Origin of the sequence: Pseudomonas sp. 28 E 9, assembly GCF_900004785.1 — a bacterium.
GTDB classification, from domain to species: Bacteria; Pseudomonadota; Gammaproteobacteria; order Pseudomonadales; family Pseudomonadaceae; genus Aquipseudomonas; species Aquipseudomonas orientalis_A.
The window spans coordinates 1-53,780 of the sequence record NZ_CVTK01000008.1 but is presented as its reverse complement, the minus strand read 5'-3'; the positions used below and the strand labels follow the sequence as shown (position 1 = coordinate 53,780).

The window sequence follows — 53,780 nt, the reverse complement described above, 5'->3', positions numbered from 1 at the left end:
GTGCAGAAGATCCTGCTCAATGCCGTCGAGCCGGCCCAGGAGCGCAACGTCTCGATCATCGACAAGTTCATGCTGCAGGGCAAACTCGATGACCTGGCGCCCGGCAGCTTCGGCATCATCATCGGCGACAAGGCCGCGGCCAAGCTCGGCGTAAGCGTGGGCGACAAGCTGACCTTCGTCGCGCCGGAGGTCACCGTGACCCCGGCCGGCATGTTTCCGCGCATGAAGCGGTTTACCGTGGTCGGCACCTTTCATGTGGGCGCCGGCGAGATCGACGGCTACCTCGGGTTGACCAACCTCACGGACCTGGCGCGCCTGCACCGCTGGCAGCCGGACCAGGTGCAGGGCCTGCGCCTGAAGTTCAACGACCTGTTCGACGCGCCGCGCGGCGCCTGGGAAATCGCCCAGCACCTGGGTGAATCCCAGTACTACGCCCGCGACTGGACCCGCACCCACGGCAATCTGTACCAGGCCATCCGCATGGAAAAAGCCATGATCGGCCTGCTGCTGTTGCTGATCGTCGCCGTGGCCGCCTTCAACATTATCTCCACGCTGGTGATGGTGGTGAACGACAAGAAGGGCGACATCGCCATCCTGCGCACCCTGGGCGCCACGCCGGGGCAGATCATGGCGATCTTCATGGTGCAGGGCACCGTGATCGGTGTGGTCGGCACCCTGATCGGTACCGCCGTCGGCATTCTCGCCGCGTTGAATGTCAGCGCCGCCATCGCCCTGCTTGAAAAAGTGCTCGGTCACAAATTCCTCAACGCCGACGTCTATTTCATCGACTACCTGCCGTCCCAGGTTCAGGCCCAGGACGTGTTGATGGTGGGCGGTGCCGCGTTGGTCCTGAGTTTCCTTGCCACCCTGTATCCAGCCTGGCGCGCGGCACGTACCCAGCCAGCACAGGCATTACGTTATGAGTGAATCGGGCATGAGTGAAAAAGCAATCCTGAGCTGCCGCAACCTGGGCAAATCCTACGAGGAAGGCCCGGAATCGGTGGTAGTGCTGTCGAACCTGCAACTTGAACTGCACCCGGGCGAGCGCGTGGCGATCGTCGGCAGTTCCGGTTCCGGCAAAAGCACTTTGCTGAACCTGTTGGGCGGCCTCGACACGCCGTCCCAGGGCAGCGTATGGCTGGCCGGTGAAGAACTCTCGGCCCTCGGTGAAAAGGCCCGTGGCCAGTTGCGCAACCGCTCGTTGGGTTTTGTGTATCAGTTTCACCACCTGCTGCCGGAATTCACCGCCCTGGAAAACGTGTGCATGCCGCTGCTGATCGGCAAGACTGCGATCCCCGAGGCGCGCCAGCGTGCCACCGCCTTACTGGAGCGCGTCGGCCTCGGCCATCGCCTGGAGCACAAGCCGGCCGAGCTGTCCGGTGGTGAGCGCCAGCGTGTGGCCATCGCCCGTGCGCTGGTGAACAACCCAGGCCTGGTGATGCTCGACGAGCCCACCGGCAACCTCGACTCCCACACCGCCCAGGGCATCAAGGACTTGATGCTGGAGCTGAGCACCCAGATGCGCACCGCGTTCCTGGTGGTGACCCATGACATGAGCATGGCCCGTCAGATGGACCGCGTACTGCATTTGCAGGAAGGTCATCTGGTCGCTATCTGAGTGGCTGCAAGCCCGGTTTTTCGAGGCCGGGCTTTTTTATTTTTTCAGGCGGTGCACGCGAATGTTCAGACCGTTATCGATTTTCATCGGCACGCGCTATACCCGCGCCAAACGCCGCAACCGTTTTGTCTCGTTTATCTCGATGACCTCGATGATCGGCCTCGCCCTGGGCGTATTGGCGATGATCGTGGTGCTCTCGGTGATGAATGGCTTCCAGCGCGAAATGAGCTCGCGCATCCTTGGCATGGTGCCCCACGCCACCATCGTCGGCGTAAAGCCGATTGATGACTGGCAGCCGGTGGCCGCTGCCGCGATGAAGAACCCGCGAGTGACGGCGGCGGTACCCTTCACTCAGATGGACGGCATGTTCTCCTACAAGGGCGCCATGCAGCCGATTGAGATCAGCGGCGTCGACCCGGCCCAGGAAGGCAAGGTGTCGATCGTGGCCAAGCACATCGTGCGCGGCAAACTGGAAGACCTGAAGCCCGGTGAGTTCGGAGTGGTGATCGGCGACATCACCGCGCGCCGCTTCCGCCTCAATGTCGGCGACAAACTGACCTTGATCGTGCCGGAAATCAGCACTGCGCCGGGCGGTATTACCCCGCGCATGCAGCGTTTGAACGTGGTGGGTATCTTCAAGGTGGGCGCCGAGCTGGACGGTTCCATGGCCTTGATCAACATGGCCGATGCGGCCGAAATACAGCATTGGCAACCCAACCAGGTGCAGAGCGTGCGCCTGGCGGTGACCGACCTGTACGCGGCGCCGAAGGTTTCGGCGGACATCGCCGCCAGCCTCGGCGCGGCGTATAAGGCCGACGACTGGACCCACACCCAGGGCAGCCTGTTCAGTGCGATGAAGATGGAAAAGACCATGATCGGCCTGCTGCTGCTGATGATCGTCGCGGTGGCCGCCTTCAACATCATCGCCACCTTGATCATGGTGGTGAACGACAAGGGCGCCGACATCGCGATCCTGCGCACCATCGGCGCCACGCCTCGGCAGATCATGGCGATCTTCATGGTGCAGGGCACGGTGATCGGCGTGGTCGGCACCCTGATCGGCGGCGTGCTGGGGGTGATTGCGGCGCTGAACGTGAGCGAACTGGTGGGCTGGCTGGAGCGGGTGAGCGGGCAGCATATCTTCAGTTCGGATGTGTACTTCGTCAGTAACCTGCCTTCCGAACTGCAAGGTGGCGATGTGCTGCTGATTTGCTCGGCGGGGTTTGTGCTGAGCTTCCTGGCGACGATTTACCCGGCGTATCGGGCGGCGAAGATCGAGCCGGCGCATGCGCTCAGGTATTCGTAGCGTTTGAGGCCGCCATCGGGGGCAAGCCCCCTCCCACATTTTGACCTCATTTCTCCTGAGTAAATGGGGTCCACTGTGGGAGGGGGCTTGCCCCCGATAGGGCCGGTACAGCTTGCATCAATCTCCCTTGGGCAACTCAATCACAAACCGCGTCCACCCCGCCCCAGACTCACAATAAATCCTCCCCCCATGTGCCCGCACAATTGACTGGGTAATCGCCAGCCCCAGCCCCGCATGCTCGCTGCTGCCCTCGCGCCGCGCCGGATCGGCCCGGTAGAAGCGATCGAACAGCTTGGGTAACACATCTTTCGAAATACCTTCCCCGGTGTTTTCCACCGTCAGCTTCACGCCGCGCTCATCGTCTGCCATGCGCACCCGCACTTCGCCGCCCGCCGGGGTAAACCTGAGTGCGTTCTCCAACAGATTGGACAGGGCTCGGCGCAACATGCCGCGATCACCGGACGTGTGGGCATGGCCGTCGCACACCAGCGAAACCTGCGCGTCTTCGGCCAGCAGCGCAAAAAACTCCAGCAACGCCTCGACTTCATCAGCCAGTGCCAACGGCTCGCGCTTGGGGGTCAGCAAACCGTGGTCGGCTTTGGCCAGGTACAGCATGTCGTTGACCAATTGCGCCATCCACTGCAATTCCTCCAGGTTGCTGTGCAGCGCTTCGCGGTAATCCTCCAGTGGGCGCGGCTGGGTGAGAATGACCTGGGTCTGGGTCAGCAGGTTCGACAGCGGTGTGCGCAGTTCGTGGGCGATATCGGCGGAGAAGGCCGAAAGGCGCTGGAACGCGTCGTCCAGGCGGCCCAGCATGGCATTGAAGGTCTGCGCCAACTCCGCCAGTTCGGCCGGCATCTGTTGCTGCGGCAAGCGTTGCGTCAGGGAATGGGCGGACACGCCGGCGGCGACTTCGCCCATGCGCCGCAAAGGCCGCAACCCGCGGCGCGCCGCCCAGGCGCCGAGCAGCGCGGTGGCCAGGGCCGAGAGGCCGACGGTCAGCCAGATCAAGCGCTGCATGCGTTGCAGAAAATGCTGGTGGTGGGTGATGTCGAGTATCAGGGTCAACTGCGCTGAGCCAGGTTGGCCGGGGCTCAAGGTCGCGTTGTACACGCGATAGGCGGTGCCGGCCTGCTGCAGGCTGTGCAGGCCGGGTGCCTCGGGCAACGCCACGCCGGGAGCCTGGTCAAGCCAGCGCTGGCCGGCCGCGGTGATGCGCAAGGTGAGGTCGGGTTGATGGTTGAGGTCGGCGCGCAATTGGGGTTCGCGCCGGGCGAAGGCTTGCGGCGAGTCGACACCCTGCAACGTGTTGCGCAGCGTCACCAGCCGGCTGTCCAATTGCTGCTGGTCCAGCTCAATAAAGTGCGCCTCGCTGGCGTGGTTGAACAACACGCCGGCGAGCAGCGAAACCACGGCGGTGCACGCGGCAAACAACAGTGCCAGGCGGCTGGCGAGGGACAGGCGCTGGATCACGTGAAGCGCTCCTCCAGTACATAGCCCATGCCGCGCACCGTGTGGATCAGCTTGTTGGGAAAGGCATCGTCGACTTTCAGGCGCAGGCGGCGGATCGCCACTTCGATGATGTTGGTGTCACTGTCGAAATTCATGTCCCACACCTGCGAGGCGATCAGCGACTTGGGCAGCACTTCGCCCTGGCGGCGCAGCAGCAGTTCCAGCAGGGAAAACTCCTTGGCGGTGAGGTCGATACGCTGGCCGCTGCGTTCGACGCGGCGGCGGATCAGGTCCAGGCGCAGGTCGGCCAGTTGCAGGTGGGTGTCCTGCGGCGCGCTGCCGCCACGCCGTAACAGGCTGCGCACGCGGGCGAGCAGCTCGGAGAAGGCGAAGGGCTTGACCAGGTAATCGTCGGCGCCCAGCTCCAGGCCGTGCACGCGATCCTCCACCGCGTCGCGTGCGGTAAGAAACAACACCGGCATGTCCAGGCCGGCGCTGCGCACCGCTTGCAGGATTTGCCAGCCATCACGACCGGGCAGCATCACGTCGAGGATCAGCAAGTCATAGTCGCCGGTCAGCGCCAGGTGCTGGCCACTGGTGCCGTCGGCCACCAACTCGGTGGTAAACCCGGCCTCGGCCAGGCCCTGGCGCAGATAGTGGCCGGTTTTCGGTTGGTCTTCGACGATCAGCAGTTTCATGTAAGGCTCTTGGCAAAGGATGGACGCTTCCCTGTAGGAGCGAGCTCGCTCGCGAAAAACGTCAACGATAACGCGTACTCTCTGGCTTGACGCAGCGTGCTGATGTTCTTCGCGAGCAAGCTCGCTCCTACCACAATAAGCGGCTGAGCGCGCCAACGGGGTAACCTGACAAAGTTGTAATCTAGCAGTCAGCTCGCTGGCAGCGGGCTTATCTTAGAGTGCTGCCCAAGCGGGTTATGTATTTTTGGAGAAGAAAGATGGCGTTGCGTACACCCCTGTTGCTGGCGGGCTGCCTGCTGGTGTTGAGCTTCAATGCATTGGCTGATGCGTCTCGCACCTACGCGTTTGGCCAACCGGCACCGGCTGACAAAGCCACGCGTACGGTGGAGGTGACGCTGCAGGATATTTCCTTCTCGCCCAAGTCCCTCGACGTCAAGGCCGGTGAGACGGTCCGTTTTGTGTTGGTCAATAAAGGCCGGTTGCTGCATGAATTCAACCTGGGCGACGCGGCCATGCACGCCGAACACCAGAAGGAAATGTTACAGATGCAGGCCAGCGGCATGCTCACGGCGACCGGTATGGGGGCCATGGACCACAGTAAAATGGAGCATGGCGCGATGAAGCACGATGACCCCAACAGCGTGTTGGTCGAACCCGGCAAAACCGCCGAGCTGACGTGGACCTTTAGCAAGGCCACCGGCCTTGAGTTCGCCTGCAATCTGCCCGGGCATTACCAGGCGGGCATGGTGGGCACGCTGACCATTGAGTAAGGCGTTCCTTAAGGGCGGGAGCAAAGGCTGGTAGACTGGCGCGGTTTATTTAGCCAGGTTTCCGCCATGCATCCCGCAGCCGAACATTCGCCGCTGGGCAAGTCCAGTGAATACATCTCCACGTACACCCCTTCGTTGCTGTTCCCGATCCCTCGCGCGGCCAAGTGGGCCGAGCTGGGCCTGAGCGCCGAGACCCTGCCCTACAAGGGTGTGGATTTCTGGAACTGCTTCGAACTGTCCTGGTTGCTGCCGTCCGGTAAGCCGGTGGTGGCCATCGGTGAGTTCAGCATCCCGGCCGACTCGCCGAACATCATCGAGTCCAAGTCCTTCAAGCTGTACCTCAATTCGTTGAACCAGACCGCGTTCGCCGACACTCATGGCTTGGAAGAGACCCTGCGCAACGACCTCAGCGCCGCCGCCGGCAAGCCGGTCAGCGTGCGCATCCGCAGCCTCGCCGAGATCGAGGCGCAAGGCGTGATGGCGTTGCCGGGCGTATGCATCGATGACCTGGATATCAACGTCAGCAGCTACGAACATCCGCGCCCGGAACTGTTGCGCTGTGATGACTCGCGTGTGGTGGAAGAAAGCGTGCACAGCCACCTGCTCAAATCCAACTGCCCGGTCACCAGCCAGCCCGATTGGGGCAGTGTGGTGGTGGAGTACCGCGGTGCGGCGCTGGATCACGCCAGCCTGTTGGCCTACCTGGTGAGCTTCCGTCAGCACTCGGACTTCCACGAACAGTGCGTGGAGCGCATCTTCCTCGATCTGCAGCGCTTGCTCAAGCCGCAGAAACTGACCGTGTACGCACGGTATGTGCGCCGGGGTGGGCTGGACATCAACCCGTATCGCAGCACCGAGGATGTGGTGTTCCAGAACGTACGCCTGGCGCGCCAGTAAGCCTGCACACAAAACCCAATGTGGGAGGGGGCTTGCCCCCGATTGCAGGGTTTCAGACACAGATGCTGTGACTGACACTCCGCTATCGGGGGCAAGCCCCCTCCCACATTTTGGATCTGCGCTAGGCTGGCAGGCAGGTTAGATGCCGATGTTGCCCAGCGTTATCACGATGTTGCGCAGTGTCCCGGCAATACCTGGATGGTCCAGTTCAAAACCTTCCACTGCCCGATTTACATCGTCAGCGATGCTGGGTGTCTGGGTGGCCGGCTCCAGTTGCAACTGCACGTCGAATTTGGCAACCAGCTCTTCAAGCGCTTCACGTTTTTCCGCGGGCAACTCTGGATGATCGATCAGTTGCTGGCGCACGATATCGGCCTGCTGTTGTAACTTCTCGCGATCAGGCATGACATTCTTTCCTTTTATCGATAGGCACTGGCATAGACCGCGGCACGCCGGGAAAGGTCTACGAACTGACGTGTAGATTAATCCACCGGCGCCCACTGTGCATGATCCTTGTCAGGGCTTTTCGCCTTTGAGGCGGCGCAGGCGGATGTCGGCCAGGCAGGTGTCGAGCTCACCGAGGTGGTCGATCACCGAGTGCACGCCTAATCCATAGAGCGCCACGGTGGCCTTGCCGCGCTTGTGCTCGCGTTCCTTTTCGCTCAGCGCCTGCCATTGCTCCGGCGCCACGCCGCACAGCGAGCCGCAGGAGGCCAGGCCGATGGTCCACAGCCCGGCGTTCAAGCCCGATTGCAGCAGGCGCGGTTCGCCGCTGACCAGCACGCAGCCGTCCAGGCGATCGATGTTCAGTTCCATCAAGGCTTGCCAGCAGGCGTGGGGCGCCGGCCAGCGGATGGTGGAGGGTGAGGCGGCCTTGATCCACGCGGGCAGGGACGCGGCCAGTGGCGTGGTGACAGATGGCGGCAGTTCATCCAGCCAGGCGCAGGGCACGCCTTGCTCCTTCAGGCTGCGCAGGATTTTCAGCGCGCCGGGTGTGGCCTGGGAGTCGGGGGAGGGTGAGTCGCGCCGGGCCTGGGAACCGAAATCCACCAGGCAGCCACTCAGGCCAAACAACACGGCGGTCAACGCGGGGGCAGTGGCGACGGCGATTTCGGCATGTGGCATCTGAACGTCCCTGAAATAGCTGCAACGCTATCGGGGCGGCATGACAGGTGGATGACATCGGCGCGTATTTGTAGGAATTTTGTGCAAATTATGAAAGTCGTTTCCTTGCAGCTGCCTAAATCCACACTTCCGTCATATACTGGCCGCCTTATTCAGGGCATAGCGCCCATGACAGACTATTCAAGGAGCAAAAGCTATGCGCTGGAGCCAGTACTTCGCTCAGTTGTCGGTGTGTGCCACCGTCCTAATGGCACCGTTCGCCGCCCAGGCGGCGACGGAAGATGATCCATGGGAAAGCGTCAACCGCCCGATCTTCACCTTCAACGACACCGTTGATACCTATGCCCTCAAGCCAATCGCCCAGGGCTATCAGTTCGTCACCCCGCAATTGGTGCAGGACGGTATTCACAACTTCTTTCGCAACATCGGCGATGTCGGCAACTTGGCCAACAACGTGTTGCAGCTCAAGCCGCACAATGCTGGCGTCGACACGGCTCGCCTGCTGGTCAACACCACGTTCGGCGTGCTGGGCTTTATCGATGTCGGCACCAAAATGGGGCTGCAGCGCAGCGATGAAGACTTCGGCCAGACCCTCGGCTACTGGGGCGTCGGCAGCGGTCCCTACGTGATGATCCCGTTGATGGGCCCAAGCACCTTGCGTGATGCGCCGTCCAAATACGTGGACAGCTACACCCAACCGTACCGCTACATGAACGATATCGGCTGGCGCAACAGCACCTTTGGCCTGAATGTGGTCGATACCCGTGCCAGCCTGCTCGACAGCGAAAAGCTGATCAGCGGCGACAAGTACACCTTTATCCGTAACGCTTACCTGCAGAACCGTGAGTTCAAGGTCAAGGACGGCAAGGTTGTCGACGACTTTTAAGCTGTGACGTTTTGAAATGAAAAAGGCGACCTTTGAACGGTCGCCTTTTTTATGCGCGTGGATCAGCGCATTTTCAAAATCTTCAGGCCCAGCTGCTGCTCATCGCCTACGGCCTTGGCCCACACCACCTCGGTATCAGCCTCAAGACCCCTGAGTGCGGCGTGCTCCGAATCGATGCGCACGGTCAGCAAGTCACCGACGCTGAACTGGCGAGGTGCCTGCACCTGCATGCCGGAGCTGGAAAGGTCCAGGCAGACCCCTGCAATTTCCTGCCCGGCGTGGATCAAGGATACATCGGCATCCACCCGCATGCGGATGAAGTCGCGTTTTTCCGCGTAGTCGCGCTCATGTTCGCTCACAGCATCCATCCTTACTTTGGGTTGTGGTCATGAGCGTTCTTATAACTCCCGGTGATTTGCCGTGTAAAGACGTTCGGCGACCATCGGCATGAGCTTGAAACCCCTCACGGATGGGAGTACCGTCTGCGCCTTAGAAGGGCACCTCTGCTTTACGGTTGTGCATGGGGTAAATCCCAATGCTTTGTAGGACAGAGAGGCTAGAAAGCGAATCCAGTACGTGCGCCCGGCCATTGTCGAGCCACCTACGCCAACCTAATTCTGGCGCCGTTTGCCCACATGCAGAAAACCAGTGCCACGCTGCTGATAATCGATGACGACGAAGTAGTGCGCGCGAGCCTCGCGGCCTATTTGGAAGACAGTGGCTTCAGCGTCCTGCAGGCCGGCAACGGCCAACAGGGTCTCCAGGTATTCGAGCGCGACCAGCCCGACCTCGTGATCTGCGACCTGCGCATGCCCCAGATGGGCGGCCTCGAACTGATTCGCCAGGTGACCGAGCTTGCTCCGCAGACACCGGTGATTGTCGTGTCCGGTGCCGGGGTCATGAATGACGCCGTTGAAGCCTTGCGCCTGGGCGCCGCCGATTACCTGATCAAGCCCCTGGAAGACCTGGCGGTGCTGGAACACTCGGTGCGTCGCGCCCTGGACCGTGCCCGCCTGCTCCAGGAAAACCAGCGCTACCGCGAAAAGCTCGAAACTGCCAACCGCGAGCTCGAAGCCAGCCTGAACCTGCTCCAGGAAGACCAGAACGCCGGTCGCCAGGTGCAGATGAACATGCTGCCGGTGAGCCCCTGGACCATCGACGATTTCCAGTTCGCGCACCAGATCATCCCGTCGTTGTACCTGTCGGGGGATTTTGTCGACTATTTCCGTGTGGATGAGCGGCGTGTGGCGTTCTACCTGGCCGATGTGTCCGGCCACGGTGCATCCTCTGCGTTTGTCACCGTGTTGTTGAAGTTCATGACCACGCGGTTGTTGTTCGAATCCAAGCGCAATGGCACCCTGCCGGAGTTTACCCCCTCCGAGGTGCTGGGCCACATCAATCGGGGCCTGATCAGCTGCAAGCTGGGCAAGCACGTGACGATGGTTGGCGGCGTGATCGATGAAGAAACCGGTCTTTTGACCTACAGCATTGGCGGTCACCTGCCGATGCCTGTTCTGTACACTCCTGACAGTGTGCGTTACCTGGAAGGGCGTGGCCTGCCGGTGGGCTTGTTCAATGAAGCCACCTATGAAGACCACATCCTGGAACTGCCGCCGACCTTCAGCCTGACGCTGATGTCCGACGGCATCCTGGACCTTCTTCCAGAGCCTACACTTAAAGAGAAAGAAGCCGCCTTGCCCCAAAAGGTCAAGTCGGCGGGCGGCAGCCTGGATGGTCTGCGGCAGGTTTTTGGATTGGCCACGCTGGGGGAGATGCCGGATGATATCGCCCTATTGGTGTTGAGCAGGAATCTTTGATGAGTACCGGAAGAATCCAATTCGCCGAGCAAGACGGGACCTTCGTCCTGAAGTTTGTCGGTGAAGTGCGCCTGACCCTGTGTTCGGCGCTGGATGCGACGATCGAGCGGATCTTCACAGCGCTGAACTTCTCGGCGATCGTGATCGATCTGACCGAAACCCGCAGCATCGACAGCACCACCCTGGGCCTGTTGGCCAAATTGTCCATTCTGTCGCGGCAGAAGGTCGGCCTGTTGCCGACGGTGGTCACCACCCACGAAGACATCACCCGTCTGCTGCAGTCCATGGGTTTTGACCAGGTGTTCAACATCGTTGACCGCCCGATCCCCTGCCCGGAATGCCTGACCGACCTGCCGTCCCAGGATCAGTCCGAGGAAATCGTGCGGATCAAGGTGCTGGAAGCGCACAAGATCCTGATGGGCCTGAACGAGTCCAATCGCGAAGCCTTCCACGACCTCGTCAACGCCCTCGAGCGCCACTGACGGCTTCCCTGTCGAAACACATACCAATGTGGGAGGGGGCTTGCCCCCGATAGCGGTGTGTCAGTCAGTAAATACACAACTGACCCACCGCCATCGGGGGCAAGCCCCCTCCCACATTTGATTTGTGACTGGCTAGAGACTGGCGCACACAAAAAAGGGCGACACCCGCGAGGGTGCCGCCCTTTTTGTCGCCGTCCGCCTTACAACTTGGCAGTCAACAACGCCTCCAGCTTCTCCTGGTCCCGCGCGAACTGACGAATCCCCTCCGCCAGCTTCTCGGTCGCCATCGCATCCTCGTTGGATTCCCAGCGGAATTGCGCTTCAGTCATATGCACCCGCGCCTCACCTGCATGGCCTGGCGACAACTTGCGCTCCAGCTTGCCGTCATCCGCCGCCAGCTTCTCCAGGAGGTCCGGGCTGATGGTCAGGCGATCACACCCGGCCAGCTCCTCGATCTGGCTCAGGTTACGGAAGCTCGCACCCATCACCACCGTCTTGTAGCCGTTGGCCTTGTAGTAGTTGTAGATGCGCGTCACCGACTGCACGCCCGGGTCATCGGAACCGGTGTAGTCGTTGCCGTTGGCCTTCTTGTACCAATCGTAGATACGGCCCACGAACGGCGAAATCAGAAACACACCCGCCTCGGCACAAGCCACAGCCTGGGCGAAGGAGAACAGCAGCGTCAGGTTGGTCTGGATGCCTTCCTTTTCCAGCTTCTCGGCAGCACGGATGCCTTCCCAGGTGGAGGCGATCTTGATCAGCACACGGTCACGGCTAACGCCGGCTTTGTCGTACAGATCGATCAGACGGTGCGCACGCTTGAGAATCGCGTCTTCGTCGAACGACAGACGGGCATCCACCTCAGTGGAAATACGGCCCGGCACAACTTTAAGAATCTCTTGACCCACCGCCACCGCAAACCGGTCACTGGCCAGGCCAACATCGCCATTGCAGTCCTGCACGCAGTCATCCAGCAGTTTGGCATAGCCTGCTATCGACGCAGCCTTGAGCAACAGGGAAGGGTTGGTGGTCGCATCTTGCGGCTTGAGCTTGGCGAGGGTAGAAAAATCGCCGGTATCGGCTACGACGGTGGTGAATTGCTTGAGTTGTTCCAGCTTGGAAGTCATGGGCGTGCTCTGTCCTGTGGGTCTGTTGACATTACCCGAGCGCTGGCAGGCGCTCAAGGGCGCAAATGCGTTAGGTCGTTTGCGCGGGGCAACAACCTGAAAACAGCCGTTAAATACCGGCCGTACTGCTCAATAGGAGGCCAGAATCGATGGCAGGTTCAACCCAATTGCCCGATAGCGCCTCCATCGCCACCGGGCCTGCCCCAATACTGTAGGAGCGAGCTTGCTCGCGAAAAACGTCAACGATAACGCGTGCGTTCTGAATAAGCGCGGCGCCTATGGATTTCTCGCGAGCAAGCTCGCTCCTACGAAAGCCCATCTGCTACCCAGTCACCGCCCTTCCAGCAATTCCCCCGCCTGATCCAACAACGCCAACGGATCCGCCGCCTTATGAATATCCACCGACAACAACTGCCTGAACCTGCGCGCCCCCGGAAACCCAGTGCCCAACCCCAACACATGCCGAGTAATGTGATGCATCGTTCCACCACCGGCCAAATGCTCAGCGATATAAGGCCGCAACTGCGCCAACGCCTCCGATCGACTGATCACCGGCGCCTCACTGCCAAACAACCGCTGATCCACCTCCGCCAGCAGATACGGATTGTGATAAGCCTCCCGCCCCAGCATCACCCCATCAAACGTCTGCAAATGCGCCTGGCACTGCTCCAACGTCTTGATGCCGCCATTGAGATTGATCTCCAACGCCGGAAAGTCCCGCTTCAACTGCGCCGCCACGTCATAACGCAACGGCGGAATGTCCCGATTCTCCTTGGGCGACAACCCCTCCAGAATCGCAATCCGCGCATGCACGGTAAAACTGGTGCAACCGGCGTCCCTCACCGTCCCGACGAAATCACACAACTCGGCATAACTGTCCCGCCCATTGATGCCGATACGGTGCTTCACCGTCACCGGAATCGACACCGCATCGCGCATCGCCTTCACACAGTCCGCCACCAGGGCAGGGTGCGCCATGAGGATCGCGCCGATCATATTGTTCTGCACACGATCACTGGGGCAGCCGACGTTCAGGTTCACTTCGTCATAACCCGCGGCTTCGGCCATACGGGCGCAGGCGGCCAGATCGGCGGGGACGCTGCCGCCCAGTTGGAGGGCCAGCGGGTGCTCGGCTTCGTTGTGGCGCAGGAAGCGCTCGTGATCGCCATGGAGGATCGCACCGGTGGTGACCATCTCGGTGTAGAGCAGGGCGTGTTTGGAGAGCAGGCGTAGGAAGAACCGGCAGTGACGGTCGGTCCAGTCCATCATGGGGGCAACGCTGAAGCGCCGAGACAGTGCGAGGCTTGATTCTGCTGGGCTAAAGCTTTGTTTATCTAGCATTTTACTCAACGTGTTCTAGGCGTGTTTTAGGGCGTTTTCAGGCGTTTCTCAGGTCTCGGTGGTACGATGTACCACTTCAAAACTGACGCGTACCACTTTCGATATGGCGACTATCAGGGCAAGAAAACTGGCGGATGGGACTGTGAGCTACACGGCTCAGATCCGCATCAAGCGCGACGGAGTGCAAGTCTACCAAGAGAGCCAGACCTTCGCCCGAAAACAGGCCGCGCAGGCTTGGGCGCGTAAACGCGGAGCGGAGCTGGATGAACCTGGTGCGATCGAGCGCGCAAACCGCAAGGGTGCCACGGTCAAAGAGATGACAGATCGATACCTGGTTGAAGTTGAGAAAGCCAAACCGCTGGGCAAAACCAAGCGCGGCACACTCAATGCCATTGGCGAGACTTACCTGGGCAAGTTGACCGATACGGATATCAACACCCAGTGCCTGGTCGATTACGCACTTTGGCGAATGAGCGCGGACGGCGGCGGCGTTCAGCCACAAACCGCCGGCAATGACCTAGCGCACCTCGGCGCAGTGCTGGCAATTGCCAAAGACGCATGGGGCTACCAGGTCGATCCGCTCGCCATGGGCGGTGCGCGGCGTGTGCTACGCAAGCTGGGCTACAACCTGAAAAGTCGTGAGCGTGACCGCCGGCCGACGCTGGATGAACTGGGAAGCGTGCTGACGCACTACCAGGCCATGCAGGCGAGGCGGCCGACTGTCATATGTATGCTGAAGGTTGTGGGCTTTGCCCTGTTCTCCACTCGTCGGCTCGATGAGATCACCAGGATTCGCTGGGCAGATCTGGACGAGCCCGGCCAGCGAGTGCTGGTGCGTGACATGAAAAACCCGGGGCAAAAGATCGGCAACGATGTTTGGTGTTACCTGCCGGACGAGGCATGGCAGATCCTCCAGACAATGCCGAAGGCTGGTGACGATATATTCCCCTACAGCCCTGAGTCGATCTCCACGTCCTGGACGAAAGCCTGCAAGTTTCTGCAAATCCAGGACCTGCACTTCCACGACCTTCGGCATGAAGGCATCAGCCGCCTGTTTGAAATGAGCTGGGACATCCCGCGTGTAGCGAGTGTTTCCGGCCACCGGGATTGGAATTCGATGCGGCGGTATACCCATCTGCGCGGCAAGGGGGACCGTTATTTGGGTTGGGAATGGCATGAAAAGATATTGAGGGCGCCCGTCCAACTGGGCGCCGCATCAATGAAATGGCTCAAAAGGCGTGTTTTAACCCGTTGAGCTGGTTGTGCTCTTTAACCGCGGCCGCGTGCTGCAGATCCAAGTACGTGGCCAGATCGTTCAGATGGACGCCCTTGGCCGACTTCTGGCTCGGCTCGATGCGGGTGATCGGCAACTTGATATGGCCGCTCATCACCTTACGTTGGAGCATTTCCGGCGTTAGGTGCGTGAAATAGTCTCGGCAGATCAGCTCCAGAGGGATGATCGCCTGACCGTCGTATTGGGCCATCAGGATAAAGGCTGTGTTCATGCTGCCTCCTCGTCGATGATTTCGCAAACGAACCGATGCCGGCCCCGGTTTGTTGCAGTCATCGCATTGCTAACTTCTAGCATGACGTCAACACAGCGCTCGTAAGCGTGGGGGCCGTACCAGCTTTCCACCCTCACTACCTGACAGTTAGTTCGAGTCGCATCTGCGCACAAGTAAAGCAACAGGGCGACGGTCATACAGCCTCCTCCCGCTCTAAGCGCGGGTTAACTGCTGTTGGCCGGATAACGGATGCCATACTCATGACTCGCATGTCGCGGTCGTTCTGAGAAGGAAGCTGGTCCTCGGACGGAGTAGCTGGGAACAAATGGTTCGCCTGCACGAAAGCAGAGAAGGCATCATCGAAGTGAGTGGTGAGTGCCTTGCGCAATGTCTCGTAGTGAAGTTCGAACTCAACAGCTTCTGATGGTGTGACTTCCACGCCAATTTTCTTGAGCCTTCCCTTGCTGATATAGAGACCGGGCGATTCCGAGTCGCATATCTTCGACATGATTTGCGCCGCCAACCTTCGGTCGTAACTGGTGGAAATGGGAAACCATCGGATCTCGCGGCGGTCGTCGACCAGGTCGCCAATGGTCAATCCGTGACGCGCTAGCAACTTTTCCAGCATTCGTTGGGCGTTATCCTTTTCTCCACCTTCGCCTCGCTGTGCCAGGGCCAGCAACTTGCGTAGCTTGGCCTCTACTTTTGCATTGTCGCCTTGGTTTTTAGGTGATCGCATGGTGCTTCTCCTTTGAGGCAGTGGGGGAGTTGCAGCTCCCCGTGTCCCGCCTGTGTTAATTATCAGTGCGCGTATCGACGCGGTTTGTTCTGTCTGGCCGCTTCACGCTCAGCCATGAAAGCCGCCCATTCCGCCGTTTTGGTCTGTTGGCGAATACGGCTACATGCCTGGTGTTTGCGGGTGGAGCGTGCTTTGCCGCAGATATCGCAGCGGCTGGGCAGGTCAAGCCGATGGCTTGCCATGGTCGGACGCTCACGTTCAGGGCCAACGTGCTTAGGCATTGATCACAGCCCTCCCATAACCATGCGTGTCAGTGCATTGGGCTGGCCTTCGGGCGTCAGCTTATCGAGGGGCTGCGTAACGCTGCGGCCGTTGGCCGCGCGCAGGGTGGCAACGTTGCCTTCGATCGCTACGATCACGCCTGTACGTGCGCTGAGGCGATATTCTCGGCCACCGCCGCTCATTGCGACGTAGCTGACCTTGTCTCCGACAGCAAGCGGGGTTGTGGTAGCCTCTGCGGTGCCGCCTTGGGGTTGATTCACTTGCATGGTGCTTCTCCTTTGGGTGGTCGGTGTCGAGGGGTTGCAGCCCCTCGGCACCACCTTCTTACTGGCTTTCGCCGTTTGGGTTTTGCTCGCGCACCAGGTGCAGGAGCAGGTTTTCATACTCGATAAAATCATCCGTTTGCGACTGCCATTCCAGCACTGCTTGGATCTGCTCCCGGCTGCACTCTAGTACCAGTAACTCTCTTTCAGTTTCCGCACGGGCCTCTAGAATGGCGACCAGGCCGGCAGGGTCGTAGGCTTCGGCATGAACGATTTTCGCGGGCCGGGTGAACCAGGCTTTCAGCTCTTTTATGTGCCGCAGGCGATTGTTTTCGCCGTCTGGGCCGTCACCGGTGATGACTTGTACGTGCATGGTGCTTCTCCTTTGGGTGTGTCAGACGTTGCAGCGCCTGGCAGGTATTGCCGCTGATTAATCAGGCCTGGAAGTGCCAGCATTTCACGATGGGTTGCTTCGTGACGACGGCGTTGGTCTTATTGGCCTGGTGAGCCCGTACCGCGCTGTCAGTCGCTTTGTTGACGTCGAGCAGCTTCCGCGAGCGGGAGTCCTTCAGGCGTTCGCGCAGCTCGCTGACGTCAGCGATTTTTTGTCGGTTCTCTGCGGCGCATTTCACGAAGTCGTTGAGGTTGATTGCGATGATGTGGTCTTTTTTACTGTGGTTGACCACTGGGCCTTCGGCGTCCAGACCTTCCAGGTATTCGTAAACCTCCCAGAACTCAGCCACCACCGGATGGTCGGAGCTGATCGAGGCCTGGCGCTCAATTGCCATGCGGATGATCTGCGAGCGGGTGTGCTCGACCTGAGCGTCGGTGAGCGGCACCACCATGCACAGGCAGTCCAGCAGGGCGAGCATTTGGGCGTGGTTCTTGTTGATCCGCTCCACCCGGATGTAACCGCGCAGCTTGTTGCCGCAATGGCTACATTCGCCGTGCTCATCTTTGAATGGGGTGTCGCAGGCAAAGCAGTGGGAGTGCAAATTGCGCAACTTCGCCTCGTAGCCCGCTATTCGCTGGCCGAACAGCTCCATCACCTCGAGCTCTTTACGTACTGCCTGCAACACAAAGTTGCTGAGTCTCGAACCTTCCAGCGCATTGAGCCGATCTGCCGCCGCACGGCTTTCAGCGGTGACGTTCGGGCGCACAAAGTGCAGTTTGACGATCCGGGTCATGATCGCTTCTGACGCCACAACAGGGGCGTTCTGGCTGATGGCGATGGTGCCGCGAAACGGTGGTTCGTAGGTTTCGTTACCGGCGGTTTTCACACCCTTGGTCGCCAGGGTGCCGCCGCCGTAGTAGTCCTTGAGTTCGTCCCATTCGAAGGTTTTGGCATGGGCCTTGTCGTCGCCGCTGCGGTCCGATTCCAGCAGCACAATGGGCATGCCGGATACTTGGCCCATCAAGCGGCTGCGGCCGGCCTTGGTGGATTTGGACGGGTCGAACCCTTCGTATCCGTCGCGCCCGGCGAGTTTCCATAGCAGTGTGAGCAACGTGGTCTTGCCGGCGCCGGCCTCGCCAGTGGCCTCAAGGAAAGGAAACGACTGGTACCGGCCGCGGATCTGTTCGGCGAACAGCGAGCCAAACCAGAAGGTCAACGCCACGATGCCCTGGGCTCCGAAGCACTGCCACAGAAGCCCAAGCCACTGGTCATCGTATTTTTTGCCATCCTTCTCCAAATCGATCTTCACACCCTTTTGCAGAGTCTTGAGCTTCAACTTACCCATCTCAAAAAACTCTTCCTCATTGATGTGGATCACCTGGCCTTCGCGGATGGCGACGTCGTTGAACACGTAGCAGTGGTATTCCTTGCTGTAGCCCACGTAATCAATGGTCTGAACGGTCTTGATGCCGAAAAGCTGGTCTTTCATGAGTTTGTCCAATTGCTGTCCACTGCCGGTGAACACGGCTCCGGCACCCATGCCGAGAAGTCTTTTCTTGAATTCGCTGGCAGCGGCGACCTGACCACCCGTGAAGGTGTTTTTCACTGAACCGCCGTCGTGCGGGAAGTCGACGCGGAAGAAGTACCAAGACTCGTCGGTAATCTCGTTGCGCTGGAAATAAAGGGCTTTGGGGTAGCAGTTGGCGATCTCGACAACGCAGCCGGCGACGTTCAGCGCCTTCTCCCGAAGCTGCTTTTCATTGAGGGTCTGAGCCTCGTGGCCATCGCTCTTTTCGAGGGCCTGCTTGGCGCTGTTGTATTTCGCCAAGTCCAATTTCCACCAGTACAGGCGGGAGTCGAAACAGAAGTGGAATTCCTCACGTTCACGCCACTGGTACATGAGCAATGCCTTGTCGCTGGCACTCTCTGCAATCAGCAGGGCGCCCTGGTGACGAGCTTCTTTCAAGTCCTTTTCGATGCGATCAGCGCGGGCTTTTTCATCGTCGATAAACGCCCAGCGTTGATGCAGATCGTTCCAGTCAACCTTGCGGGCGTCAGGCTGTGTCACCTGAGCAGCCTCGCAGGTAAAACCGAGTTCGCGGGCACGGTTGACCCACATACGGGTGTACTTGTGAGCGCCTGGCTCGTTATCCAGAGCCCAAACCAGCTTTGGAGTTTTACCGCCGCGAGCCGTGATCAGGGCCTTGAGTGATTCCTCTGGAAAGGCGTTTGAAGATAGCGCCGCAACCGCAGAGATACCGTTTTGAATGAGCGCTATGGCGTCAAAGATGCCTTCAACGATCCACAGCTCAGTTACTTCCAGCAGATCCACGCACGGCGGGCACCACCAGTGCCCCCTGTAGCTCTTGAGGGGTTGGAAGCGGGCCTTCTTCTTACCGAACCGTGACGGTTGGTCAATCAAGCGCTCCCAGTACCCGCCGTGTTCCAAGGGGAAGCGCACGGTGGCAGAGCCAATATTCAGATCGCGATCAAAGTAGCTTTCCTGGGTGTACCAACCCTCTATCAGCTCAACGCGGAAACCTCGGGAAAACGTCAGGTACGCTTTTGCGCTGGCGGCAGGCTCGTCACGGGTAGCCGGTGCGCGCTTGCTCCAGTCATCGAACAGGTCCGGGTAAAGCTCTTTTGTGGGAGCCATATAGCGGCAATTTTTCTCGCGGCCACAGCGGATGAACCAGGGTTCATCGTGGCGCGAAAACAAACGTTTTTGATTGCACTGCGGGCAGGTGCCCTTACGCATGTAATGCGTGCCTTTCATGTGCTGAAGGCCGTAATCAGACTCCAGGCGCTGAAGCACATCAGCGCGGATCTTGTCTTCCATGGGCTTGCGAATCACTGCACATGCTCCGCAGCCGTAACAACGAGCTGTTTTTTCAGCTCGGTGCGCGTCTTGCAGATGCCTGCCAGGTAGGGCAAGTCCTCGAGCACCTTCGGCGCTCGCTGGCCACTTGGCACGTTCCGGTACCGGTCGGAGTACCAAATATCAGCCATGGTGACTTCGTACTGACTGGTCAACCACAACAGGTAGTGCTGCGCCTGTTGTTCGTCCAGCTCCAGTTTTATGGTGATTTTGCTCATTTCGGCCACCAGTAAGTTGCAAATTTCCCCTACCCACGCGGTGCGGGCATCTAGTAGGGAGGGTTTTGGTTTAGTGCGGGAGGTTGCGAGTCAGCAGCAGGCGTGTAGGGAGTAGGCGTGCTGAAACGCGATGTCGCTGTTGAGTGCAGTTGTCGAGCAGCAAGATCGCCGGCCGGAAGGGGCCGCTTGTGGGATGAATCCCAAGCCAGGCCACACGCTTGCAGGTCATGCTTTCAAACTCGGCCACCGCCAGCTCAGCAATGCGCTGCACCAGGTGCGTCGGCACCTCAAGCGACTGAGTCAAATACCGGGAGCAGTTCTCTAACAGCTGGCCGTCGCCGGCGAGATGTTCGCAACGGTGACGGTAGAGGTAGGCCACAGCCGCTTGTTGCATTGCGGCTCGGTAGTCACTGGCGGGGTTGTTAGTCAGGGCGATGGTGTTCATACAGGTGCGGCCTCCATTTCCAGTTGTTCCAGCAGATCGGGTTGATCGTTTTTCGCCTTGAGGTTCTGACGTGCAAGTAGTCGAACCTTTGTGGGAGCCATGGGCAGAACCGTCAGGGGATGCTCTATGCCCGACGGGCTGAGCTGATACTCCCAAACCAACGAGCCGGAGAAGGTGGCACCGCACAGCAAATTGGTGCATTCCGAGTACATCGAGCGGAAGCAGGGTGTCTGCCCCTCGGAGGTACGGATGCGCATGGAACTGTTGCAGCAAGGGCACACCAGCTTGTATGTACTCACTAAACGGCTCCCTGGCTGTAAAGCTGGATGGTTGCAAACACTTCGGCGTATCGGGCTGACATGTACGTGATCAGGGCGGCGACAATCGCGTCGGCCTCACGTTTTTCGATAACCCCGTCATCTAGCGCCGCAGCCATGATCTGATCGACCTTGCCCCGCTGAGCCGACGCTTTGAGCGAGCGGCTGTACAACTCGACGTTGTCTAGGGTGTCCGGGAGGCTCAGGGGCACGAACATGCCGCCGTACATGGAGGCGATGTAGTCGGCAAGGTAGGTAGTGCCTGCGGTCTGTTCGAGGCGGTGAATGTGTTCGTCCGTCAGTGGGCGACTGCCCGCGTTCTCGTAGGCCTGGTTATCGAATTTCTTAAGCGGCATACCGAGGTCGGCGGCGGCGTACATCCGACCGCCAGGGTAGGCGCCGATGACCGCCATAACGACGCTCTTTCTGCTGTCTAGAACTGGGCGTTTCATCTTCTGGTTTCCCCTTGGAGCCAGAGGCCCTAGTTTGTGATCTGGCCGTCTTTGATCCCGAGCAATACAGCTGCTCGATGCGCTTCTCCCCGACGACCTTTTTTACGGCCGTTTAGCAAGTCGCTGACCAGATTTTTGTTCAAGCCATGTTGGCGGCTAAATTCGGCAATGCTTTTACCCTCGCGATCAAGAACCGCGCGGGCTTGCTCGGGGGTCTGTAGGGCATGCATAGTGTTCGTCCGTGTTTAATCGTGTTCGACGAAAAGGATTCTTGGGCAGATTTCTGTTCAAGTCAACTTATATTGATCAAAAAATTGCTCATCTCTCCAGGTGTCGGTGAACGCTTGCGCGAAGAACGCGAACGGTTGGGCAAAAACCAGACCGACTTTGGCGTCTCCGCAGGGGTCAGTCGTGGTACTCAAAAAGCATATGAATTAGGGGCAAGCTCCCCCGACATACGCTATCTGTCCGGCCTCCAAGAGCTTGGAGTGGACGTTTATTACGTGCTGACTGGCTCGCAGGCTGAAGCCAACCTCAACAACTTGACCGAGGTCGAATCGGCTGTATTGGAAAACCTGCGCCGTATGCCAGAAGGTGACCGAAATGTGCTACTGCGGACCGCGGCGGCATTCGCGAGTGCGGCGGGCTTGGAAGGTAACAAGAAGCCCGATTAAGGTTTGCAGCCAGCGAAGTGGTTTGGATATGCCGACCATGACGGTCGGTTAACCAATGGTGAGCTGCGTCTAGATGATCCAGAGCCCAGTTTCAATTAGCATTACGTCGCTAGGGGCACCGGCAACTTTCAAGGCTGGGCTGAGAACCGTGTGTACATGACGCTGCCATCTCTCGAAACCTCGCAATGATGTTACTGCTACAGATATTTTTTCACCGGGGTCCGATGACACGGCAAAATGTGTTGGAAATTAGCTGTTCCATGGGGATCTGTCGCGGCGCCACCTAGGCGCCGAGTCCTCATTGCGTGTAAGAGGAGTATTCGCATGATGGAGAACAGCGTTGTATCGGAGAACAAGGTGGCGGCTGCAGATTCAAACTGCCTTAGCGATCTGGAGGTGAGACTGCTGGTAATGTTCAGAATCGTCAGTACTCAAAGGCAGCTAGATATATTGCGGTTATTAGAGGTTTTCACTCAAGCAACAGAGTGATAACGTCTATTCTTGGAATAGTGTCGGGTTCGTAAGTTTCATAATCTTTGTTTTTATGGAAAAGGAGATAGGGAATGCATGAAGAACATGACGTTTGGGCTGACGATTTTATGGGTCGCAAGCCAAGTTGTGAATTTCTCACAAAATATTTGCTCGCTAACGAGCATGTTAAAGTGCTAAATGTCAACTCACCTTGGGGGTCAGGGAAAACGTTTTTTTTAGAACGTTGGAAGGCAGATTTAAGTAAGGAGCACGTATGTGTTCTGTTTAACGCGTGGGAGACTGATTATTCCGCTGAGCCATTATTAGCTTTGGTAACATGTATTGAGCAGCAGACTAAAGATGAGCTTGATATTACAAGTTATGAGGCTGGCCGGCGTGCAGTTGATGTAGGTGCTGGTATTTTAAAGAAAGCAATGCCTTTAATTGCGAAGGGGCTGGTAAGAAAATACGTTGGTGTTGATCTTGATGAGTTGATTGGGGATGGAAGTGGGGATGACGCTGCGGATTCTGCGAGCGATTTGGTAACCTCCCTCATAACAGATCAGGCTAACACGGCTCGACAGGTAGACGAGTTTAAGGCGGCAGTGATAGAAAGGCTATCTTCTGCTGCGCAGAATAATGGGCTAAATAAACCTGCATTTATATTCATTGACGAACTCGATCGGTGTCGTCCGACATATGCGATTGAGTTACTTGAGCGTATCAAACATTTTTTTGAGTTAAAAGATTGTAGGTTTATTATTGCCTCCGACTCCAAACAGCTTGCTCATTCAATACGTGCGGTGTACGGGCAGGGTTTTGCTTCCGAGCAGTACCTGAACCGATTTTTTGACGCGGAGTTTAGTTTAGATAACAGCGATATTTTTTCCTTGGTGCATCGTAGTCTACCAGATATCCGTTCTTTAAACTTGGAGGTAAATATCACAGGGCGTGTTGGGCGAAGCCACTTTGATGATGTTGAAGTATATGAACCCAGAAAGCATACTGTAACTAGTAAGATGCCGGGTTTTACGGAGAATCAACTTTTCGTAGTAGGGTTGTGTAAGTACTTCAAAGTAGAATTGAGGGAGCTGGAAAATTATATAAAGCAGATTAAAAGTGCTGCGGATACTCTTGGGGGGGATGTGCATTTCTTTTGGTTAGCATACTTGGTTTTCTTTAAAGCATCGAAGGCTGAGCAATATCACGACTTAAGGTTTCCAGATAAGTGGCGTACAGCGGTAGCATCCTTTGATAGTACTCGTGGCAGCATGGTTACATTCTCCTTTTCTGTGGAGCTGCCTTCAATTCCTGATATGGCTCTCTTCTATTTGACGATGTTAAATGCTGATGCTAAGGAGCTGCGAGTGTTATCTACTCAGTTGCCAAGTTGGAGGTCGACTGTATATTATTCTCTTATAAATGGCGATGCGATTTCTAGGTTGAGCAGGTATAGAGATGTTGTAGAATTGGCTCATAGATTAAGTTAGTAAACTACGTTTTCACTTGCCGGGGGTTGTACCTCGGCATTTTTAACTTTATTCCATTCGCGATCTACTGCTCGTTTGGCCGTTTTGTCAGTTGCATACAGCCAGCGCAACCGCCTCGGCCTCGTCTGATCCCCCGCAGTAATCGTCTTCTCTTTCCCGGTTTTCTGATCGCGGTAGTAGGCGATGATCCCCGTGTAATCCCCCTTGTTCTCTTCTGCCAAGTCTTCAACATTGTCCTCGGGCAGCTTACTTTCCAGCTCCAGGCTGACGGTATAGCCGCTGTTCGGGCTCAGGCTGTGCTGCACATTGCCGCCGTACCAGATGATCTCGTCGATCTCATCCTTAACTCCCTGCAGTGTGTAGGTCAGTTCGGGGATGAGATCCGGCCGGCCCATCGCGAGCGTGTAGCTGAGCGTGGCGCTGCCGCGCTGCAGGCGTCGGAATTCAGCTCTCGCGGCCCTGAGCGCAGACTGCTGGTCGCTGTAGGTGTGGCGAAGGTCTTTGAGATTGTCACCGCCGCCGGCAATCGCCTCCTGTTTCTTGGCGCTGTGCACGTCGTAAAAATATGCGCGCACACCGTCGTAGCTGTCGCGATCTGCCTGCAAGTAGCGGTGCTGGTCGCCGTCGGCACGGGTGAGGGTAATGTGGGGCAGGGGAAGCCCGCTCGCCGTCTTGCCGCCGCCGGCGGGGATGCACAGCAGACACCCGGCCTTCACGCTGGCCACCGCGTCGAATTCTTCGCCCAAGCGGGTAATCAGGTTGGCATCCGATTCGTTGGCCTGGTCAAGCTGCAAGATCGGCAGCGCACCGAGTGCACCGGGCACAGTCGACGTGAGGTTGTTTCCCATGGCGATGTCGCCGATTACCTTGCCCAGCGTGGTATTGCTCCAGCTGCGCTCGCGTTTGGTCTTCAGTCCTTTGCGCAGATCTGCCGATCGAGCGCGAATGCTGAGCACATCCGGCGTGCCGGTGTGTTCCGTCTCGTCGACGGTGTAGGTGCCTTTGTCGACCAGGCCGGTGTCGCTCCACCCCAACCATAAACGTAGCACCGCGCCCTTGGGCGGTATCGACAGCAGACCGTCATGGTCGCTCAGCGTAATAGTGAGCTGGTCGGCCTCGACGCCACGGTTGTCTGTGAGCTCGAGGTTCATCAGCCGCGGGCTCACCTTCATGGCGATATCGTTGCCGTCCACCGTGAGACGGAAGGCAGGGACAGGGTAGGCGGCATCCCGAACGAAGCGTTCCGCCGTGTTCACCAGGTAACCGGTGACTTTGGACAGCGCGGCCTCTATCACAACAGCCCCCGCAGAATGCTGAGCCCGGTACTGGTCGCGGCGCCGAGCAGGTCGATACGGTCATCGTCGGTACGCTTGAGCGTAAGTGTGAACTCGATGCGCTGTGGCGTGCCGTCTCTGAAAAATACAGTTTTGGTCTCGCTCAGGCTTTCGATAACCCACAACCCGTATATCCGGCCAGTGCCTTCAACCATCGGCCAGGCCTTGCCGGTGTTTGCCATCAAACGCAGAGCGTCCAGGCTGAGCACGCTGCCAGCCAGTTCCGGGAGGATGATGCCGGGGAGGGTGATGGTGTCGTCCCCACGGCCGACAAACTGCAGTGCGGGTGACGCCCCGACTCGGCTGTTGCTGGCATGTCGCCAATTGGTTTGGCGCTGCAGCTCCTGGTAAGCGAGAGTTGATAGGCTGAACACGAACATGCCGAGGCTGAGCATCATGGTGATTAATCCCGGTCCGATAACTTGCTGCGCTGACGGGCGCGTTTCTCGTTTTCAATCTTGTTGAGCATGGCGCGCAGACTTTTCTCTATGGCTTGCATGTCCATGCCAGGGGCCGCTGCGATGGTGATTTGGTAGGTGTCGTGGCTGTCGTAAACCGTCGAAGTGCCCGCGCTGCTGATCGGAGGACGATCATCGACCGCTAACGCCGGCATGGCCGTCGCGGTGAGGGCCAGGGTACCGGCCGCAGTCAGTTGCTTGCCCATGTTTGACAACGCGTTGAGCGGCCCCTTTTGTCCGCCCTCCAGGCCCTTTGTCAGCCCTTCCATGGTGAAACCGCCCAGCTCAGCGAACACCCGCGACGGGCTGTGGATGCCCAACTTTTCCTTGAACCATCCGATGCTGGAGTCGCCGATGGAACTGATAGCCCCCTTCACAGCACCGAGCCCGGCCGTCAAGCCGTTGACCAGGCCGTTGACGATCATGCCCCCGAACTCTGTGAACTTCCCAGGTAGCTCTACGCCGAAGTAGTTCATGGCCCCGGCGAACGCCTGGTAGAACAAGCCAAGCGGACTGAAGTTGGTGATCAATTGCAGGATGCCGGCGAGGCCCTGGTCAAAGCTGGCTTTGATGGTGGTCCACACGTTGACTGCGCCGGTGGCAATCGAGCCGATGCTTTGCAGCAGTGTCATGATCATGTTGCCGATGGCGGCACCGAAGCGCTGGCCCATCGACTGCGCGGCGCCGCCAACGTCTTCCACCGGCTTTAATAGGTCGCTGAACCAACTGATTACACCACTGATACCGGAAGAGATCATGTTGAACAGCGGGCGGACGATGCTGCCCAGCAGGCGCAGCGCGAAACCGATAACCGGAATGGAGTAGGCGGCTTTCGCCAGGCTGATCAGCAAGCCGCCGAACTTACCGAACCCGGAAAGGACCGGCTGCAGGGCTTCAGTGATCCCCTGCCAGAAGCCGAGGAAGAACCCTTTAATCGGCTTCCAGTACTTGTAAATCAGCAACGCGGCGGCGACCAGGCCCGCGACAGCGGCGATCAGCCACCCGACCGGGGTTGCCAGAATGGCCGCACCGACCGCGCTGATTGCGCCGCTGAGCATTGGCAACACGCTGACCGCCGCAAGCCGCGCGGAACTGATCAGCGTAGGGATGACGCTTACCATGCCGCCGGCGGCTCTGCTGGCCGTGACGGTTTTCCAGATCCTCCCCATCCGACCGACTTCTACACCGGCGCCTGCGGCCGCAACGCGGGTACCGATCAACTGTGCCTTGATGCTGCCCAGACGGATGCCGAACATCGCCATCCCATAACGCAGCACAGCGAAGGGGCCAAGCATGCTTGCCATGGTCAATGCCAATGTGCCGAATACCACGGCTGCGAGCGCTACAGCTGCAACGACTTTGACCAGGCCCCCGGCCAACTTAGGATTCTCCCTGGCCCAGGCTCCAACGCCGTTGGCAAGCTCGCCCAGCGTATTGATCAGCCCCTTGAGCTCGGGAGCGACTGCTGCGCCGAACTCGGCCATGGCGTTGGTGAAGCTGCCCTCGGCCGCTTCCATGACGTTGGTGAGCGTGCCGAGCTGCTCGTTGACGCGAGTACGCAGGTCGGCCTGGCTCTGCAGCTTCTGTTGCACCTCCTGATATCCGGCCAGCCCCTTGTTCATCATGGTGTTCAAGGTGGTCATGGTTTCGGCGTCGTCACCGAACAGCTTGGAGATCACGGCGGTGCGGTCGGTGTCATTCAGGACCTTGAGCTTTTCCACCTGTGCGTACAGGTTCTCCAGCCCCGCGAAGTTTCCGTCGTCGTTGGTGAACTTCAGCGAGATGCCCTTGTTGGCACCCGCTGCAATTTTGTTGGCTTTGTCGACTTTGTCTTGATCGAGACCCGCCTGAAAGATTTTGCGGAAGGAGTTGCCCGCCGCGCTTCCGTCCATACCTGCTTGATCCATCATGATCAGCAGAGGCGCCAATTCCTTCGCTGCATCGAGTCCGGACTTCTTTATAGTGTCCATGACGGGGGCGATTTTACTGAAGCCCTGAAGCATTTTGTCTGGATCCAACCCCGCATAGAATCCGCGCTGGATGGTATCCATCAGACTCATCATGTATTTCTCGCCGGTGCGCGTGGCGTCCTGCATCTTGGCGGCGAATTCCGCTGCCTCTGTCGCTCCCATATTCAGCTGCACACCCAGGTACGCAGCCGCTTCACCAGTGCCTCCCAGGATGCTCTTAGCACTCAGGCCCTGGCGCCGAAGCATCGTCATCATGTTCTGGAAGTCGGCCGTGGTACCCGGCAGTCGGTCGCCCAGCTTGGTGGCCAGGTCCGTGATCTTCTGGAAGTCGGCAGAAACCTTGCCGGTGTCGTCCATCATCGACACTTTGAGCTGCGTGGCAGAGTCCTCATTCGGGGCAAAGGCTTTGATTGCCGACACGACGGGGCGGCTGGCGGCGTAGCCCGCGCCAAGGCTAGCGGCGCCGGATACAGCAACACTGCCAGCCAGGCTCTGGGTTTTGTCGTAGGCGGCACGCGCTTTCGCCAGGCTGTCCTGCTTTCGCTTCAACGCATCCAGGTGGTCCATCTGCAATTTCATGGCCTGGGTGGCGGTGTCGATATCGCGCTTGAGCTTCAGCTCGTGCGCGCCCAGGGCATTGGTGTTGATGCCGGCGTTTTTGAGGTGCACGCCGAGTTTGGCAAGTTTCACTTGCTGCTGGCCGTACTGCTCGCCCAAGCGTTTCGACTCGGCGGTGTGCTGTTTCAGCAGCGCGAGCTGGTCCTTGAACGGGCTTTCCAGGCGGCGGATCTCGTCGCGCAGACTGGCATGGCCCGCACGACTGGTGCGCAGCTGCGCGTTGTTGAGTGTGAACCGGTCAGCCAGGGCCTTTTCCTTGGCTGCGAGCTGGTCCAGCTGGGTCTTGCGCTCCCGCTGTGCGGCTGTGAGGCGGGTGTATTCGTCGTGCTGCGCTCGGGTCAGGGCATTGCCCTTTTGCATCACCGTATTGAGCGCGGCGATCTGGCTGGCTGATTGGCGGTGTTCGTCGCTCATCAACCCCAGGGCATTGCGTATCCCGGTGAGTTCGCGCTTGAGGTCCGTCTGACTGGTTTTGAGCGCGTCGACCTTCTGCCGGGACTTGTCGAACAGCGCCTGAGTCGGCGCGAGCTGCTGCCGGACTTTGGCCGTTTCGCGGGCGAGTTCGCCTACCTTGGTGTTGTTGGCGGCGAGCGCCTCGGATGTTGCGCGGGTTGCGGCCTGCAGTTCACGCCATGCGCCGACGTCACGTTGCTGTGTGTTGAGTTCCTTCAGGCGGTCGCGAGCGGCTTTGAGGGCGCGGGCGGTTTCCTTGCTACCGCCCGTGATTTTGTTCAGCGGACCTGTGGCTTTGTCGATGGCGCTGAGCAGCACCTGAAGTCTCAGATCATTCGCCATCGTTGGAACTCCGCACCCTGGCGCGCTCGCGCCAGTCCATCAGGTCTTGCAGGCCCAACTGATCCATATCAGCCGGTGCCCAGTGAAAAACCACGGCCAGATCGGCCATGGCGTCCTCTACGCGACGAGGGATGCATCCGTCTTCGCCGACTTCTGCAACAAAAAACCAGAGATTTTGCTGCTCAGGGCCAGCAGGTCGGCAGGGTCCATGCCGGCGACTTCGATGGCGGTGAGGCTCGGCGAGCTGATGCGCGGCAGAACCTTGATCAGACTGCCGACATCCATCTGAAGCAGCTCCACCAGGCTCACGCCGCGCAGCTCACCGGAGTTCGGCTTGCGCAGGGTAATGATCTCGATGCTGGTGGTGCCACGACGGATCGGCGTGTCGAGGGTGACGGTATTATCGTCGGCCAGCTGCTGCACGTCGGGCTGTTCGATGGTTTCTTTCTTCATGGGAGTTGCTCCTGGTAATTAAAGGGTGAGTCTCGATCGAGCGGGCGGGTCAGATGCCCATGCCGGTGCGGTGCTTCTCCAGCATGTCCACGCCGTTGACCTTCTCGACAAAGTTGAGCAGGTCGATTTCGATGATTTCTTCGCCATCCACGGTCAGCTTGTAGTAGCTGCAGGTGGTGGTCATGGAATGCTCTGTGTCTTCACCGGGCTGGGCGTCACCCATCTCGATGGTTTCGTGTCGACCGCGCACGACCACTTCCACATTGCTGACTTCGCCCGTGTCGTCCTGCTGATACGGGCCAGAGAATCGCAGGGCCACGCTGGAGGCGTTGACCGCGCCGAACTGGCGCAGAGAGATCAGATCGAGGCCGCCGGTCTTCCATTCGAACTGAATGCCGTCGTCGGACATGCCCAGGTCAGCCTTGACCGGGCCATTCATGCCGCCGCCGCGATAGGCTTCCATCTTGCGGCCGAGGGAGGGCAGGGTGAGAGACTTCACCAAGCCGAGGTAGCTGTTGCCGTCATTGAACAGATTGAGGTTTTTGAGTTTGCGTGGCATTGCCATGGCGGTGTTCTCCGGGATACGGGGTCAGGGTGAACTCCCCTTGCGGGGAGGCCCGGTTTAGCTGTTGATGCCCTTGGCGAAGTCGATCAGGTAACGGTCGGTGATTCGCTGGCGGAAAGTGAGGTCTTCAAGGGGCGGAACGGGGGTGTAGTCGTAATCAACCCACAGCTTGCCGTCCTTGAGGGTGTCCTTGGTGTTGACGTCGTCGGGATACCAGCAGCTGCCGCCGATTAGATAGCCCTGGGACTTCAGCTCGCGCATCTTGGCGTTCACGCCTTCGACCAGGTCGCGTACCAGGGAGGCGTGCATGGGCCTGTCGATAGCCCACATGTGCGCTTCGCCCATGGTGTCCGCGATGATTTGTGCGGTGCGGGTGTAGTTTTCGAAGGCGAACAACGGGTCATCGCTGCAGGTGCGGCTACCCCAGAAGCGGAAGCCGTTGGCGTTGATCAGGGTGGTGACGTCGTTGCTGTTCAGGTAGTTGGCGTCCGTGGCCGGGTTTTGCAGGTCCCAGAACACGTCGGCGCTGATACCGGTCACGCCGCTGACGGCCACGTTGGACAGGGTTTTATGCCAGCCTGTCTCCTGATCGATCTTGGCGCGCAGGCCCAGTGCACGGGCCACAGCCGAGGCCGTGGTGGTCTTGTTGGCGACGGTGTCCCAGTTCTGGAAGTCCGGCCAAATCACCATCATTTCGCGGGCGCCGAAGTTCGCGCGATAAGCGACCACCTCTTCCTTGGTCTTGCAGCCCCAGGCGCTGACGTAGGCAAAGGCGCGGAGGTCTTTGGCGATGGCGCCGAGTGCGGTGGCCACCGGCAAACTGTCCAGGCCAGGCACGCCGAGGATGCGCGGGGCCATGCCCACGCGAGACTTGGAGGCGAGTAGGGCTTTCATGCCGGTGTACTGGCCGGTCGGTGTGGTGCCGCCGATCAGGGCGCTGGTAGTGGCCGCTTCGTCGGCACCTTCTTTGACCCGCACAACGATGACATAGGGCTTGGTCTGGTCGGCGATGCCTTGCAGGCTCGCGGCCAGGGTGCCCTTAACGCCGGCTTTGCCGACGGCAGTCTGCACGTTGGTGATCAGGACGGGCGTGTCCAGAGGGAAAACGAGTGGGTCCGCATCTTCAGCCGTGCAAACCATGCCGATAACTGCGGTGGGAATAGTGCGAATGGGGCGGGTGCCGTCGTTGAGTTCGATGACCCGCACGCCGTGGAGATAATCGGCCATGGGTTGGTGCCTGCGCTGTGATGGAATGACAGTGCAGAGGTTGCCGCGCGCGCGACCTCTGGGCGAGAGGTCGGCGTTGTAGAGGGGCTGGCTACAAGCTCAGCTGATGTTCGCGATCACTTGGTCCATTGCCGCCGTGATTTGCTTAGCGAGTTCCAGCGCGGCCTGGCCTTGCAAGGCGCTGACTTCATACTTTCGCATGCGAAGCGCTGCCAGTTGTGCGAAGGCGTCAGCCAGCGCGTCTGACTGGCTGAGAATGCGATCAGTGGCTGGGCGGGTTTCAAGCCCTGTAGCGCTGGCGAAAGACGTGATCCAAATGCCGGGTTCTCCAGTGTAGCCAGCATCCCGATAGGCCCTGGCCGCTGCGGAGCGTTCGCGATACTCCACTTCGAAGCGGTTCAAGTAGGTGTACTGGTTGGCGGCATAATCATCCATGCGTTTGATGATTTCTGCGACGTCAGGAATCATCGGTGGTGGATCACTGAGGTAGGGAACGCCCTCATCATCCGCCAGGATGACCTTGCGGTCTGACTGCCCCATCAGCAACTCCTGATGGCGCTCATGAGTAATGGGTTTTGCATCCGGCGGAATTTGACTCAGCGGATGCAGCTCGCTGTCGTAAAAACCTTTCTTCTCCGCACTGTAAAAAACGGTCATAGATAAGTCCTCAGTAGCCGTATGAGACCCAGCGGGCAGCCACGGTGTTGTTTGCCCAAGGACCTCCATTGGAGACCATCGATTGGGTGAACAGGTTGAAGTAGTTGGGAAAAATGTCACCAACGTAGGCGTGGTCGATGTCGCCTGTTGAGTTGTAGGCGCACGCCACGGTGCATAGGTTGGCGTTTAGGTAGGTGGTCGGAAGGATGATTGATGTGCCTGTACTCTGGTCACCGTTGACAGCAAAGCCCCACTGACGAATCACCCCGCTCGGCGACCTCTCCCAGCCATTGATCGATTTCAGGCTGGCGAAATGGGTCATCTTGTCCAGCACCGCCGAACCCTGAACAAACCAGTCACTTGGCCCTATACAGGTGAAAATCGCCTCAGCGCCGCCAGGGATGACCACGGTAGGAAGAACTGAGCCACCAATCTGGACGTTATCGGTTCCAGCACGATTGATGCTGACATTGTTCGGCGACAGGTTCTGAATCTGGACCTTTGCCCCTACCGGAAGCGCTGAGGCCGCAGGCAACGTCAGTGCTTGGTTTAAAGCCGATCCATAGAAGTAAGTGAGTCTTCCCGCCACTGACGGAGGAAGAGCAGCACTTGCCGTATAGGCGCTGACGCCGCCGAACTGGTTACCTGCCCGTCGCACGAAGGCCGTGGTAGCGAGCTGGTTGGAGTCGTCAAACTGAATTGCCATCGGTGCAGTAGGGGTGCCGGTGAGTGCCGGGTTGGCAAGCGGTGCTTTCAGCGACAGGTAGTAGTTCATGGTCGCGGCGAAGTTGGGGTCGTTCCCCAGCGCTGTGGCCAGCTCGTTCAGTGTATCCAGCGCACCAGGTGCGGCGTTCACCAGCGCGGCCACCGCCGCCGCGACGAAGGCTGTCGTCGCGATTTGAGAGTTGTTCACGGCCAGGGCCGGTGTAGGCGCCGTGGGAACGCCGGTCAACGCTGGCGAGTTCAATGGCGCGCGGCTTGTGTCGGTAGGGTGCCGGTGGTCTTCGCGAGACTTTTTAACCGACACACCTGGTGCCGGTACGCCGTCCATCAATGGCGACAAGCTACCGCGCTCCGCTGCTAACTCCTGCTGAACGAATTCGGCATTGGTGAGCTGGCCGTTAGATGTTCCGACCGGAAGTGTCGGTAGCCCATTCATACGGTGCAGCGCACCGGTTCCCTGGGCAAACCACTCGTAATTACTGACGCAGGTGAATTCCAGCTCACTGCCTGGATACAGCATAAGCGTATCGATCAAGCCGCCGACGCCGCCGATCTGGATGGTGTCGGTCCCGGCCTTCGCCATGGTGATCGGAACGTTGGACACGTTCTGTACGTTGATCGTGGCGCCTACCGGAAGCGCTGCGGCGCTGGGCAAGTTCAGTGTCTGGCCGGCTTCTGTGCCGTAGTAGTAGATCATCTTGCCGGCCTCGGCGGGAACGATGGCGCCACCGGTGTTGCGCGGCGACGTGCCGCTGTAGCCAGTGGTGACATTTTGGAATAGCAGCGGTGTAGTGCCCAATACCAGTGGCGCGTCAGTCACCAGTTTCCAAAGGGTATCCGCCTGTTTTTCACCCAGCTCGACGGTGACGGTCAGCCCTGGGGTGACATCCGCGTTGCTATCGGCGTCCCGCGCTCGCGTCCAGGCGCCGGCGGCGACGAGGTAGATGCCGTTGTCCTTGCCTTGTATCTGGTCTTTGACCAGCACCCGATCACCGACTTGTACCGCTACCCCATCCAGCATTTTTGTACCGGAAAGGGTGATCGGGACGGTGGTTGCAGCACGTACGCTGTTTTTTCCGTCGAGCTTGTCCAGTTCCTCGGCAATGCGGGTGTCGACAAACTCCCGGGTTGCGAGCACTACAGCCGGGTCAATCTTCAACTGAACATTGGCCGTGCTGGTGACGATGATATTCAATCGAACAATTTGGGTTTTGCCGGTGCCTTGGTTCAGCAATGGCTTGAAGCTGGGGGCGCAGTTGGCAACGGCGACCAGATCCCCGTCGACGTCATAAAGGCCAATTTCCCTGATCCACCAGCCGCCGACGTCAGGCGGAATGACCTGCTCTGCTACGATAACGCTGGCGTTTGCCGGGTCCACCTTGACCTGGTTAAGCGGCGCGCGGCGGCGCTCATTGATCAAGCGGGTTTGAGTCCGATTTGGGATCGGCTCGGTGCCGTTGGCGTCGCCCACGCCCATTTGAGCGAATGTCCACGCAACGCCCAGTGCGTCAGCGTTGGCTTGTTTGGCTTCGCCCACGGCCGTGAGGATGGCAAAGAACTGGCTGTTTTGGTCGGTCATGGGTAAACGTCCAGGGTTTCGATTTGATGGTCACGGCCGACATGGCCGAAGGTGCCGGTTACTTCGATGTCGCGAAGGATCGGCGGGTAAATGTCGATTTCGTCGCCTTCGTAAAGGCCTGCTGCAAGGTTCATCACACCAGTGGTGGCAAGCGTGATTGCCAGTCCGGTCAAGTGCCGGGTCACCGGCTTGGCGTCGTCAACCAGCCAAGTGAGTTCCCGATACATCTCTTCGGTAATACCGGTGTCCAACACCCCAACTTTGATGGCGAACGTTCCTGGCACGCCCTCGGGCATGGTTTGCCACCACTCCAGCACCTCGATCAGGTAGCCCAGGGGCTCGACCACCCGACGCAGGGCGCCGATGGTGCCTTTGCGCGAGTGGATGTAGTGGGATGAACGAATGGCTGCGCGTTTCGAAGCCTCTGTCCACTTGCTGTCCCAGCGATCAACCGAGAAAGCCCAGGCCAGATAGGGCAACAGGTCGACGGGGCATTCGTCCGGGTTGCAGAGCTGTCGCAAAGGAATAGGGACGCGCTGGATCTGCGCGAGCGCCTGCGCCGCCTGACGTTCCAGCGGCGTAGCGTTTCCCGGTAGCAGCTGCTGCACACCCATCACTCAACGCCTCGGCCTAATGTGATGCCGGTGCAATAGGGCGCTTGAGCCTTGGTCGCGACGATGTCTACCCAGCCTTCCAGTTCGACTTTTCGCACGCCTTCGACGTGGAGCGCGGCATGCAGAGCCGATTCCGAGACCTCCATGCCCAACCGGCGCCGTTGATGAACGTAGGCCAGCAGCCGCTTTTCTGCAGCAGCCAAGATAGGTTCCGACTCCGGGCCGCTCGACAGCAAATAGAGTTTGGCCTTGACCTGGTAATTCAGGATCTGCGCACCCTGAACGATGAGACGGTCGGCTACCGGCCGGCGGTCATCGTCGCTCAGGTAAGCGTTGACGACGGCAAGCAGCTCGGGTGGCGCCGTGCCATCGCCTAGCAATGACTGAACCGTGACCACGGCGACGGCAGGCGAGGGGCTTTCGGCGGTGGCGTCGGCTACCCGGCCGTCCGCTGCCCTGGCGTGGAAGATGTAGCTGTTGCGCGGGCCTGCGGTACTCAAGCCTTCCCAGGCCATCTGCGCACGTTCGCGCAGGCTGTCATCGCTTTCCATCAACGTAGGGATAGGCGGCACGGCATTGGCTTTGCCTTGCTGAATCACCAGGCGCTTGACGTTGAAGTTGCCGGCCAGCTGTTCCAGGTCAGTGCCTCGCGCGGTGGCGAGCAGGTTGGCAAGCGATGCTTCGTTGACTCGCTGACGCCATACGGTTTCGCGGTAGGTGTTTTCCTGCAGTAGCTTGGTGAGCGGCTCCGACTCTATCTCCAGGCGCGCCGCGATCTGGGCCTGCTCGTCGGCCGGCCAGAGGCTGATCATGTAAGCCTTTCGCTCGGCCAGGATCTGTTCGAAGTCGATCTGCTCGACGATCTGCGGCGGCGGCAGTTGGCTGAGGTCGATGGCGGCGAAACTGTTCATACACTGCCTCCCAGCTGCAGCGGCACGCTGAGGCTCAACGGCTCATTGGTATCCACCACAGTGCCCTCCAGATCGATCGAGGCCTGGCCCTGCATGTTTGCTCCCGCGAACTGCACACGGCTCAGGCTGATGCGGGTTTCCCAGCGCATAAGGGCCATGACCGTGGCTGCATAAACGCGCAAACGGTTGACGTCGTTGAAGGGGTGATCCACCAGCTCGGGCACCAAGCTGCCGTATTCGCGGCGCATTACACGCGTGCCAATGCGGGTGGTCAGAATGTCGGTGATCGCCTGACTGATGTGCTCGCGCTCGCTGATGGCTCCGCCGGTATGTCGGTTCATGATGGGATGGGCACCCCAGATTGATCGCTGCCTTGCTTAACGCCAGAGGTCAGGTGATTTACCAGGCTTACCTTTGCCGCGACGACGTCTTCCGAAACGTCGACTCGGCCGGTGACGGTTTGATTCCCGGTCTGGATGTAGTCGCCTTTGTGTGTGATATCGCCGACCAGGTTGATGCCGCCGGTGCTGATTAGATTGGTGGTGCCACCGTCGGCCAGTGTGGCGTTGAGGTGGTGGGCCACGCTGTCGTACTCGATCACCGTGCCGTCCGCGTAGGTACGACGGTGCAGGCCTTCGCGGTTGCCGTTGGCGGGGATGTGGTCACTGAATACGCCTGTCACGGCTATCCCGTTGGCGAGCTGCCCGGATGGGCTGAGCAGGATCACCTGTTCGCCGATAGTGGGCGGGTCCCATTCACGGTCTGCTCCGGCGCGCCACGCAAGCCAAGGTAGCCAGGCGGTGGTCAGCTTTCCGGTCGTTACCTGCACGCGCGGCGGCTCCATCTGCACGGCGGCGATGACGCCGAAGCGGATGAGGTTTTCGAGCAGGCGGGAGAGGGCGGCGAGATCGTTCATGGCGTCGATGGTGGAACCTCGCGGGCGTGAACGCAGCCTAGATAGCTTGTAAGATGTCCTACTACAAGTGAACAATATTTTTCATGTGCAGAATAAGTAATCACTTCAAGGAGGAATAAGGATGCCTAGTTCGAGATTTTGTGTTTTTTGCGGAAATGTCCCGGAGTCAAAAAATAGAGAGCATGTATTACCTCAATGGCTTCTGGGTTTGACAGGTGATCCTAAGAGAGTCGTGAACTTTGGAGTCGATTATCGAACTGGAAAGACTGTCCGGTTTGCATGGCAGTCTTTGGTTATGCCGGCTTGTGAGGCTTGCAACATTGAGTTTTCGAAACTTGAGTTCAATGTAAAGCCAATTATTGAAAAAATACTTGATAGGGCTGAAGTATCAGTCCCTCAGTATGGTGTTCTTTTAGATTGGCTGGATAAAGTGCGTGTAGGGCTATGGCTGAATTATCATGTTCTTCAGGGTAATCCGATGGATATTGATCCATCTTTTTACATTAAGTCAAGGCTTCGGCAAAAAGATAGATTTTTGGCAGTTTATCCTATAGCTGAAAATAGCAAAGGTCTAAATGCTCACGGGGTTGAGACCTTAGCCTTTCATCGTGAGCCCTCTGCCTTCTGCTTGAGAATTAACAATGTACACATTTTAAATTGCTCTAGTGACTATTTGTTTTCTAGTCGATGCGGGTTTCCTTATCCTACTAATATTAGATTTAATATAGATGGTGAAAATAGAGGAAGAATTCAGCTTGGTGATTTTAAGGCAACTAAGAAAGTTAGGTCTCCTATTTTTCGATTTTCTTTGTTCAAACCCTCGATATATTTGTTTCAACCTATAGTTCAAGTCGGGGTTGATATGGGTGATGGTGCTGGAGAACTGGAATTTGATAGCGGAGTTGTAGAGTATCTTAAAGAAAATACTGATGTAGAAACTGGGTTTAAGGTTGGGAGGATTTTTCGACAGTATCAAGATCGTGTTTTAAAGCTTGATGATGTTAGTGCAGTGGTGGGTTTTGATGAAGTTAAAGGTGCTGATCGCGTTTCTGTAGCACGTATTGTTGCACAAGTTTATGAGCTACAGCTCTACCTACGTACTTTATGTGTGCCAATAGCTGACTCGCAGCAGGAAAGGTCTGATTGGGAGGCTGGTGAAAAATTAATCAGGCTTGAATGCAAGAGAAAAATTAAAAACTGTTTATCGAGTCGCTCCTAACGATTGAGGTTTGAGGCTAGGGATGAGTTATACGGACAAATAGTCGATCAATCCATCGCGGATCAAATCGAGGTCAGCGTCGGTAAAGCCAAGAACCTCTCGCTGATCGTATTGGACCTGAGGTGCGTTACGCTGCGCGCGATCCTTCAACCCGTACTGGTGAACCCTGGCGATGCGGGAGATCCGGCCGGTAAATCCCACCGTCACGGCGTTGCTGGCGCCTCGGGCCTTCATATAGGTCGCGGTACGCAGCTTTTTGAACATCTCAACCTTACGCCGGATACGGCCTTGCTTGCCGCGCAAGTCCCGCTTTTTCCGGGGTGCGAACTTGCTGCCATCCGGGTTTTGCTGCGTCTGCACCCGCTTCTGCTGACTACGTCGCAGGTCTTGAGCGATGGAGCGGGCGAGTTTATTGCGGGCGCCTGGCTGCAGTTGCTCCAGCAGGCCGGACGCCCAGGTCTCAAGCGCTTCCAGCTTATTTGTCATCGGGAAACATCCATTCGCTGGCGTTGCCTTGGGAACCCGGTATCCAATTCGGATCGAGATAACCAGCCACTCGTTGTGGCTCACCCACATGACGGACAATGGTTTTACCTTGCTCATCCGTGCCTACCACCACCCGTTCGGTCAGGCGCAATGTAAGGCCCAGATCCACTTTTTCTTTATCAAGAATGTCGGCTTCGAACTGAATACCGGTCTGCATTTTTTCGTAGTTTTCGAGCAGCTCCGGTTGGTTGATGCTGATCCACCCCAATACGGGCAGCATCACGCTGTCAGGGTGACCCGCGAAGGCGGTCAAGATAATCTGCAGATCGTAGCTGTACTCAAAAGAAAGGGTCGCCGCAGCGGTGCAGCGCACCTTGCCGTTGTCGATGAAGATCAGCAACAGGTCGGGGTTGTGCTTCAAGTCGGCAACGGTGGCCAGCAGGTGAGCGCGCAGGCTTTCGTGCTTGTTCATGGGTGGGCCTGCTGGTGTTTGTAGACCATGTCGACTTGGGCTGCGCACTCGGCCCAGGCGGCTTCGACGCGGTCTTGGTCGGTCAACTGGTTGCCATTAACGAGCGGGCTTGTCGCCGGCAGCTGGCACGGTACCACGGCCGGACAGCCAGTCACGGTAAGCTGCGGCGCCTGTGAGGGCGGGGCGTTCACGCAGCCGGCGAGCAGCGTCAGGGAGAGGCCGAGCAGCCCAGTCGCGTAGTTCGTCGTTTTCACGTTTCAGTTCCTCTATGGTTCGTGCGCGCTTTGCCAGGGCCTGGCGCAGTTGGTCCTGCTGGGCGCGCAGAGCGGACTGGCTTTCGCGTTCCTGCAGCAGGGTGGTGGTGAGAGTGTTGACGGTGGTCAGGTTACGGTTCGCGTCTTCGCGGGCTGTTCTGGCGGCGTCACTTGCCCGCGCGGCTTTGCCCTCGGCGGCGTCTATGCGCTGTTGCTGGCCCCAGATCAGCAGCACCAGGGCACCGAGCAGCGCAATGCCGTACAGAGCCTGGCGCAGGGTGCTCACGCCCGGTACCAGCCGAGTTTGTTCATGGCAGCGGTGTCGAGCTGTTTAATCGGGCCGCGTACGATTACTGCCCTTGCGTTGTTCATCAGCTGGATGCACTCGGCCAGCCGCACCATGTCTTCCTGTTCGGTCGATTCCGGCACCACCAAAAGGTCACCGTCCTGCACCCTGAGTTTTTGAACCGCTTCGAAGTCGATCATGCCGCCACCCCTTTCCCGCACTCGCAGTTGGCGTGCCGCTCGTACGCTCGCTGAAGCTTGGTGTCGTAAAGGTTCCGCAGATAGTCCGGCCCGTTGTAGAGACGGGCGAACTCGGCCCATTTGCGGGCCTTCAGGGCCTTGTGCAGCGTCGGGTCCGTCTCGATGAAGCAGGTGAAGGCGTCGAATTGCTGCGATTCGCCGGCGCTCATTGCTGCCACAAATTCCTTCACGCTGGCGTAGCCAAGACGTTGCCAGTGGTAACCCATGATTTGAAAGGCGCCCCAGGACGCCGATTCCAGTGCGGCCGTGTCGTCGATCTGGCGGGCCATGGCCAGGCGTTGGTGCTCGGCGGTACCGCCGATGTAACCACCGGCCTTCGGGTTGACCAGGGCGGGATTGGTCGCAGCGAGTTCATCGGCGTGACGCTTGATCTGCGCCGGGTCATCACCGTTGTGTCGAACCTTCGCGAGCTGGCGGTACATGACGTGCCGTTCGAACAGGATCACCGGCTTGCCGTTTTCCAGGAAGCCTTTGCCCTTCGATTCCACTTCGTTGACGGCGTAGATAGTCGCCAGCGGCACGCCGAGGCGTTCAGCAGCGGTTATCAGGTCGTGGTTGCGCAGCAGTTGGGCACAGTCGCCGCCTGCCAGGCTGGATTGGGTCTTGGTGCCGGCAACGCCATCGGCTACCAAGCCAACTTTCAACTGGTAGGCGCGTACGGCGATCTCGGTGGCGTCACCGTAGTGGCCGTCCGGCACCAGGTTGGCACCGTACCTGTTGAGGTTCTTTTGCAGAATAAGCACCGCCTGCGAGCGGTCGCCGTGGCGAAGGGTGGTGGTCATGCACTGGGCCTCAACAGGGCGGCGACGTTGCCGCGTGAACGGAAAATCAGGATGCAGAGCAGCACGATGGCTGCGGCCTGGCCGAAGCTCGTCGGCTGACGGTCCAGTAGGATTTCCAGACCGCAGATGCAGAGCACTCCGCCAAACAGGCTTGCCAGCAGGGAGATGCTGCGCCGGTACCGCGCATCCCCTCGGGTGTAACAGGCCAGGCGCAGAGCGCTCAGCAAGTAGGCGATTGCCGCGATCAACTGCACGGCCAGTTCGATGTTCGGCATATCAGGTGCCCCCTCGGATGCGACGCCAGATGTCCCAGATATCCGCCTTTTCCACCCACACCATCAGTTTGATGCTGATCGGGATGACCACCAGGGCACAGAGGAAAGCGCTACCGCCGCTGGTGATGAACGGGATTGCTTGCAAGGCCATGGGGGCGAACAGGTAGCCCACCCCGGCCGATAGGAACAGAGAGCCCAGGCGCTGCCAAACCTTGAGGTCGCGCTTGGTGCTGGTGACCAGCCAAGCGCCGAGGATGGCGCCGAACAGCGCCCCGTCGTCGATGACTGGCGTAACGCTCGCCAGGCCCAAGCCAATGAGCAGGCCGGACACAACGCTGGAAGTCGGATCAGCCATGGTGTGGGTTTCCTTGGTAGCAGTGGGTCAGTCCCATAGGTTCACCATCTGCCGTTGTGGCGCGCTGGTCTGGGCTTCGGGCATGTTGATAACGAGGCCTTGCGGCAGGACGGGACCGTAGTCGGCCAGGCCGGGGTTCGCCTGCAGCACCGCTTCGGTGACGCCTGCGGTTCGGCCGTAATACCGCCAGCACAGGGCGTCGACGGTGTCGTTTTGATTGGCGCGGACGGCGACGGCCATCAGATCAGCTCCACGGTGGTGCGGCTTTTCCTGAGAAAATCACGGATGGCCCAGCGCAGGTCGCGGCGGTAGTCGTCGATGGTGGGGGCGACCTCTTCGGCCTGTTTGTTGCCGGTGTTGGTGGCGCTGTAGTCGCGGTAGCGCTCGCATACTTCGGCACCAGTTGCTGCCTCGATTGCACGACGATAGAGGTGGGCCTGTACTGATACGTCTTTGATGCGATCACCTGGGACCTCTTCCAACGTGGTGTAACCGGCGGCTTGCTGAGCCGTTCGCCAGTCGCTTAACTCGCGGTTGAGGTTGATGGCGGCAGCGATCACGGCGGTTTCCAGACGAGCCGGGGTGACGCTGGAGTCGATGCGCAGGGTGGCGCGCAGGCTATCCAGATCAATCGACGGCCAGAACGGGTCGGTGTTGATGTGGCCGCTGGCGACGGTGCCACTGGCTACAAATGCGCTCATGAGACTGCACTCAAAAATAGGTCGCCGGTGGTCGGGGCTTCACGTTCAGGAGGAGCGGCCTGGCCGATCCGCCCCGAGCCGGCGGGGTGCGTGGGGACGCTCGGTCAGCTGCCAGTGGCAGCGTGTTTTTTCAGGAGGCGTTCGGCGCCGTCCAAATCTTTTTTGCCGCCGCATCCGTCGTGCAACTCGATGGCGCGCTTGAGCAAATCAACGCCCGCCTGGATCTGCCCCGGTTGACCGGGTTCCTCGGCGGTGATGCCATTCAGGGTGGCGCGGCCGGTCGCCAGGAACAGCTTGGCGCGGGCTTGGTCGGGCATGTCCTCGTCTTCGGTCAGCTCTACCGTGCGGTGCAGGATCGCCAAGTCGAAAGAACCATTGGCCTTTTGAGCTTTTAGTGCTGCAGTGGCGATTTCTTCCGCCACCAGGCAACCGGTAGTGCGTTCGAAACGGTCCGGCATGATCAGCTTGTGCTTGAGCACGTAGTCGGCAATGTCCAGGGCGCCTCTGTAGTCCTCGACATCGATGCGCCAGATCATGACGGTAGTCATCACGTCGTCCTGGGCGCCGTTGCCAGCGTGGAGCACACCCTCTACATACGGGATGTACTCAGGCAGCAGTTGCAGTTTGAGTGCGGCCTTGCCTTCGTTGGACTGGATGGCCTTCAAGCGCAAGCGGTCCTGCAGCAGCTGATTCAGTTGGTGCTCGTAGGCGGTGGCACCGGCCATGGATTGCTGTGGTGCCGTTTTAGCTGCCTCCATGGCCGCGCGTGCGCGGCGCTGGTGGGCTTGAGCGATGCTGAGTGCCATGGGGTTAACCCTCGCTGCCGGCTTCTTCGACTGGGGTGATGTTTTCCAGCAGGCAACCAAGGCCGTATTCCTCGACCACATAGGCCTCGTTCGACGATTCGAAGTTGCTGACGCGGTTCCACTCCGGCTCCTCTTTGAGGTAGCGGCGGCGCCCACCGATCTGCCAGTACACCGACAGGTTGGCGAAGGTGGTGATGAGGATGGCGCCTTCCGGCATATACGGCACTTCGTACAGGGGCAGGCCACCGACGCGGCGTTGCGAGATGATCAGATCGCTCGCCAGGGTGTTGGTCGCGTCCTGGTCCTTATTGACCAAGGCCAAGAACTTGTCGTGGACCAGCTCGCGACCAGTCAGCACTACCAGGCCGGGGTTACGGCGATACCAGGGGTCAAGCAGCTGGATGGCGTCGTAGACCAGGGCGTCGATGTTCTTAAAATCACCGGTTTTGCCGATAGTGATCTTGCCGGCGACAGCACCTTCTTTCAGCACTCGGTCAGGCGCGTGAGTGCGGTACTGCTGGAGCCAACCGATGTTGACGTCTTCCAGCAATGGGTGCGCGGTGCGGTCGGTTTGTTCGGCGGCCGAAGTGCCGTAGAAACCGATTTGGATACGGTCGAGCGCCTGACGTTGGGCAATTGCGCTGGCAAGACGAGTTTGGAAGTCAGGGAACTTCGCCCAGGCGTCGAGCTGCTTGTAACTGACGTAGGTGTCAAAGTCGGTCTGCTCAGCCCGGTATTTGTCGCTGGACAGGGTGCCAATGCTGCTGGGCTCACGCTTCTTGACCTTGGTGTTGGTGCGGCTGGCAACGGTGCCGCCGACGCCTAAACCGACCTTCTCGCCTTCCTGTTCGTCGACGCCGATGACGTTGACTTTGGTCAGGAACTCGCTCGATTCCTGAATCTTGGTTTCCAGGCGCTGCTGGATAGTCGGGTCCACGCTGAACGTGGCGGTGGCCGATTCGACGCCGTTGATCTGTGCCACTTGGGCGAGGTAGCCGGTGAAGAGTTTTCGAGTGTCGTTACGCATGGGTGTCTCCGATAGGGGGCTGGGCGGTTGAGGCCGCAGGTCAGAATTCAGCCAGGGCTTGTTTGCCGCCGCCGGTTACCGGTGGGCGCTGGGCTTGGGAGTGGTCTTGTGTGTTGCCGAGGATCGTTTTCAGCTCGACCAGGTCTCTGCTGAGCTGCTCGACCTTGGTGTTCAGTTCACCGGAGAATTTTTTCTCGGCGGCAATTTGATCCGGCAGGTCTTTGACGTGGTCGGCGATCGCTTCGACGGCTTGGCCGATCTGGGCGAACTCTGCATCGTCCTTCGCCTGTTTGCCGCCCAGCAGCGCCTGGACCTTGCTGAAAAGCTGGGCGCTGAGGCTGGGCTTGTCTTCGACTTCCTCAAACCGCAGTTCCGTTTCAACGGCCTCGGTGAACATCGACGTCGCCGAGTAGTGGCGGTCTTTGAATGGGCTGGATTCTGGTTTCTGCGCCGAGAAGGACAGCACGTCGGTGCCCAGACTGGCCGGGGAATCGGTCACAGCCAGGCCGACGATGTACGCCTCGCCCGTATCCGAGAAGCTGTCGTCGATTTCGATGGAGGTGTAAATCTTCTGCTTGGCCTTATTCATAGCGATCAGGTCGGGCGTCGGCTCGACCTGTGCAAACAAGGCCAGCTTCTTTTGACCGTTGATTTCAACTTCTTCGGTCTTGACCGCGAGCACGTCGCCGTAGGCTTTGAACGGGCTGTCTGGCAGCAAACTGCGGAAGTGCTCCAGCCAGATCCGGGCGCCGTAGGTGGATGGGTTGAAGTTTTTCGCCGCTTGTTCCAGCCAACTGCGTTTGATGGTGCGCTTGTCCGAGGTAGCGCCCTCGACGGCGACACGGAACCAATTACTGCGAAATTTCTTCATGCCTGGAATCCTCAATGCGTTGGGCGCTAAGTGCGTTGCAATGAGGGGCATGGTCGTGACGCGCGCGAGTTGCGGCAACGGGACGAGATTGTAGAGGGCGGATCTACAAGGGGCGGCGCTACTGAGTCGCAGGCCAGAGCGGCAGCATCGCGGCCATGACTACGACCGAACTGCTCCCCATCGATCCCAGACGCCAATCCAAGTTCCTCTATTGGATGGGTTGGCGTATCTGCGAGATTGCCGAGGCTACGGGCGAAAAGGAAAAAACGCTACACAGCTGGAAGGCCCGTGACGAGTGGGACCGGGCCGACAACGTTGAGCGGATTGGGGGCGCACTGGAAGCGCGCCTGGTGCAATTGATCCTCAAGGAAGGCAAGAGCGGCGGTGACTTCAAGGAAATTGACCTGCTGCACCGCCAGCTTGAGCGCCAGGCGCGCATTCAGCGTTTTCAGGGCGGCGGTACCGAAACCGAACTCAACCCCAACCTTGCCAAGCGCAACGAAGGGCCGAAGAAAAAGACGCCGAAAAACGACATCAGCGAAGACCAGATCGAGCTGCTGCGCGAAGCGTTCATCGATGGGTGTTTCGACTACCAAAAAGATTGGTACCGGGCGGGAAACCAGCGCACTCGCGTCATCCTCAAAAGCCGGCAGATCGGCGCCACTTACTACTTTGCCCGCGAGGCGTTCATTGACGCGCTGGAGACGGGCCGCAATCAGATCTTCTTATCGGCGTCGAAGAACCAGGCGTACCTGTTTCGCGGGTACATCCAGGCGTTCGCCCGCGAGGTCATTGGTGTCGAGCTGACCGGCGATCCCATTGTTTTGCCCAATGGCGCCGAGCTGTTTTTTCTCGGTACCAATGCGCGCACCGCCCAGGGCTATCACGGCAATTTCTACTTCGACGAATTCTTCTGGACGTTCAAATTCGAAGAGCTGAACAAAGTCGCGTCGGGTATGGCGATGCACAAGAAGTGGCGCAAAACCTACTTCTCGACGCCGTCGACCATGGCTCATGAGGCGTACACGTTCTGGACGGGGGAGCGCTTCAACAAGGGCAAGCCGGCGGCGCAGCACACCAAGGTCGATGTTTCCCATGGCGCGCTCCAGCAAGGGCGATTCTGCGAAGACCGGTTGTGGCGCCAGATCGTCACCATTCTCGACGCGGAGCAGGGCGGTTGCGACCTGTTCGATATTGAGGAGCTGCGCCGCGAGTACAGCCCCGATGCGTTCGCCAACCTGCTGATGTGCGAGTTCGTTGACGACGGTGCGAGCATTTTCCCGCTGACGGTGCTGCAGCCGTGCATGGTCGACAGCTGGGTCGAGTGGGCCGAGGACTACAAGCCCTTTGCCATGCGCCCATTTGGTGATCGCCAGGTTTGGGTGGGCTATGACCCTGCGGAAACCGGCGACTGCTCCGGCCTGGTGGTGGTCGCGCCGCCGCTGGTACCGGGCGGCAAGTTCCGGGTGCTGGAACGTCACCAGTTCCGGGGCATGGACTTCGCGGCCCAGGCCAGCGTAATCAAAGCTGTCTGCGACCGTTACTGGGTGACGTACATCGGGATCGACGTCACCGGGTTGGGCAGCGGCGTGGCGCAGCTGGTGCGCCAGTTCTTCCCCAACGTCACCACCTTCAGCTACTCGCCCGAGGTCAAGACCCGACTGGTGCTGAAGGCTTACGACGTGATTCACCGGGGCCGGCTGGAGTTCGATGCCGGCTGGACCGATATGGCGCAGTCGCTGATGGCGATCCGCAAAACCATCACCGCAGGCGGTCGCCAATTCACCTACACCGCCGGCCGCAACGACAACACCGGCCACGCCGACCTGGCATGGGCGCTCTTTCACGCATTGCACAACGAACCGCTGGAGGGGCAGACCTCTGCCAATACCGGGCGGATGGAGATTTTTTGATGTCGAACCGCCGCAGAAATAACAAGCAATTGGCTCAGGCACCCGGCGTGGTAACACAAGAGTTTATCCCGCGCAGTGACAGCAAGATGGAGGCGTTCAGCTTCGGCGACCCGTCACCCGTACTGAGCGGTCGGGAGGTGTTCGATTATCTGGAGTGCTGGTTTAACGGGCGCTGGTACGAGCCGCCGCTGTCGCTGGACGGTCTGGCACGTTCTGTGGGTTCCAGCGTGCACCTTCACTCGGGGCTGATGTTCAAGCGCAATTTGCTGAGCAAAACCTTCATTCCTCACCGGCTGCTGTCGCGGGCAGCGTTCGAACAGTTCGCCCTGGACTTTCTTTGCCTGGGTAACGGCTATCTGGAAGGGCGACGCTCGATGCTCGGCCCGGTGCGCGAGCTGGTACCGCCGCTGGCGAAGTACATGCGCTCGGGCAAGGACGGCCGGCAGTTCATGGTGCAAGGCTGGAAGGAAGAGCACGAATTTGAACCGGGCACCGTTTTTCATCTGCGGGAGGCGGATCTGCACCAGGAGGTGTACGGCCTGCCCGAATGGATCAGCGCCTTGCAATCAGCCTTACTGAACGAGTCAGCCACGCTGTTTCGTCGCAAGTATTACGAGAACGGCAGCCATGCCGGTTTCATTCTTTATATGACCGACGCCGCGCAGAACGAAGCGGACGTCGACTCCCTACGCAAGGCGCTGAAGGACTCCAAGGGGCCTGGCAACTTCCGCAACCTTTTTGTGTATTCGCCCAACGGCAAAAAAGACGGGCTGCAGATCATCCCTGTCAGCGAAGTGACAGCCAAGGATGAATTCAACTCGATCAAAAATCAGACTCGCGACGACGTGCTGGCCAGCTTGCGTATTCCACCGCAACTGATGGGCATCGTGCCGCAAAACGCGGGTGGGTTTGGATCGATCAGGGAAGCAGCGCAGATCTACGCGGCCAATGAACTGGAGCCGATTCAGGCGCGTATGGCGCAGGTGAATGAATGGCTTGGGGAGGAGGTCGTGCGCTTCAAACCTTATGAAATTCCCGTAGGGGCATAAAAACCCCCTGCGCAGTAAACGAGGCGACGAGCTGGTGCGCTAACACCCGCTCGACGCTGAATCACTCGAACACGCCGAGTGCTCCAACCAAGGCCTCGCCCCACTGCGCAGGGGGTGCGAAGCCTAAGCGAATCCAATTTCCAAAACAAGGATCACTTATGAGCACACCTATTATCCCGTGGATGGGCGGCAAGCGCCGCCTGGCAGATCGTCTGATTCCACTCTTTCCACCCCACGAGTGCTATGTCGAGGTCTTTGCTGGCGGCGCCGCGCTTTACTTCATGCGTCCACAGGCTGCGCCGGTTGAAGTTCTCAACGACATTAACGGCGACCTGGTGACGCTGTACCGTGTCGTGCAGAACCACCTGGAAGAGTTCGTACGCCAGTTCAAGTGGGCGCTCAGCTCAAGGCAGGTGTTCGAATGGCAGAAGATGACCCGGCCGGAAACCCTTACCGATATTCAGCGCGCAGCTCGGTTTTTCTACCTGCAGCACCACGCTTTTGCCGGCAAGGTCAGTGGGCAAACCTTTGGTACCGCAACGACGGGGCCAGCCATCAACCTGCTGAGGATCGAGGAGAACCTGTCTGCAGCTTGGCAGCGCTTGTCCGGTACCTACGTGGAGAATCTCGGGTGGCTTGAATGCGCCGAGCGCTATGACCGGCCACATACCTTCCATTACATGGACCCACCGTATTGGCAGACCGCCGGCTACGGCGTGGACTTCCCCTTCGAAAACTATGAACGGATGGCCGAGTTCATGCGGCGTTGCAAGGGCAAGGTGATGGTGAGCATCAACGATCACCCCGATATCAGGCGGGTGTTTGATGGATTCCACTTCGAAACGGTGGATATTCGATACAGCACGGCCAATCAACGCCAGGCGAAGGCCGAAGTTAGCGGCGAGCTGGTGATCATGAACTGGGAGCCCAACGCCCTCGGCGGACTTTTCTAACTCAAGGGCTGGATCAAACCGGCCTGTTTGTTCTTCACGTTGCCCACAGCGACGTCAACCTTGAACCATTCAAAGGACTCGGACGGCTCGCCCTGGTGCAACACCATCTGTTCGGCACGCTCCTTGGGCGTTGCCGGGTCCAGCCATTCACGGGCCAGGTCCGGGGTCAACACCACGGGCCTTCTGTCGTGAATGTCCACCATGCCGCCGGCACTGTCGGCGGTGATAATCACGAACCCGTCATGCTCGCCTGGCCCCTCATCGGAGTCAGGTAGCTGGCCGATAGATGCACATAGCACCGGCGCGCCGTCCCGTCTACGGATCAGGTAGGGCTGTTTTTTTGGCCCGCCTTCGTCGACCCATTCAAACCAGTTATCTATGGGCGCGATTGCGCGATTCGGCCAGATCGAGCGGAAGAACGGCCCATGAGCGACCTTCTCAACTCGGGCATTGATTGGCGCGGCTCTGTCCTTTGCCCAGTGCGGTCGCCAGCCCCAGCGCACTGGATCGGCGTGCAGCAGATCGCCCTGCAAGTGCAGTAGTGCAACCTGGGTCGTAGGAGCGACGTTATAGCGGTCAAGCGGCATATCCCCTACGGAATTAACCAGCGCGTTAGGCATGCTCAACGCCGCAACGAAGTCGTGGATGCCGCTGTACTGCGAGAGCCTTCCGCACATATTTTTTCCGCCCGTCGGTCCTGGTGAACAGCCGTACCCCGGCCGGTCTCTATCCAATAGACACCTGGGCGGGAGATTCGTCATGACAACCGATATACAGCAGGTTAACGAGATGGAAGCGTGGTTTGCGCTTCTCACTGATGCGGAGTTTGAAGCTGGGTCGCCAGAGTACCGGTATGAAACGCGCCTGGCCTTGGCTGACAGCATGCTTGAGCGCAAGGTGATCGATTGCGGGGAATGGCGGGAGCTGGTCGACGAGGCGGTTTCGGCTTACGCGGATGACGTTGGCTGACCGCCGGATTTAGGGACAAAGCCCTGACCTGAACATTTCAGGCAGTCTTCCCGCAGCCCGAAGTGGTCCAGACAAGCGGTGCACTTGGTGAATTGGGCGCATTGCAGTAGGGGCCTGGCCTTGCGGTAACTTTCAAAATCATGCTCCTCCAAGGCGACCTGGGCGCAATCTACCAGCGCCCGATAGGTGTCCGCGTCGCAGATGATTGGATAAACCTTCCCATTGATAATTTGAGCAGTCTGCACCAAGTCGTACAGCTCACCGGATGGTGCGATCAGCAGCAGCCCCTCTAAAGCCCAGGCTTTATTGCTGTTGCGGAATTCCAGGCGACGGTCACGGTTGGTGGCAACCAGCTTTCCATCAAACCCAGACGCACCTGGGTCAGTTACTGAATAGTACGTGTTGGACATTATCCGCCCAATGCACTCCGATCCGGCTCTGCGCACTACATCGTAGTGTCCACCAAACATGTATTCTTCAGCGTCGGTAGCCAGTTCTTCGACGGCATGCCAATAGGCCGCGTCAGCCAACTCGTCCATTTCCATCTTTTCCATTTGATCAATCACCCCTGCCTCCAGCATGTCGCGGGTTACCCACCGGCACATAGATCTGTGAGCCTCGGGGTTATTCATCCGGCTAAGACCGTCGTCAAGCATCAGACGCCAATTGGCGAGCCAAGCCGTTTTGAGTTCTAAGGGGGTCATGCGATTGACTGCTTATTAATACTGTATGCGCATACAGTAATCGACGTTTGCAACGTACGCGATTTGAGGCGACGAGCTGTAGGCACTGAGGCGGACTGGGGGGAAAAAAGTGAGCGGGGGGAGGATGAAAGTTTGCGCTTCTATGACGTGAAAAAACCCATTCCAACATAGCATTTTGGTGACGGCACGGCAATCGAAAGCAGGGCTTCAACCAGTAAATACGGGGCCTTGACCCGTTGGCCGGCGTGTCGTGGCTCGGCGGCGTCAGGGCACGTCACCGGCCGGATGCGCACGCCCACGGTGCGGGGGTGTGGCGTGCCACAAGTCTGCGGGGGAGTGACGTGCTACACGCGGTCGTTAGGATGGTCTGCACCTGGCGCGCGCCGTCGTCCCCCCACCTCGCCTGCGGGCTAAATGGGTCGTTTTTTCCGCATACCTGCGTACCACTCGCGGCGGCGTAGGCTGGGCGCTTGCTTGGCGTTTCAGAGGGGGCAGAAACCTGCGGAACCCTGCGAAGGTGCGTGTTTTGGCAATGCTTATATGCACGCACACAAAGCTGAATTCAGTAGGTGCCTCGGGAAAAAGGTTAGTTTTTTTTGGGGGGGGGGGTTGTGACTTGGAAGGCCCGTGTTTGTTGGGCTCGAGACCTAACTTCGGTGGGTTAGGTTGGGTTAGGTTAAAGGTTAGTAATTCGTAACTTTTTGTTTTTAAAGGAATTAATATATTTAATATTTAACAGTAATAAAGGTTACGAAATAACCAGATCTAACCAAAAAGCTAACCTTGCCACCCCTTCGAAAACCCGTAATAAACAAGGCCTCCATGAAATCCAGCAAAAAACTAACCTTCCTAACCTCTTTCCCATGGGTCAACATGAAAACGCGAGATGTGCCTTGGGCGAGGCGCTTTTGAAGCTGCTTACTACATTGCGCTGCGCTCACAACTTTTACGTCTACATGCACACGCTTTCACCTACACGGCGTCGAATGGTTGCCATTGGCATTGTTTGTTGGGCTTGAAGCGACATTCACTAACGAAAAGCGCTATAGCGCTACCCAGCGCAGGGGGGCATGACGTTATCGCACAAAGCGTATCCAGGGCGGCGCGCAGGTCGTATAGCGGGAAATGCTCACCGCGCTTGCCGATCAGAAAATGGCGAGCTTATCGGAGTCGAATCTGATTCGACTCAGAACCAAAGCCATCGCACATGTCTCAGATAATTGAACACCCGCGGTGGACTTAAGCAACACAGGAAACCGTTGCCCAGCGGCGCGAGCGATCCTTGGCATAACTCTGGGGGAATGCGGAAATTACCTGGAGGTAGGAGGCAGCTATGGGCAGGTCTTTGAAAAAAATATGCCCGATAAGGCCCATCAGTGCTTGGTAAACGCTTCTAGAGCCTGCTACGCGGAGTCTGAGTTCGGAAGCGTCCACCGAAAAGAGGTCCAAATCTTGATGTTTACTTATTATGCGTGAATATTGCCAATTAATTTAGGCGTGGTCAGCAACAAGCATTCAATCATATTTCTTGTGTTCCTCTTGAGCGAATTGTGGGTACTCAATATAATTGAGGCTATTCATAATTCGGAACACATACCTATCGAGAGAATCTTTCCTGTGGTTGACGCCGTCTTCTAAGAAACTTGTCGCCTTCTGATATAATGGCAAAAATTCAAACAGAATCTTTCGCCTGTAAAACTTCCCTGATGCCTATGTCGACACGTGCGTAAGAATGACCGCGAGTTTTAATAAAGCTTGCTTTGTGACTGCCAGAGCCTTTCTTTACCTCGGGCTTGGGAAGTGCTCTTTCGCAATGTCCTGCTATCGATTCACCTTTGATCTCATCTCCGATATTGACCAAAGAGTTTTTATCTATAGGCAACATTCCTTCCTCAAGCGGCTTGAGAATTGTCACTCTACCAAATATGCTCAGCTTGAACGGATATACAATGCGATTTAGCAAAGCATTCTTTAAGGGGAGAAGTTGATGGTACTTTCGGCATTGAACTTCTATAGATATACCTTCCACAGAAGAACCTATGATCACAGACTTCATTCTTCCTTACCCTCACTCCATAAGCGCATAGCCAAGGAGTCTGCCGCAACGTTCAGTATAGCGCCTTCGATAGCTTCCTCTCCGCAGCCAAACATATTAGCATAATCCATTACAGTATATTCGATACCAGTCAGATTATGTACTCGTTCAATACAGTCTGCTAAATCGCCGGAAGAATAATCAACCTGCGTCTCCGCAAACTCTACCGCGACGCGTTCAAATTCCTCTTCATCAATCTGTTCCATAAGTAGTGCCGCGTAGCTAGAGTTGTAGTCAATGACTTTATGCTGCCAGTTAACGACGCCTTTCAAAACGCTGATGTCTCTAGCTGTATTTAATGCATACTGCGAGAATTTTTGTATTAGTGAGTCTGTTTCAATAATTGAAACTGATGCAAAATTGGACGTCGTGGAACCTTTCACTCTAGCTACAAAGTCGAAGGCGGAATGATCACTTATCGTTGGGTTTACTGTAGTTCTAGTAAGGTCACTCACGTCGAACAATTTAAAATCTTCCATTGTCTTATCCTTAATGAATGTTAGAGTTTAACGTGGTCTTCAAGTCGGGTTGATATGAACTCGTCCAGTGAGCGCATAACTAACTCAACCTCAGTAATGTAAGATTCGTGCGAGCCAAATCGCGGTTTGTTGTTGATGTCAACTTTAAATGAGAATCCAGTTTCTTGCACTTCCAGTTTGCTGAAGTCGATATTTTGAACGTCAACGTGGGTCTTATTAAAGACCCCCCTCCGCATTTCATAAACATCTACTTCGAGGTTTAGATAAAGTTTCTGCTCTGTTTCGAACCCAACTTTAAAGCTGGAGCTTGCCAGGGTGCCATATGCAGGGGTACGCAAAAATTTATCATATATTTTTTTGCTGAGCTCGGTTCTCGGCTCCGTGCGTGGCAAATTAAACGTCACCACTAACCCTAATTCTCCTGTTACCTCTCCAAACTCATAAACTTTTTTTGCTACTTTTAAAACATTTTCTCTAATTACGTCGGTCTGCGTTTTTAGCGGTTTGTCGGCATTCTGAAAACCTAAAACCAGTTGGGCAGAATTTTTACTAATCAGAAATTGTTTGTGAGCGCTTTGAAAAATCAATCTAGGAGCGGATGCATCTAGTTCATCAGGAATATTAGTCTGTTGAGACTGCGACCCAAAGAGCGAGCCAAAAATATTCTCTGCATCTTCTTGCCGGTATCTGACCCGGTCATTGTGCGATGTTGAGGATATAAATATGGCTTGAGATATATAAGCCTTTGTCAGATCAGCCATAACAAACCTTTATAAGAACGAAATATTAGTAGGCCAGGATGTCAAAGCCACAGCCTCAGCAGCTTGGCCCATCCACCTCATTCAACAGATCATTGTACACGACCGCTTCCGCGTCAAACCTAAAATTCCTCACACCCGCGCGGGAAAGGGTGTGCATGTGCCTCATCGGCCAACCCTTCGCATGCTACAGCTGATCCATCATCTGAGTCTTGATGCCAATGCGTAAGGACTTTAGGTTGCCATGTCCTCCCCTTGAAAGGGAATTCTCGCTTGCGGTGCTCTCTGCTTTGCAGACCTACTCTATGGCACCTGTAGTTCGCCGATGTCGAGCGAAGCGGTGAGAATTTTCTCTGATCGCCTCCGACGACTGAGACCGAGACTCGGAGATAAATGGCGGATTGTGGGGGCCAGTGAACCCCCCTAGGGACTTGATGTATCTGACAGGTTCCCGAAGGGCAGTTGCCGCCTGTCTTAAGGGGAGGGCGCGACTGAGTTGAATTAAGGATGGTACAAAAGTGGTACGCAGCGTGTAGATCGGCTCTGTAGAGTAAGGAGTACGTGGCCTACAGGTTTAACTGTTCCAATCCATCATGGGG

At 58.1% G+C, this 53,780-nt stretch carries 65 protein-coding genes (1 of these 65 running past the window's edge); 16 read left to right on the top strand and 49 right to left on the bottom strand.

Features of this window, described 5'->3' with window-relative positions:
• From BFQ00_RS00515 to BFQ00_RS00505, 3 genes are all read left to right on the top strand, one after another.
• Positions 1-927: the 3' portion of a lipoprotein-releasing ABC transporter permease subunit gene (locus BFQ00_RS00515; RefSeq protein WP_065932321.1), read on the top strand. The gene continues 324 nt to the left of window position 1, outside the view; the window shows 927 of its 1,251 coding nt (coding positions 325-1,251); the start codon falls outside the window, past its left edge; the stop codon is at positions 925-927.
• A 7-nt stretch (positions 928-934) separates the two neighbouring features.
• Positions 935-1,618 carry a lipoprotein-releasing ABC transporter ATP-binding protein LolD gene (gene lolD, locus BFQ00_RS00510; protein WP_162830773.1) on the top strand — a complete coding sequence of 228 codons (684 nt, stop codon included), beginning with the start codon at positions 935-937 and terminating at the stop codon, positions 1,616-1,618.
• A gap of 61 nt (positions 1,619-1,679) precedes the next feature.
• Positions 1,680-2,924 (top strand): lipoprotein-releasing ABC transporter permease subunit, encoded by a 1,245-nt coding sequence (locus tag BFQ00_RS00505; protein WP_065932320.1) that lies wholly within the window; start codon positions 1,680-1,682, stop codon positions 2,922-2,924.
• A gap of 117 nt (positions 2,925-3,041) precedes the next feature.
• Here BFQ00_RS00505 and BFQ00_RS00500 read toward each other — a convergent pair whose 3' ends face one another.
• Together BFQ00_RS00500 and BFQ00_RS00495 are read right to left on the bottom strand one after the other, a co-directional pair.
• Positions 3,042-4,397 carry a heavy metal sensor histidine kinase gene (locus tag BFQ00_RS00500; protein ID WP_065932319.1) on the bottom strand — a complete coding sequence of 452 codons (1,356 nt, stop codon included), beginning with the start codon at positions 4,395-4,397 and terminating at the stop codon, positions 3,042-3,044.
• Positions 4,394-5,074, bottom strand: a complete 681-nt coding sequence (locus BFQ00_RS00495) for a heavy metal response regulator transcription factor (RefSeq protein ID WP_065932318.1) — start codon at positions 5,072-5,074, stop codon at positions 4,394-4,396. The genes BFQ00_RS00500 and BFQ00_RS00495 overlap by 4 nt, the downstream gene beginning before the upstream one ends.
• 257 nt (positions 5,075-5,331) lie before the next feature.
• Here BFQ00_RS00495 and BFQ00_RS00490 point away from each other — a divergent pair, with 257 nt between their 5' ends.
• Together BFQ00_RS00490 and queF are read left to right on the top strand one after the other, a co-directional pair.
• Positions 5,332-5,844 carry a copper-resistant cuproprotein CopI gene (locus BFQ00_RS00490; RefSeq protein ID WP_065932317.1) on the top strand — a complete coding sequence of 171 codons (513 nt, stop codon included), beginning with the start codon at positions 5,332-5,334 and terminating at the stop codon, positions 5,842-5,844.
• 66 nt (positions 5,845-5,910) lie between these two features.
• Positions 5,911-6,741, top strand: coding sequence for an NADPH-dependent 7-cyano-7-deazaguanine reductase QueF (gene queF / locus BFQ00_RS00485; protein ID WP_065932316.1), 831 nt, complete (start codon positions 5,911-5,913; stop codon positions 6,739-6,741).
• A gap of 138 nt (positions 6,742-6,879) precedes the next feature.
• Here queF and BFQ00_RS00480 read toward each other — a convergent pair whose 3' ends face one another.
• Together BFQ00_RS00480 and BFQ00_RS00475 are read right to left on the bottom strand one after the other, a co-directional pair.
• Complete coding sequence (locus tag BFQ00_RS00480) at positions 6,880-7,146, bottom strand: DUF4404 family protein (protein ID WP_065932315.1); 267 nt, start codon at positions 7,144-7,146, stop codon at positions 6,880-6,882.
• 111 nt (positions 7,147-7,257) lie between these two features.
• On the bottom strand, positions 7,258-7,866 hold the full coding sequence (locus BFQ00_RS00475; protein WP_065886359.1) for a phosphatase: 609 nt from the start codon (positions 7,864-7,866) through the stop codon (positions 7,258-7,260).
• A 247-nt stretch (positions 7,867-8,113) separates the two neighbouring features.
• On the opposite strand from BFQ00_RS00475, the gene BFQ00_RS00470 reads away from it, so the two are divergent.
• Positions 8,114-8,752: an MlaA family lipoprotein gene (locus tag BFQ00_RS00470; RefSeq protein ID WP_370671219.1), complete on the top strand. Its 639-nt coding sequence runs from the start codon at positions 8,114-8,116 to the stop codon at positions 8,750-8,752.
• A gap of 62 nt (positions 8,753-8,814) precedes the next feature.
• Here the strand turns inward: BFQ00_RS00470 and BFQ00_RS00465 are convergent, their stop codons facing one another.
• On the bottom strand, positions 8,815-9,111 hold the full coding sequence (locus tag BFQ00_RS00465; RefSeq protein ID WP_065886361.1) for a PilZ domain-containing protein: 297 nt from the start codon (positions 9,109-9,111) through the stop codon (positions 8,815-8,817).
• A 276-nt stretch (positions 9,112-9,387) separates the two neighbouring features.
• On the opposite strand from BFQ00_RS00465, the gene rssB reads away from it, so the two are divergent.
• Positions 9,388-10,569 carry a two-component system response regulator RssB gene (rssB, locus tag BFQ00_RS00460; protein WP_065932314.1) on the top strand — a complete coding sequence of 394 codons (1,182 nt, stop codon included), beginning with the start codon at positions 9,388-9,390 and terminating at the stop codon, positions 10,567-10,569.
• On the top strand, positions 10,569-11,051 hold the full coding sequence (gene rssC, locus BFQ00_RS00455) for an anti-sigma factor antagonist RssC (protein WP_017848891.1): 483 nt from the start codon (positions 10,569-10,571) through the stop codon (positions 11,049-11,051). Before rssB ends, rssC begins: the two co-directional genes overlap by 1 nt.
• A 200-nt stretch (positions 11,052-11,251) precedes the next feature.
• Here the strand turns inward: rssC and tal are convergent, their stop codons facing one another.
• Both tal and dusA read right to left on the bottom strand, forming a co-directional pair.
• Positions 11,252-12,178, bottom strand: coding sequence for a transaldolase (gene tal / locus BFQ00_RS00450; RefSeq protein ID WP_065932313.1), 927 nt, complete (start codon positions 12,176-12,178; stop codon positions 11,252-11,254).
• A gap of 330 nt (positions 12,179-12,508) precedes the next feature.
• Positions 12,509-13,519 (bottom strand): tRNA dihydrouridine(20/20a) synthase DusA, encoded by a 1,011-nt coding sequence (gene dusA / locus BFQ00_RS00440; RefSeq protein WP_065932311.1) that lies wholly within the window; start codon positions 13,517-13,519, stop codon positions 12,509-12,511.
• A 103-nt stretch (positions 13,520-13,622) separates the two neighbouring features.
• Here dusA and BFQ00_RS00435 point away from each other — a divergent pair, with 103 nt between their 5' ends.
• Positions 13,623-14,774 (top strand): site-specific integrase, encoded by a 1,152-nt coding sequence (locus BFQ00_RS00435; protein WP_065932310.1) that lies wholly within the window; start codon positions 13,623-13,625, stop codon positions 14,772-14,774.
• On the opposite strand, the gene BFQ00_RS00430 is transcribed toward BFQ00_RS00435, so the two are convergent.
• The 11 genes from BFQ00_RS00430 to BFQ00_RS27490 form a co-directional block, all read right to left on the bottom strand.
• Positions 14,749-15,024 (bottom strand): pyocin activator PrtN family protein, encoded by a 276-nt coding sequence (locus BFQ00_RS00430; protein ID WP_065932309.1) that lies wholly within the window; start codon positions 15,022-15,024, stop codon positions 14,749-14,751. The genes BFQ00_RS00435 and BFQ00_RS00430 overlap by 26 nt on opposite strands.
• Positions 15,025-15,217: 193 nt before the next feature.
• Positions 15,218-15,763 carry a DUF2786 domain-containing protein gene (locus BFQ00_RS00420; protein ID WP_065932307.1) on the bottom strand — a complete coding sequence of 182 codons (546 nt, stop codon included), beginning with the start codon at positions 15,761-15,763 and terminating at the stop codon, positions 15,218-15,220.
• Positions 15,764-15,825: 62 nt separating this feature from the next.
• Positions 15,826-16,044, bottom strand: a complete 219-nt coding sequence (locus BFQ00_RS27495; protein WP_083227278.1) for a hypothetical protein — start codon at positions 16,042-16,044, stop codon at positions 15,826-15,828.
• Positions 16,045-16,047: 3 nt separating this feature from the next.
• Positions 16,048-16,311, bottom strand: a complete 264-nt coding sequence (locus BFQ00_RS00415) for a hypothetical protein (protein ID WP_065932306.1) — start codon at positions 16,309-16,311, stop codon at positions 16,048-16,050.
• Between the two features lie 58 nt (positions 16,312-16,369).
• Positions 16,370-16,681 (bottom strand): hypothetical protein, encoded by a 312-nt coding sequence (locus BFQ00_RS00410; protein ID WP_065932305.1) that lies wholly within the window; start codon positions 16,679-16,681, stop codon positions 16,370-16,372.
• A 61-nt stretch (positions 16,682-16,742) separates the two neighbouring features.
• Positions 16,743-19,541, bottom strand: coding sequence for a toprim domain-containing protein (locus tag BFQ00_RS00405; RefSeq protein ID WP_170827523.1), 2,799 nt, complete (start codon positions 19,539-19,541; stop codon positions 16,743-16,745).
• Between the two features lie 11 nt (positions 19,542-19,552).
• Entirely contained in the window at positions 19,553-19,798 is a 246-nt protein-coding gene (locus BFQ00_RS00400; RefSeq protein WP_065932303.1) for a hypothetical protein, read from the bottom strand.
• Between the two features lie 70 nt (positions 19,799-19,868).
• Entirely contained in the window at positions 19,869-20,243 is a 375-nt protein-coding gene (locus BFQ00_RS00395; protein WP_065932302.1) for a hypothetical protein, read from the bottom strand.
• Complete coding sequence (locus BFQ00_RS00390; protein ID WP_065932301.1) at positions 20,240-20,542, bottom strand: ogr/Delta-like zinc finger family protein; 303 nt, start codon at positions 20,540-20,542, stop codon at positions 20,240-20,242. Before BFQ00_RS00390 ends, BFQ00_RS00395 begins: the two co-directional genes overlap by 4 nt.
• Positions 20,542-21,012 (bottom strand): YmfL family putative regulatory protein, encoded by a 471-nt coding sequence (locus tag BFQ00_RS00385; protein ID WP_065932300.1) that lies wholly within the window; start codon positions 21,010-21,012, stop codon positions 20,542-20,544. The genes BFQ00_RS00390 and BFQ00_RS00385 overlap by 1 nt, the downstream gene beginning before the upstream one ends.
• 29 nt (positions 21,013-21,041) lie before the next feature.
• Positions 21,042-21,242: a DNA-binding protein gene (locus BFQ00_RS27490; protein ID WP_017477234.1), complete on the bottom strand. Its 201-nt coding sequence runs from the start codon at positions 21,240-21,242 to the stop codon at positions 21,042-21,044.
• A gap of 21 nt (positions 21,243-21,263) precedes the next feature.
• Between BFQ00_RS27490 and BFQ00_RS00380 the strand changes: the two genes are divergently transcribed.
• Both BFQ00_RS00380 and BFQ00_RS00375 read left to right on the top strand, forming a co-directional pair.
• On the top strand, positions 21,264-21,686 hold the full coding sequence (locus tag BFQ00_RS00380; protein WP_371914179.1) for an XRE family transcriptional regulator: 423 nt from the start codon (positions 21,264-21,266) through the stop codon (positions 21,684-21,686).
• 563 nt (positions 21,687-22,249) lie between these two features.
• Positions 22,250-23,647: a KAP family P-loop NTPase fold protein gene (locus BFQ00_RS00375; protein ID WP_065932299.1), complete on the top strand. Its 1,398-nt coding sequence runs from the start codon at positions 22,250-22,252 to the stop codon at positions 23,645-23,647.
• Here BFQ00_RS00375 and BFQ00_RS00370 read toward each other — a convergent pair.
• From BFQ00_RS00370 to BFQ00_RS00315, 13 genes are all read right to left on the bottom strand, one after another.
• Complete coding sequence (locus tag BFQ00_RS00370; RefSeq protein WP_065932298.1) at positions 23,644-24,942, bottom strand: phage late control D family protein; 1,299 nt, start codon at positions 24,940-24,942, stop codon at positions 23,644-23,646. The two genes, BFQ00_RS00375 and BFQ00_RS00370, sit on opposite strands and share 4 nt — an antisense overlap.
• A complete protein-coding gene (locus BFQ00_RS00365) occupies positions 24,939-25,379 on the bottom strand; it encodes a phage tail protein (protein ID WP_065932297.1) in 441 nt (146 codons plus the stop codon). Before BFQ00_RS00365 ends, BFQ00_RS00370 begins: the two co-directional genes overlap by 4 nt.
• A 5-nt stretch (positions 25,380-25,384) precedes the next feature.
• Positions 25,385-28,822, bottom strand: coding sequence for a phage tail tape measure protein (locus BFQ00_RS00360; protein WP_065932296.1), 3,438 nt, complete (start codon positions 28,820-28,822; stop codon positions 25,385-25,387).
• Positions 28,812-28,931, bottom strand: coding sequence for a GpE family phage tail protein (locus BFQ00_RS27485; protein WP_082430453.1), 120 nt, complete (start codon positions 28,929-28,931; stop codon positions 28,812-28,814). Before BFQ00_RS27485 ends, BFQ00_RS00360 begins: the two co-directional genes overlap by 11 nt.
• Before the next feature lie 8 nt (positions 28,932-28,939).
• A complete protein-coding gene (locus tag BFQ00_RS00355) occupies positions 28,940-29,275 on the bottom strand; it encodes a phage tail assembly protein (RefSeq protein ID WP_065932295.1) in 336 nt (111 codons plus the stop codon).
• Between the two features lie 49 nt (positions 29,276-29,324).
• Positions 29,325-29,840 (bottom strand): phage major tail tube protein, encoded by a 516-nt coding sequence (locus BFQ00_RS00350; RefSeq protein WP_065932294.1) that lies wholly within the window; start codon positions 29,838-29,840, stop codon positions 29,325-29,327.
• A gap of 57 nt (positions 29,841-29,897) precedes the next feature.
• Positions 29,898-31,067, bottom strand: a complete 1,170-nt coding sequence (locus BFQ00_RS00345; RefSeq protein WP_065932293.1) for a phage tail sheath protein — start codon at positions 31,065-31,067, stop codon at positions 29,898-29,900.
• Positions 31,068-31,166: 99 nt separating this feature from the next.
• Positions 31,167-31,724 carry a hypothetical protein gene (locus tag BFQ00_RS00340; protein WP_065932292.1) on the bottom strand — a complete coding sequence of 186 codons (558 nt, stop codon included), beginning with the start codon at positions 31,722-31,724 and terminating at the stop codon, positions 31,167-31,169.
• 10 nt (positions 31,725-31,734) lie between these two features.
• Positions 31,735-34,026: a phage tail protein gene (locus BFQ00_RS29845; RefSeq protein WP_256535306.1), complete on the bottom strand. Its 2,292-nt coding sequence runs from the start codon at positions 34,024-34,026 to the stop codon at positions 31,735-31,737.
• Complete coding sequence (locus tag BFQ00_RS00330) at positions 34,023-34,640, bottom strand: phage tail protein I (protein WP_065932291.1); 618 nt, start codon at positions 34,638-34,640, stop codon at positions 34,023-34,025. Before BFQ00_RS00330 ends, BFQ00_RS29845 begins: the two co-directional genes overlap by 4 nt.
• Complete coding sequence (locus BFQ00_RS00325; protein ID WP_065932290.1) at positions 34,640-35,551, bottom strand: baseplate assembly protein; 912 nt, start codon at positions 35,549-35,551, stop codon at positions 34,640-34,642. The genes BFQ00_RS00330 and BFQ00_RS00325 overlap by 1 nt, the downstream gene beginning before the upstream one ends.
• Positions 35,548-35,892, bottom strand: a complete 345-nt coding sequence (locus tag BFQ00_RS00320) for a GPW/gp25 family protein (RefSeq protein ID WP_014717558.1) — start codon at positions 35,890-35,892, stop codon at positions 35,548-35,550. The genes BFQ00_RS00325 and BFQ00_RS00320 overlap by 4 nt, the downstream gene beginning before the upstream one ends.
• Positions 35,889-36,467: a phage baseplate assembly protein V gene (locus BFQ00_RS00315; RefSeq protein WP_065932289.1), complete on the bottom strand. Its 579-nt coding sequence runs from the start codon at positions 36,465-36,467 to the stop codon at positions 35,889-35,891. The genes BFQ00_RS00320 and BFQ00_RS00315 overlap by 4 nt, the downstream gene beginning before the upstream one ends.
• 121 nt (positions 36,468-36,588) lie before the next feature.
• On the opposite strand from BFQ00_RS00315, the gene BFQ00_RS28840 reads away from it, so the two are divergent.
• Positions 36,589-37,686 carry a hypothetical protein gene (locus BFQ00_RS28840; RefSeq protein WP_139114956.1) on the top strand — a complete coding sequence of 366 codons (1,098 nt, stop codon included), beginning with the start codon at positions 36,589-36,591 and terminating at the stop codon, positions 37,684-37,686.
• A gap of 27 nt (positions 37,687-37,713) precedes the next feature.
• Here the strand turns inward: BFQ00_RS28840 and BFQ00_RS00310 are convergent, their stop codons facing one another.
• The 13 genes from BFQ00_RS00310 to BFQ00_RS00255 form a co-directional block, all read right to left on the bottom strand.
• Entirely contained in the window at positions 37,714-38,172 is a 459-nt protein-coding gene (locus BFQ00_RS00310) for a phage virion morphogenesis protein (protein WP_065932288.1), read from the bottom strand.
• Positions 38,162-38,644, bottom strand: a complete 483-nt coding sequence (locus BFQ00_RS00305; RefSeq protein WP_065932287.1) for a phage tail protein — start codon at positions 38,642-38,644, stop codon at positions 38,162-38,164. Before BFQ00_RS00305 ends, BFQ00_RS00310 begins: the two co-directional genes overlap by 11 nt.
• The gene (lysC, locus tag BFQ00_RS29765) at positions 38,641-38,835 is read right to left on the bottom strand and encodes an Rz1-like lysis system protein LysC (protein ID WP_256535305.1); all 195 of its coding nucleotides are present in this window, start codon (positions 38,833-38,835) and stop codon (positions 38,641-38,643) included. Before lysC ends, BFQ00_RS00305 begins: the two co-directional genes overlap by 4 nt.
• Positions 38,741-39,184, bottom strand: coding sequence for an Rz-like lysis system protein LysB (gene lysB, locus BFQ00_RS29840; RefSeq protein ID WP_065932286.1), 444 nt, complete (start codon positions 39,182-39,184; stop codon positions 38,741-38,743). Before lysB ends, lysC begins: the two co-directional genes overlap by 95 nt.
• A complete protein-coding gene (locus tag BFQ00_RS00295; RefSeq protein WP_057704552.1) occupies positions 39,181-39,384 on the bottom strand; it encodes a hypothetical protein in 204 nt (67 codons plus the stop codon). Before BFQ00_RS00295 ends, lysB begins: the two co-directional genes overlap by 4 nt.
• Positions 39,381-40,226 (bottom strand): N-acetylmuramidase domain-containing protein, encoded by an 846-nt coding sequence (locus BFQ00_RS00290; protein ID WP_065932285.1) that lies wholly within the window; start codon positions 40,224-40,226, stop codon positions 39,381-39,383. The genes BFQ00_RS00295 and BFQ00_RS00290 overlap by 4 nt, the downstream gene beginning before the upstream one ends.
• Complete coding sequence (locus tag BFQ00_RS00285) at positions 40,223-40,501, bottom strand: phage holin family protein (RefSeq protein WP_065932284.1); 279 nt, start codon at positions 40,499-40,501, stop codon at positions 40,223-40,225. Before BFQ00_RS00285 ends, BFQ00_RS00290 begins: the two co-directional genes overlap by 4 nt.
• Position 40,502: 1 nt before the next feature.
• Positions 40,503-40,856 (bottom strand): putative holin, encoded by a 354-nt coding sequence (locus tag BFQ00_RS00280; protein WP_019818195.1) that lies wholly within the window; start codon positions 40,854-40,856, stop codon positions 40,503-40,505.
• Positions 40,857-40,883: 27 nt separating this feature from the next.
• Positions 40,884-41,096, bottom strand: coding sequence for a tail protein X (locus tag BFQ00_RS00275; protein WP_065932283.1), 213 nt, complete (start codon positions 41,094-41,096; stop codon positions 40,884-40,886).
• Positions 41,096-41,557 carry a head completion/stabilization protein gene (locus BFQ00_RS00270; protein WP_065932282.1) on the bottom strand — a complete coding sequence of 154 codons (462 nt, stop codon included), beginning with the start codon at positions 41,555-41,557 and terminating at the stop codon, positions 41,096-41,098. The genes BFQ00_RS00275 and BFQ00_RS00270 overlap by 1 nt, the downstream gene beginning before the upstream one ends.
• A 104-nt stretch (positions 41,558-41,661) precedes the next feature.
• Positions 41,662-42,363 carry a phage terminase small subunit gene (locus tag BFQ00_RS00265; protein WP_065932281.1) on the bottom strand — a complete coding sequence of 234 codons (702 nt, stop codon included), beginning with the start codon at positions 42,361-42,363 and terminating at the stop codon, positions 41,662-41,664.
• A 4-nt stretch (positions 42,364-42,367) separates the two neighbouring features.
• Positions 42,368-43,390 carry a phage major capsid protein, P2 family gene (locus BFQ00_RS00260; RefSeq protein ID WP_057704545.1) on the bottom strand — a complete coding sequence of 341 codons (1,023 nt, stop codon included), beginning with the start codon at positions 43,388-43,390 and terminating at the stop codon, positions 42,368-42,370.
• A 40-nt stretch (positions 43,391-43,430) separates the two neighbouring features.
• Positions 43,431-44,261 (bottom strand): GPO family capsid scaffolding protein, encoded by an 831-nt coding sequence (locus BFQ00_RS00255; RefSeq protein WP_065932280.1) that lies wholly within the window; start codon positions 44,259-44,261, stop codon positions 43,431-43,433.
• Positions 44,262-44,416: 155 nt separating this feature from the next.
• Between BFQ00_RS00255 and BFQ00_RS00250 the strand changes: the two genes are divergently transcribed.
• The 3 genes from BFQ00_RS00250 (at position 44,417) to BFQ00_RS00240 (ending at position 48,176) form a co-directional block, all read left to right on the top strand.
• On the top strand, positions 44,417-46,174 hold the full coding sequence (locus tag BFQ00_RS00250; protein ID WP_065932279.1) for a terminase ATPase subunit family protein: 1,758 nt from the start codon (positions 44,417-44,419) through the stop codon (positions 46,172-46,174).
• Complete coding sequence (locus BFQ00_RS00245) at positions 46,174-47,223, top strand: phage portal protein (RefSeq protein WP_065932278.1); 1,050 nt, start codon at positions 46,174-46,176, stop codon at positions 47,221-47,223. Before BFQ00_RS00250 ends, BFQ00_RS00245 begins: the two co-directional genes overlap by 1 nt.
• Before the next feature lie 158 nt (positions 47,224-47,381).
• Positions 47,382-48,176 (top strand): DNA adenine methylase, encoded by a 795-nt coding sequence (locus BFQ00_RS00240; protein WP_065932277.1) that lies wholly within the window; start codon positions 47,382-47,384, stop codon positions 48,174-48,176.
• Here BFQ00_RS00240 and BFQ00_RS00235 read toward each other — a convergent pair.
• Positions 48,173-48,853 (bottom strand): SOS response-associated peptidase family protein, encoded by a 681-nt coding sequence (locus BFQ00_RS00235; RefSeq protein ID WP_065932276.1) that lies wholly within the window; start codon positions 48,851-48,853, stop codon positions 48,173-48,175. The two genes, BFQ00_RS00240 and BFQ00_RS00235, sit on opposite strands and share 4 nt — an antisense overlap.
• Positions 48,854-48,935: 82 nt before the next feature.
• Between BFQ00_RS00235 and BFQ00_RS00230 the strand changes: the two genes are divergently transcribed.
• Positions 48,936-49,145: a hypothetical protein gene (locus BFQ00_RS00230; protein ID WP_005786229.1), complete on the top strand. Its 210-nt coding sequence runs from the start codon at positions 48,936-48,938 to the stop codon at positions 49,143-49,145.
• On the opposite strand, the gene BFQ00_RS00225 is transcribed toward BFQ00_RS00230, so the two are convergent.
• From BFQ00_RS00225 to BFQ00_RS00215, 4 genes are all read right to left on the bottom strand, one after another.
• A complete protein-coding gene (locus BFQ00_RS00225) occupies positions 49,124-49,849 on the bottom strand; it encodes a hypothetical protein (RefSeq protein WP_065932275.1) in 726 nt (241 codons plus the stop codon). The genes BFQ00_RS00230 and BFQ00_RS00225 overlap by 22 nt on opposite strands.
• 1,672 nt (positions 49,850-51,521) lie before the next feature.
• Positions 51,522-51,905, bottom strand: coding sequence for a hypothetical protein (locus tag BFQ00_RS28835; RefSeq protein ID WP_139114955.1), 384 nt, complete (start codon positions 51,903-51,905; stop codon positions 51,522-51,524).
• A complete protein-coding gene (locus BFQ00_RS00220; RefSeq protein ID WP_065932274.1) occupies positions 51,902-52,423 on the bottom strand; it encodes a hypothetical protein in 522 nt (173 codons plus the stop codon). Before BFQ00_RS00220 ends, BFQ00_RS28835 begins: the two co-directional genes overlap by 4 nt.
• 20 nt (positions 52,424-52,443) lie before the next feature.
• Entirely contained in the window at positions 52,444-53,184 is a 741-nt protein-coding gene (locus tag BFQ00_RS00215; protein WP_065932273.1) for a hypothetical protein, read from the bottom strand.
• Positions 53,185-53,780 lie beyond the last annotated feature (596 nt).

Coding starts and splice junctions, on each gene's coding strand:
- lolD (WP_162830773.1), top strand. CDS start 935: ATGAGTGAAAAAGCAATCCTGAGCTGCCGCAACCTGGGCAAATCCTAC.
- BFQ00_RS00505 (WP_065932320.1), top strand. CDS start 1,680: ATGTTCAGACCGTTATCGATTTTCATCGGCACGCGCTATACCCGCGCC.
- BFQ00_RS00495 (WP_065932318.1), bottom strand. CDS start 5,074: ATGAAACTGCTGATCGTCGAAGACCAACCGAAAACCGGCCACTATCTG.
- BFQ00_RS00490 (WP_065932317.1), top strand. CDS start 5,332: ATGGCGTTGCGTACACCCCTGTTGCTGGCGGGCTGCCTGCTGGTGTTG.
- queF (WP_065932316.1), top strand. CDS start 5,911: ATGCATCCCGCAGCCGAACATTCGCCGCTGGGCAAGTCCAGTGAATAC.
- BFQ00_RS00480 (WP_065932315.1), bottom strand. CDS start 7,146: ATGCCTGATCGCGAGAAGTTACAACAGCAGGCCGATATCGTGCGCCAG.
- BFQ00_RS00475 (WP_065886359.1), bottom strand. CDS start 7,866: ATGCCACATGCCGAAATCGCCGTCGCCACTGCCCCCGCGTTGACCGCC.
- BFQ00_RS00470 (WP_370671219.1), top strand. CDS start 8,114: ATGGCACCGTTCGCCGCCCAGGCGGCGACGGAAGATGATCCATGGGAA.
- rssB (WP_065932314.1), top strand. CDS start 9,388: ATGCAGAAAACCAGTGCCACGCTGCTGATAATCGATGACGACGAAGTA.
- rssC (WP_017848891.1), top strand. CDS start 10,569: ATGAGTACCGGAAGAATCCAATTCGCCGAGCAAGACGGGACCTTCGTC.
- tal (WP_065932313.1), bottom strand. CDS start 12,178: ATGACTTCCAAGCTGGAACAACTCAAGCAATTCACCACCGTCGTAGCC.
- dusA (WP_065932311.1), bottom strand. CDS start 13,519: ATGCTAGATAAACAAAGCTTTAGCCCAGCAGAATCAAGCCTCGCACTG.
- BFQ00_RS00435 (WP_065932310.1), top strand. CDS start 13,623: ATGGCGACTATCAGGGCAAGAAAACTGGCGGATGGGACTGTGAGCTAC.
- BFQ00_RS00430 (WP_065932309.1), bottom strand. CDS start 15,024: ATGAACACAGCCTTTATCCTGATGGCCCAATACGACGGTCAGGCGATC.
- BFQ00_RS00420 (WP_065932307.1), bottom strand. CDS start 15,763: ATGCGATCACCTAAAAACCAAGGCGACAATGCAAAAGTAGAGGCCAAG.
- BFQ00_RS27495 (WP_083227278.1), bottom strand. CDS start 16,044: ATGCCTAAGCACGTTGGCCCTGAACGTGAGCGTCCGACCATGGCAAGC.
- BFQ00_RS00415 (WP_065932306.1), bottom strand. CDS start 16,311: ATGCAAGTGAATCAACCCCAAGGCGGCACCGCAGAGGCTACCACAACC.
- BFQ00_RS00410 (WP_065932305.1), bottom strand. CDS start 16,681: ATGCACGTACAAGTCATCACCGGTGACGGCCCAGACGGCGAAAACAAT.
- BFQ00_RS00405 (WP_170827523.1), bottom strand. CDS start 19,541: ATGGAAGACAAGATCCGCGCTGATGTGCTTCAGCGCCTGGAGTCTGAT.
- BFQ00_RS00400 (WP_065932303.1), bottom strand. CDS start 19,798: ATGAGCAAAATCACCATAAAACTGGAGCTGGACGAACAACAGGCGCAG.
- BFQ00_RS00395 (WP_065932302.1), bottom strand. CDS start 20,243: ATGAACACCATCGCCCTGACTAACAACCCCGCCAGTGACTACCGAGCC.
- BFQ00_RS00385 (WP_065932300.1), bottom strand. CDS start 21,012: ATGAAACGCCCAGTTCTAGACAGCAGAAAGAGCGTCGTTATGGCGGTC.
- BFQ00_RS27490 (WP_017477234.1), bottom strand. CDS start 21,242: ATGCATGCCCTACAGACCCCCGAGCAAGCCCGCGCGGTTCTTGATCGC.
- BFQ00_RS00375 (WP_065932299.1), top strand. CDS start 22,250: ATGCATGAAGAACATGACGTTTGGGCTGACGATTTTATGGGTCGCAAG.
- BFQ00_RS00365 (WP_065932297.1), bottom strand. CDS start 25,379: ATGATGCTCAGCCTCGGCATGTTCGTGTTCAGCCTATCAACTCTCGCT.
- BFQ00_RS00360 (WP_065932296.1), bottom strand. CDS start 28,822: ATGGCGAATGATCTGAGACTTCAGGTGCTGCTCAGCGCCATCGACAAA.
- BFQ00_RS27485 (WP_082430453.1), bottom strand. CDS start 28,931: ATGGCCGATCTGGCCGTGGTTTTTCACTGGGCACCGGCTGATATGGAT.
- BFQ00_RS00355 (WP_065932295.1), bottom strand. CDS start 29,275: ATGAAGAAAGAAACCATCGAACAGCCCGACGTGCAGCAGCTGGCCGAC.
- BFQ00_RS00350 (WP_065932294.1), bottom strand. CDS start 29,840: ATGGCAATGCCACGCAAACTCAAAAACCTCAATCTGTTCAATGACGGC.
- BFQ00_RS00345 (WP_065932293.1), bottom strand. CDS start 31,067: ATGGCCGATTATCTCCACGGCGTGCGGGTCATCGAACTCAACGACGGC.
- BFQ00_RS00340 (WP_065932292.1), bottom strand. CDS start 31,724: ATGACCGTTTTTTACAGTGCGGAGAAGAAAGGTTTTTACGACAGCGAG.
- BFQ00_RS29845 (WP_256535306.1), bottom strand. CDS start 34,026: ATGACCGACCAAAACAGCCAGTTCTTTGCCATCCTCACGGCCGTGGGC.
- BFQ00_RS00330 (WP_065932291.1), bottom strand. CDS start 34,640: ATGGGTGTGCAGCAGCTGCTACCGGGAAACGCTACGCCGCTGGAACGT.
- BFQ00_RS00325 (WP_065932290.1), bottom strand. CDS start 35,551: ATGAACAGTTTCGCCGCCATCGACCTCAGCCAACTGCCGCCGCCGCAG.
- BFQ00_RS00320 (WP_014717558.1), bottom strand. CDS start 35,892: ATGAACCGACATACCGGCGGAGCCATCAGCGAGCGCGAGCACATCAGT.
- BFQ00_RS00315 (WP_065932289.1), bottom strand. CDS start 36,467: ATGAACGATCTCGCCGCCCTCTCCCGCCTGCTCGAAAACCTCATCCGC.
- BFQ00_RS28840 (WP_139114956.1), top strand. CDS start 36,589: ATGCCTAGTTCGAGATTTTGTGTTTTTTGCGGAAATGTCCCGGAGTCA.
- BFQ00_RS00310 (WP_065932288.1), bottom strand. CDS start 38,172: ATGACAAATAAGCTGGAAGCGCTTGAGACCTGGGCGTCCGGCCTGCTG.
- BFQ00_RS00305 (WP_065932287.1), bottom strand. CDS start 38,644: ATGAACAAGCACGAAAGCCTGCGCGCTCACCTGCTGGCCACCGTTGCC.
- BFQ00_RS00295 (WP_057704552.1), bottom strand. CDS start 39,384: ATGATCGACTTCGAAGCGGTTCAAAAACTCAGGGTGCAGGACGGTGAC.
- BFQ00_RS00290 (WP_065932285.1), bottom strand. CDS start 40,226: ATGACCACCACCCTTCGCCACGGCGACCGCTCGCAGGCGGTGCTTATT.
- BFQ00_RS00285 (WP_065932284.1), bottom strand. CDS start 40,501: ATGCCGAACATCGAACTGGCCGTGCAGTTGATCGCGGCAATCGCCTAC.
- BFQ00_RS00280 (WP_019818195.1), bottom strand. CDS start 40,856: ATGGCTGATCCGACTTCCAGCGTTGTGTCCGGCCTGCTCATTGGCTTG.
- BFQ00_RS00275 (WP_065932283.1), bottom strand. CDS start 41,096: ATGGCCGTCGCCGTCCGCGCCAATCAAAACGACACCGTCGACGCCCTG.
- BFQ00_RS00270 (WP_065932282.1), bottom strand. CDS start 41,557: ATGAGCGCATTTGTAGCCAGTGGCACCGTCGCCAGCGGCCACATCAAC.
- BFQ00_RS00265 (WP_065932281.1), bottom strand. CDS start 42,363: ATGGCACTCAGCATCGCTCAAGCCCACCAGCGCCGCGCACGCGCGGCC.
- BFQ00_RS00260 (WP_057704545.1), bottom strand. CDS start 43,390: ATGCGTAACGACACTCGAAAACTCTTCACCGGCTACCTCGCCCAAGTG.
- BFQ00_RS00255 (WP_065932280.1), bottom strand. CDS start 44,261: ATGAAGAAATTTCGCAGTAATTGGTTCCGTGTCGCCGTCGAGGGCGCT.
- BFQ00_RS00250 (WP_065932279.1), top strand. CDS start 44,417: ATGACTACGACCGAACTGCTCCCCATCGATCCCAGACGCCAATCCAAG.
- BFQ00_RS00245 (WP_065932278.1), top strand. CDS start 46,174: ATGTCGAACCGCCGCAGAAATAACAAGCAATTGGCTCAGGCACCCGGC.
- BFQ00_RS00240 (WP_065932277.1), top strand. CDS start 47,382: ATGAGCACACCTATTATCCCGTGGATGGGCGGCAAGCGCCGCCTGGCA.
- BFQ00_RS00235 (WP_065932276.1), bottom strand. CDS start 48,853: ATGTGCGGAAGGCTCTCGCAGTACAGCGGCATCCACGACTTCGTTGCG.
- BFQ00_RS00230 (WP_005786229.1), top strand. CDS start 48,936: ATGACAACCGATATACAGCAGGTTAACGAGATGGAAGCGTGGTTTGCG.
- BFQ00_RS00225 (WP_065932275.1), bottom strand. CDS start 49,849: ATGACCCCCTTAGAACTCAAAACGGCTTGGCTCGCCAATTGGCGTCTG.
- BFQ00_RS28835 (WP_139114955.1), bottom strand. CDS start 51,905: ATGAAGTCTGTGATCATAGGTTCTTCTGTGGAAGGTATATCTATAGAA.
- BFQ00_RS00220 (WP_065932274.1), bottom strand. CDS start 52,423: ATGGAAGATTTTAAATTGTTCGACGTGAGTGACCTTACTAGAACTACA.
- BFQ00_RS00215 (WP_065932273.1), bottom strand. CDS start 53,184: ATGGCTGATCTGACAAAGGCTTATATATCTCAAGCCATATTTATATCC.